The sequence below is a fragment of the Pseudomonas sp. TWI923 genome (assembly GCF_039673365.1).
Classification (GTDB): Bacteria; Pseudomonadota; Gammaproteobacteria; order Pseudomonadales; family Pseudomonadaceae; genus Aquipseudomonas; species Aquipseudomonas sichuanensis.
Window position 1 is genome coordinate 55675 of sequence record NZ_JBDJLM010000009.1, and the last position, 57069, is coordinate 112743.

The 57069-nt window shown below is 61.8% G+C and carries 53 protein-coding genes and 1 pseudogene (2 of these 54 cut by a window edge); 19 read left to right on the forward strand and 35 right to left on the reverse strand.

The genetic code is table 11. The features are described 5' to 3' along the window. On the reverse strand, positions 1–993 hold the 5' portion of the coding sequence (gene hcnB, locus ABE459_RS06455; protein ID WP_125466120.1) for a cyanide-forming glycine dehydrogenase subunit HcnB. It extends 402 nt beyond the left edge of the window; the window shows 993 of its 1395 coding nt (coding positions 1–993); it begins with the start codon at positions 991–993; its stop codon lies beyond the left edge, outside the window. Further along, positions 990–1304, reverse strand: a complete 315-nt coding sequence (hcnA, locus tag ABE459_RS06460; protein WP_125466121.1) for a cyanide-forming glycine dehydrogenase subunit HcnA — start codon at positions 1302–1304, stop codon at positions 990–992. The genes hcnB and hcnA overlap by 4 nt, the downstream gene beginning before the upstream one ends. A gap of 427 nt (positions 1305–1731) precedes the next feature. Between hcnA and ABE459_RS06465 the strand changes: the two genes are divergently transcribed. Next, complete coding sequence (locus ABE459_RS06465; protein WP_323830802.1) at positions 1732–2700, forward strand: LysR family transcriptional regulator; 969 nt, start codon at positions 1732–1734, stop codon at positions 2698–2700. A gap of 20 nt (positions 2701–2720) precedes the next feature. Here the strand turns inward: ABE459_RS06465 and ABE459_RS06470 are convergent, their stop codons facing one another. Then, positions 2721–3182 (reverse strand): Rid family hydrolase, encoded by a 462-nt coding sequence (locus tag ABE459_RS06470; RefSeq protein ID WP_125466122.1) that lies wholly within the window; start codon positions 3180–3182, stop codon positions 2721–2723. Positions 3183–3440: 258 nt separating this feature from the next. On the opposite strand from ABE459_RS06470, the gene ABE459_RS06475 reads away from it, so the two are divergent. The 5 genes and pseudogenes from ABE459_RS06475 (at position 3441) to ABE459_RS06495 (ending at position 8063) form a co-directional block, all read left to right on the forward strand. Continuing rightward, positions 3441–4127: a hydrolase gene (locus ABE459_RS06475; RefSeq protein ID WP_085717858.1), complete on the forward strand. Its 687-nt coding sequence runs from the start codon at positions 3441–3443 to the stop codon at positions 4125–4127. 173 nt (positions 4128–4300) lie between these two features. Continuing rightward, complete coding sequence (locus ABE459_RS06480) at positions 4301–4720, forward strand: organic hydroperoxide resistance protein (protein WP_125466123.1); 420 nt, start codon at positions 4301–4303, stop codon at positions 4718–4720. A gap of 32 nt (positions 4721–4752) precedes the next feature. Then, a complete protein-coding gene (locus ABE459_RS06485) occupies positions 4753–5766 on the forward strand; it encodes an alpha/beta hydrolase (protein ID WP_125466124.1) in 1014 nt (337 codons plus the stop codon). Between the two features lie 7 nt (positions 5767–5773). After that, positions 5774–5914 (forward strand): annotated as a pseudogene (locus ABE459_RS06490) (hydrolase); the annotation flags it as partial. Positions 5915–6221: 307 nt separating this feature from the next. Next, entirely contained in the window at positions 6222–8063 is a 1842-nt protein-coding gene (locus tag ABE459_RS06495) for an amidohydrolase (RefSeq protein WP_346648001.1), read from the forward strand. 199 nt (positions 8064–8262) lie between these two features. Here the strand turns inward: ABE459_RS06495 and glmS are convergent, their stop codons facing one another. From glmS to rpmH, 21 genes are all read right to left on the reverse strand, one after another. Then, complete coding sequence (gene glmS / locus ABE459_RS06500; protein ID WP_125466126.1) at positions 8263–10098, reverse strand: glutamine--fructose-6-phosphate transaminase (isomerizing); 1836 nt, start codon at positions 10096–10098, stop codon at positions 8263–8265. A gap of 12 nt (positions 10099–10110) precedes the next feature. After that, a complete protein-coding gene (locus ABE459_RS06505; protein WP_125466127.1) occupies positions 10111–10878 on the reverse strand; it encodes a DeoR family transcriptional regulator in 768 nt (255 codons plus the stop codon). 286 nt (positions 10879–11164) lie between these two features. Further along, a complete protein-coding gene (gene glmU / locus ABE459_RS06510) occupies positions 11165–12532 on the reverse strand; it encodes a bifunctional UDP-N-acetylglucosamine diphosphorylase/glucosamine-1-phosphate N-acetyltransferase GlmU (protein ID WP_125466128.1) in 1368 nt (455 codons plus the stop codon). Positions 12533–12654: 122 nt separating this feature from the next. Beyond that, a complete protein-coding gene (locus ABE459_RS06515; protein WP_054893003.1) occupies positions 12655–13074 on the reverse strand; it encodes a F0F1 ATP synthase subunit epsilon in 420 nt (139 codons plus the stop codon). Between the two features lie 43 nt (positions 13075–13117). Continuing rightward, the gene (gene atpD / locus ABE459_RS06520) at positions 13118–14494 is read right to left on the reverse strand and encodes a F0F1 ATP synthase subunit beta (protein WP_016394322.1); all 1377 of its coding nucleotides are present in this window, start codon (positions 14492–14494) and stop codon (positions 13118–13120) included. 27 nt (positions 14495–14521) lie between these two features. Further along, positions 14522–15382, reverse strand: a complete 861-nt coding sequence (atpG, locus tag ABE459_RS06525; RefSeq protein WP_003253195.1) for a F0F1 ATP synthase subunit gamma — start codon at positions 15380–15382, stop codon at positions 14522–14524. A 48-nt stretch (positions 15383–15430) separates the two neighbouring features. Beyond that, positions 15431–16975 (reverse strand): F0F1 ATP synthase subunit alpha, encoded by a 1545-nt coding sequence (gene atpA, locus ABE459_RS06530; protein ID WP_110994047.1) that lies wholly within the window; start codon positions 16973–16975, stop codon positions 15431–15433. Positions 16976–16996: 21 nt separating this feature from the next. Next, positions 16997–17533 carry a F0F1 ATP synthase subunit delta gene (locus tag ABE459_RS06535; protein ID WP_110994048.1) on the reverse strand — a complete coding sequence of 179 codons (537 nt, stop codon included), beginning with the start codon at positions 17531–17533 and terminating at the stop codon, positions 16997–16999. 12 nt (positions 17534–17545) lie between these two features. Continuing rightward, complete coding sequence (locus ABE459_RS06540) at positions 17546–18016, reverse strand: F0F1 ATP synthase subunit B (RefSeq protein ID WP_125466129.1); 471 nt, start codon at positions 18014–18016, stop codon at positions 17546–17548. Positions 18017–18073: 57 nt separating this feature from the next. After that, a complete protein-coding gene (gene atpE, locus ABE459_RS06545; protein ID WP_003097235.1) occupies positions 18074–18331 on the reverse strand; it encodes a F0F1 ATP synthase subunit C in 258 nt (85 codons plus the stop codon). Between the two features lie 144 nt (positions 18332–18475). Continuing rightward, complete coding sequence (gene atpB / locus ABE459_RS06550; protein ID WP_125466130.1) at positions 18476–19345, reverse strand: F0F1 ATP synthase subunit A; 870 nt, start codon at positions 19343–19345, stop codon at positions 18476–18478. Positions 19346–19361: 16 nt separating this feature from the next. After that, positions 19362–19769 (reverse strand): F0F1 ATP synthase subunit I, encoded by a 408-nt coding sequence (locus tag ABE459_RS06555; RefSeq protein ID WP_110994051.1) that lies wholly within the window; start codon positions 19767–19769, stop codon positions 19362–19364. A gap of 149 nt (positions 19770–19918) precedes the next feature. Beyond that, complete coding sequence (locus ABE459_RS06560) at positions 19919–20791, reverse strand: ParB/RepB/Spo0J family partition protein (protein WP_125466131.1); 873 nt, start codon at positions 20789–20791, stop codon at positions 19919–19921. A gap of 9 nt (positions 20792–20800) precedes the next feature. Then, positions 20801–21592, reverse strand: coding sequence for a ParA family protein (locus ABE459_RS06565; protein WP_110994053.1), 792 nt, complete (start codon positions 21590–21592; stop codon positions 20801–20803). 18 nt (positions 21593–21610) lie between these two features. Then, positions 21611–22261 (reverse strand): 16S rRNA (guanine(527)-N(7))-methyltransferase RsmG, encoded by a 651-nt coding sequence (rsmG, locus tag ABE459_RS06570; RefSeq protein ID WP_125861211.1) that lies wholly within the window; start codon positions 22259–22261, stop codon positions 21611–21613. Continuing rightward, positions 22258–24150, reverse strand: coding sequence for a tRNA uridine-5-carboxymethylaminomethyl(34) synthesis enzyme MnmG (mnmG, locus tag ABE459_RS06575; protein ID WP_125466133.1), 1893 nt, complete (start codon positions 24148–24150; stop codon positions 22258–22260). Before mnmG ends, rsmG begins: the two co-directional genes overlap by 4 nt. A gap of 518 nt (positions 24151–24668) precedes the next feature. Then, entirely contained in the window at positions 24669–26039 is a 1371-nt protein-coding gene (mnmE, locus tag ABE459_RS06580; RefSeq protein ID WP_125466134.1) for a tRNA uridine-5-carboxymethylaminomethyl(34) synthesis GTPase MnmE, read from the reverse strand. A 90-nt stretch (positions 26040–26129) separates the two neighbouring features. Continuing rightward, positions 26130–27812 (reverse strand): membrane protein insertase YidC, encoded by a 1683-nt coding sequence (yidC, locus tag ABE459_RS06585; protein WP_323831206.1) that lies wholly within the window; start codon positions 27810–27812, stop codon positions 26130–26132. A 2-nt stretch (positions 27813–27814) separates the two neighbouring features. Next, positions 27815–28060, reverse strand: coding sequence for a membrane protein insertion efficiency factor YidD (yidD, locus tag ABE459_RS06590; protein WP_101322785.1), 246 nt, complete (start codon positions 28058–28060; stop codon positions 27815–27817). Continuing rightward, entirely contained in the window at positions 28053–28457 is a 405-nt protein-coding gene (gene rnpA / locus ABE459_RS06595) for a ribonuclease P protein component (RefSeq protein ID WP_125466272.1), read from the reverse strand. The genes yidD and rnpA overlap by 8 nt, the downstream gene beginning before the upstream one ends. Positions 28458–28470: 13 nt before the next feature. Continuing rightward, the gene (gene rpmH, locus ABE459_RS06600) at positions 28471–28605 is read right to left on the reverse strand and encodes a 50S ribosomal protein L34 (RefSeq protein ID WP_003253163.1); all 135 of its coding nucleotides are present in this window, start codon (positions 28603–28605) and stop codon (positions 28471–28473) included. 585 nt (positions 28606–29190) lie between these two features. Here rpmH and dnaA point away from each other — a divergent pair. Genes dnaA through gyrB form a run of 4 tightly spaced genes read left to right on the forward strand, consistent with a single transcriptional unit; the run spans position 29191 to position 35411 of the window. Next, positions 29191–30723 (forward strand): chromosomal replication initiator protein DnaA, encoded by a 1533-nt coding sequence (dnaA, locus tag ABE459_RS06605; protein WP_323831207.1) that lies wholly within the window; start codon positions 29191–29193, stop codon positions 30721–30723. A 40-nt stretch (positions 30724–30763) separates the two neighbouring features. Next, positions 30764–31867: a DNA polymerase III subunit beta gene (dnaN, locus tag ABE459_RS06610; protein WP_110994060.1), complete on the forward strand. Its 1104-nt coding sequence runs from the start codon at positions 30764–30766 to the stop codon at positions 31865–31867. A gap of 15 nt (positions 31868–31882) precedes the next feature. After that, positions 31883–32986 carry a DNA replication/repair protein RecF gene (gene recF / locus ABE459_RS06615; protein WP_125462020.1) on the forward strand — a complete coding sequence of 368 codons (1104 nt, stop codon included), beginning with the start codon at positions 31883–31885 and terminating at the stop codon, positions 32984–32986. Positions 32987–32990: 4 nt separating this feature from the next. Beyond that, positions 32991–35411, forward strand: a complete 2421-nt coding sequence (gene gyrB, locus ABE459_RS06620) for a DNA topoisomerase (ATP-hydrolyzing) subunit B (RefSeq protein ID WP_125462021.1) — start codon at positions 32991–32993, stop codon at positions 35409–35411. Positions 35412–35527: 116 nt separating this feature from the next. Here gyrB and ABE459_RS06625 read toward each other — a convergent pair whose 3' ends face one another. After that, complete coding sequence (locus ABE459_RS06625) at positions 35528–36826, reverse strand: sigma 54-interacting transcriptional regulator (protein ID WP_323831208.1); 1299 nt, start codon at positions 36824–36826, stop codon at positions 35528–35530. Between the two features lie 246 nt (positions 36827–37072). Here ABE459_RS06625 and ABE459_RS06630 point away from each other — a divergent pair, with 246 nt between their 5' ends. The 3 genes from ABE459_RS06630 to ABE459_RS06640 are packed head-to-tail and all read left to right on the forward strand — an operon-like array spanning position 37073 to position 40093. Next, on the forward strand, positions 37073–37957 hold the full coding sequence (locus ABE459_RS06630; RefSeq protein WP_125462023.1) for an MBL fold metallo-hydrolase: 885 nt from the start codon (positions 37073–37075) through the stop codon (positions 37955–37957). Positions 37958–37997: 40 nt separating this feature from the next. Then, the gene (locus ABE459_RS06635) at positions 37998–39278 is read left to right on the forward strand and encodes an FAD/NAD(P)-binding oxidoreductase (RefSeq protein ID WP_125462024.1); all 1281 of its coding nucleotides are present in this window, start codon (positions 37998–38000) and stop codon (positions 39276–39278) included. After that, positions 39275–40093 carry a sulfite exporter TauE/SafE family protein gene (locus ABE459_RS06640; protein WP_125856984.1) on the forward strand — a complete coding sequence of 273 codons (819 nt, stop codon included), beginning with the start codon at positions 39275–39277 and terminating at the stop codon, positions 40091–40093. Before ABE459_RS06635 ends, ABE459_RS06640 begins: the two co-directional genes overlap by 4 nt. Here the strand turns inward: ABE459_RS06640 and ABE459_RS06645 are convergent. After that, complete coding sequence (locus ABE459_RS06645) at positions 40082–40969, reverse strand: LysR family transcriptional regulator (protein WP_110994068.1); 888 nt, start codon at positions 40967–40969, stop codon at positions 40082–40084. The genes ABE459_RS06640 and ABE459_RS06645 overlap by 12 nt on opposite strands. A 239-nt stretch (positions 40970–41208) precedes the next feature. Here ABE459_RS06645 and ABE459_RS06650 point away from each other — a divergent pair, with 239 nt between their 5' ends. Beyond that, complete coding sequence (locus ABE459_RS06650; protein ID WP_323831209.1) at positions 41209–42858, forward strand: GMC family oxidoreductase N-terminal domain-containing protein; 1650 nt, start codon at positions 41209–41211, stop codon at positions 42856–42858. A 97-nt stretch (positions 42859–42955) separates the two neighbouring features. Next, positions 42956–44575 carry an MFS transporter gene (locus ABE459_RS06655; RefSeq protein WP_323831210.1) on the forward strand — a complete coding sequence of 540 codons (1620 nt, stop codon included), beginning with the start codon at positions 42956–42958 and terminating at the stop codon, positions 44573–44575. Between the two features lie 265 nt (positions 44576–44840). On the opposite strand, the gene ABE459_RS06660 is transcribed toward ABE459_RS06655, so the two are convergent. The 4 genes from ABE459_RS06660 to glyQ form a co-directional block, all read right to left on the reverse strand. Further along, on the reverse strand, positions 44841–45611 hold the full coding sequence (locus ABE459_RS06660) for a lysophospholipid acyltransferase family protein (protein WP_125462029.1): 771 nt from the start codon (positions 45609–45611) through the stop codon (positions 44841–44843). A gap of 62 nt (positions 45612–45673) precedes the next feature. Continuing rightward, positions 45674–46201 (reverse strand): D-glycero-beta-D-manno-heptose 1,7-bisphosphate 7-phosphatase, encoded by a 528-nt coding sequence (gmhB, locus tag ABE459_RS06665; RefSeq protein WP_125462030.1) that lies wholly within the window; start codon positions 46199–46201, stop codon positions 45674–45676. A gap of 3 nt (positions 46202–46204) precedes the next feature. After that, positions 46205–48256 carry a glycine--tRNA ligase subunit beta gene (glyS, locus tag ABE459_RS06670; RefSeq protein WP_125856988.1) on the reverse strand — a complete coding sequence of 684 codons (2052 nt, stop codon included), beginning with the start codon at positions 48254–48256 and terminating at the stop codon, positions 46205–46207. Next, positions 48253–49200 carry a glycine--tRNA ligase subunit alpha gene (gene glyQ / locus ABE459_RS06675; protein WP_027592054.1) on the reverse strand — a complete coding sequence of 316 codons (948 nt, stop codon included), beginning with the start codon at positions 49198–49200 and terminating at the stop codon, positions 48253–48255. Before glyQ ends, glyS begins: the two co-directional genes overlap by 4 nt. 83 nt (positions 49201–49283) lie before the next feature. Here glyQ and ABE459_RS06680 point away from each other — a divergent pair, with 83 nt between their 5' ends. Beyond that, complete coding sequence (locus tag ABE459_RS06680; protein WP_323831211.1) at positions 49284–49835, forward strand: DNA-3-methyladenine glycosylase I; 552 nt, start codon at positions 49284–49286, stop codon at positions 49833–49835. Between the two features lie 41 nt (positions 49836–49876). Beyond that, positions 49877–50764: a lysophospholipid acyltransferase gene (locus ABE459_RS06685; protein WP_110994075.1), complete on the forward strand. Its 888-nt coding sequence runs from the start codon at positions 49877–49879 to the stop codon at positions 50762–50764. 126 nt (positions 50765–50890) lie between these two features. On the opposite strand, the gene ABE459_RS06690 is transcribed toward ABE459_RS06685, so the two are convergent. The 5 genes from ABE459_RS06690 to def form a co-directional block, all read right to left on the reverse strand. Next, on the reverse strand, positions 50891–51205 hold the full coding sequence (locus tag ABE459_RS06690) for a tetratricopeptide repeat protein (RefSeq protein ID WP_125856989.1): 315 nt from the start codon (positions 51203–51205) through the stop codon (positions 50891–50893). A gap of 126 nt (positions 51206–51331) precedes the next feature. Next, positions 51332–52705: a Trk system potassium transporter TrkA gene (gene trkA / locus ABE459_RS06695; RefSeq protein ID WP_110994077.1), complete on the reverse strand. Its 1374-nt coding sequence runs from the start codon at positions 52703–52705 to the stop codon at positions 51332–51334. 24 nt (positions 52706–52729) lie between these two features. Then, positions 52730–54037, reverse strand: coding sequence for a 16S rRNA (cytosine(967)-C(5))-methyltransferase RsmB (gene rsmB / locus ABE459_RS06700; RefSeq protein WP_110994078.1), 1308 nt, complete (start codon positions 54035–54037; stop codon positions 52730–52732). Next, a complete protein-coding gene (gene fmt / locus ABE459_RS06705) occupies positions 54034–54966 on the reverse strand; it encodes a methionyl-tRNA formyltransferase (protein ID WP_125856991.1) in 933 nt (310 codons plus the stop codon). Before fmt ends, rsmB begins: the two co-directional genes overlap by 4 nt. Positions 54967–55028: 62 nt before the next feature. After that, a complete protein-coding gene (gene def, locus ABE459_RS06710; protein ID WP_110994080.1) occupies positions 55029–55535 on the reverse strand; it encodes a peptide deformylase in 507 nt (168 codons plus the stop codon). Positions 55536–55744: 209 nt separating this feature from the next. Between def and dprA the strand changes: the two genes are divergently transcribed. Both dprA and ABE459_RS06720 read left to right on the forward strand, forming a co-directional pair. After that, positions 55745–56842 (forward strand): DNA-processing protein DprA, encoded by a 1098-nt coding sequence (dprA, locus tag ABE459_RS06715; RefSeq protein WP_110994081.1) that lies wholly within the window; start codon positions 55745–55747, stop codon positions 56840–56842. A gap of 39 nt (positions 56843–56881) precedes the next feature. Next, a protein-coding gene (locus ABE459_RS06720) for an L-threonylcarbamoyladenylate synthase (protein WP_153786827.1) crosses the window boundary here: on the forward strand, positions 56882–57069 show its beginning. Its footprint extends 370 nt past the window's final position; only the first 188 of its 558 coding nucleotides appear in the window; the start codon lies at positions 56882–56884; the stop codon falls past the right edge of the window.

Below are 57069 nucleotides of genomic sequence, written 5' to 3' on the forward strand. Positions count from 1 at the left end.
CAGGAGCATCGACAGCGCAGCAATACGCCCGGTCAGCATCGCCGCCTCGCCGCCACGGATACCGGCCATGTCACCTGCCAGATGGGTGTTCGGGCGGCTGCTCTGCTGCCACACGTTGCACACCGCGCGCAGGTAGCCGTCTTCGCTGAAACCGTGTTCCAGGCCCAGTTGCTGGCTGAGTTGGGTGCGTGGGATGAAGCCGTAGCCCACCGCCAGCGTCTGCACCGTCTCGCGCTGGACGCGGGTCATGTCCGGCTTCCAGTCCTGGGTGTAGGGCGCGACGCTGACCTCGCGCAGCTCATCCTCGCCCGTGGCCCCTACCACGCCCCAACCGTAGTGCATGGGGATGCCGTTGAGCTTCATGTAGGCGAGCATGCTCAGGCCATCGAGGAACAGCTGCGGCTTGTTCATCAGCGCCAGGCTTTCCTTGGCGATGCGGTTGAACGCGCAGGCTTCATATACCCCGCTGACCTTGGCCCCGGCGGCATGCAGCTGGCACGCAACCAAGGGCAGCAACGGCCCGGTGCCGGCGATCAAGGTGCTGCCCAGCGGCTTGACCACGCCGCTCTTGATCTGCAGCTGCAGCCCGCCCAGCAGGATCACTCCCGGCAGGGTCCAGCCGGGGAACGGCACATTGCGCTCATGGCAGCCGGCGGCCAGCAGCAGGTGGGAATAGTCGATCTCGTGCAGTTGCTCGTCACCATCGAGCACCATCAGGCGCTGGTCATCGCCGCCCACCACGCGGTGGTTGAGGCGTAGGTCGATATGGCTGGCGCTGGCGGCAAAGTCTTCGTGCAGGGTGTTGAGGGCCTTGGCGTAGCGAGGGCCTAGGTAACCGAGGTCGATGCCGGCACGCAACGGGCCGCGGTAAACCACCCCGCCAGGACGCGAGGCTTCATCGAACAGCAGGCTGTCGACGCCGTGGTCGGCCAGCTCGATGGCCGCTCCCATGCCAGCTGAGCCAGCACCGACGATCACTGGGCGAAGGCTCATGAGCGGGCCTCCCCGTGCATGCGGTTCACTTCGGTCTCGATCTGCATGCCCGGCTTGACCACCGTCTGGCACGCCCGGCGCTTGGGCCGCCCGTCAATCTGCACCAGGCAGCAGTGGCACACACCCATGCCGCAAAAGGCGCCGCTGAGCTGGTCGTGGTCATTGCGCGCCAGCTGGCGCAGGCCAATGGCATTGAGCACGCTGAGGACGGTCTCCCCCGCGCTGGCCACTGCCGGCAGGCCATTGACCAGCAGGGTCATTTCCGCGCCTTCCAATGGCTGGATATCGTGCTTTCGTTGCAACGTCTGCATTTCCTGTCGTCCTTGGTGACTGGTGGGTCGGGGGACGTTAGGGCAAACGCTGAGGGAAAACATTGATCCATGCCAGACGCATGATGTAGGAAAGTTCCGGGGCGACGGACGTGCGACGAACTTCACGTAAGTCGTGGGATTCGAGAACGTCGTTCAGGAATGCCTGCGACCTGGAGCAACCATATCCAGTGTCGCCATCAGCCACTGCATCAATGCCAACGTCATCCGCAAATGGATAGTCCAGTGCTTCCCTGCTGGCCAATGCGAGGGTTTTGCCGAAGGCCAGTCAGGGGGGCTACTTTTTCAACAGAATCGACCCATAGCAGCCAGTCGGCATAATCGTTTTCAACCAATCGCCGGAACAATATGGCTACTCCACCCAACCCCTTCTCGTATCATCTGCGCCTCAGAATCTGGAACGAACTGTGTGAAATCACCAACTGAAAAAGCTCCGGCTGCCCCTGATGGGACGAAGTGGGACGTAGGCGAGGCTGTCAATCAGCTCTCGTGGGACGACTTGCGCATCATCAAGACGCTCAGTGATTGCGGCAATCGTTCGGCTACGGCCAAGAAGCTTGGCATCAATGTATCCACCGTTTCGCGCCGAGTTGCTCAAGTTGAGCGAACGCTCGGCATCGCGCTGTTCGATCACCGCAAATCAGGGTATCTGCTCACCGCCGAGGGTGCTGAATTGCGAGCACTCGCCGAGCGAGTGGAGCTGGATATCGTCAGCGTCACGCGGCGTGTTTCACGTTCAGGCCAAGGCCCCCTCGGGAAACTTCGCATTACCACCAGCGACTCGCTGCTGCTGTACTTCCTCACCCCCATCATCGCGGACTTCAAGGCCCTGAACGAGGGGATCACCATCGAGGTGCTGGTGGGCAATGAAACCCTCAGCCTCGCCCGGGATGAATCGGATATCGCCATTCGAGCGACGAGAAAACCTGCAGAAAGCCTGGTGGGCCGTAAACTGGCGAACATTGCCTGGGCACCCTACTGCAGCGCCAAGCAGATGACTGCCTTGCCCCTTTTCGAAGAGGGCCAGGCCTGGGTGTCATACTCCGCAGCGCTCTGCGGTTTGAAGGCGGCAAGCTATGTCGAAAGCAGAGTCGCTGCTGAGCGCATAGCGTACCGCACCGATTCTGTTGCAGCCGCAAGCGCTGCAATCGCGGCGGGTCTGGGCTTTGGATTCCTTCCCTGCATGTTGGGCGACATCACCCCAGGGTTGGTACGCGCCGGCCCGGTGGTGCCGGAGCTTCAGGATGAGTTGTGGCTGCTGACTCACCAGGACATTCGAAAATCGTGGCGGGTCAAAGCCTTCATGACCTTCTGCGCCGCTGCCGTGGCCAGTCAAAAGCCCTTGGTCGAGGGGCAATTGATACTCCCGGTTCCCTAGATCAAAACCGGGAGTGCCGCTCAGATGTCTCGGGCGCCAATCACGGCCTTGCACACGATCTCGATCAGCTGCGGACGCTGGGCAAGTCTCGACACTCCAATGATATTGCTCGCGCACTGAGGCCGCTCAGTGCCAAAGGCCGCCTTGCGCACTTTGCCGACCACCGCGAACGCAGCGTCCATGTCCAGCACATAAAGCGTTTCCTCGACAACGTCCTGCAGAGTCGCGCCATACAAGGCGAGCAGCTTCGAAATGTTGTCGTAAGAGATCCGCATCTGCTCTCCCATCGAAGAGAAATCACAGGGCTTACCGTCGGCGTTCAGAGGCGCCGGGGCTACCAGATGACCTTCCTCATCATGGTTGAATTGACCTGATACATAGATCTCGTTTCCTACCCGCCGTGCCTGCGGATAGCCGTAAGCCTCCTCCCAGGAAACGCCCCAGTAGGCGGTCTGCTTGTTGAACGGTTGTGAAGCTGCCATTGCATTCTCCTGCACATGACGGACCGGCTTGATCCGAATGGGTGGGCGAATGCTAGCAGCGCGATCGCGTATTCCATGGCGCAAAAATGAGCTATCAGGAGCGCAAAAGTGCGCCACCGACAGTCGCGTTGTTTCGTTATCGTTTGCTCGTCCTCAAGCAATGACGCTGAGGGGGCACTCGTGGCTACGGTAATGCCTGCAACGTGCGGGCCCCGAGACTGGTGCGAATGAACATCATCAAGCTGAAAGGAAACAAAAATGAACAATCCTAAAACTGAAGTCCTGACCCCGCTTAACAGCCAACTGATCTTCATCGATCAGCAGCCACAGATGGCCTTCGGCGTTCAGAGCATTGACCGGCAAACACTGAAAAACAACACCGTTGCCTTGGCCAAGGCCGCGAAGATTTTTAATGTCCCCACCACCTTCACCACGGTCGAGACAGAAAGCTTCTCAGGTCACACCTACCCCGAGCTGCTCGCTGTATTCCCGGACGCTCCGCTGCTGGAGCGCACCTCCATGAATTCCTGGGATGATCAGAAGGTGCGCGACGCACTCAAGAGAAATGGTCGCAACAAGATCATCGTCTCCGGTTTGTGGACCGAGGTATGCAACGCCACCTTCGCCCTGTCGGCAATGAACGATGCCGGCTATGAAATCTATATGGTTGCAGACGCCTCCGGCGGCACCACCAAAGAAGCCCACGATTACGCCATGCAGCGCATGATCCAAGCCGGCGTGGTACCGGTGACCTGGCAGCAGGTGCTGCTGGAATGGCAACGGGACTGGAAGAACCGCGACACCTACGACGCCGTAATGGAACTGGTAAAGGAACATTCCGGTGCATATGGCATGGGCGTCGACTACGCCTACACCATGGTGCACAAGGCGCCTGAGCGCGTTCAGCATGGCCCCACCTTGGCGCCTGTCGCTGCATCTGTCTGAGCCATCGCCAGCCCCTGCCCCAGGGGCTGTTCACAGACTTGTGAAGGGTGCGCAGTCGACTGAACCGAGTCAACGAGCCTGGCCTGGAACCTCTGTGGATTTCCAATGCCCAGCGCTGCTCGAGTCAGGCGCTCGCATCCTGTTGCCGAAGACATTCAAAAGTAAGGAAAGCCATGAAAGTTCTCTACACCGCAGTCGCAACCGCAACCGGTGGTCGTGATGGCCGAGCCATCTCCAGCGACAAGAACCTCGACGTGAAACTGACCACTCCGAAGGAATTGGGCGGTGCCGGTGGTGATGCCACCAACCCTGAGCAACTGTTCGCCGCTGGTTACTCGGCCTGCTTCATCGGTGCACTGAAGTTCGTCGCCAGCCAGAGCAAACGCAGCATTCCAACCGACGCCTCAATCACTGCGCGGGTCGGCATTGGCCAGATCCCAGGCGGCTTTGGCCTGGATATCGATCTGAACATCAACCTGCCAGGTCTGGAACAAGCCGATGCACAAGCGTTGGTGGAGGCGGCCCACCAAGTGTGCCCGTACTCCAACGCAACCCGTGGCAACGTCGATGTCCGTCTGCACGTCACCGTCTAACTTCCTGCCTCACCAGAAACAGGAGATATGAAATGAACGTTTTGACCAAAGCACTCGTTGGCTCGCTCCTTACCTTGTCGATCGGTAACGCATTCGCTGACTCTGGCGTCGAACACAACACCCAGGCATTCCTCGACGTACTGAACTCAGGCAGTGGTAAACCCATCGAGCAGCTTTCGCCGAAAGACGCCCGCGCGGTACTGACCGGCGCTCAGGCCGGAGTAAAACTGACACTGCCCGAGGCGGATGTCAGCGAGAAGACCATCACTGTCGACGGCCAGGACATCAGCTTGACCATCGTGCGTCCGGCGGGTGTGAAGGGGACCTTGCCTGTGTTCATGTACTTCCACGGCGGTGGCTGGGTGCTCGGCGACTTCCCGACCCATGAGCGCCTGGTCCGCGATCTGGTCGCCGGTTCCGGGGCGGTGGCGGTGTTCGTCAATTACACCCCGTCCCCTGAAGCGCACTACCCGACAGCAATCAACCAAGCCTACGGGGCAACCAAATGGGTGGCCGAGCACGGCAAGGAAATCAATGTCGACGGTAAGCGTCTGGCTGTAGCAGGCAACAGCGTCGGCGGCAACATGGCAGCCGTGGTCAGCCTGATGGCCAAGGATAAAGGTACCCCGGCCATCAAGTACCAGGTGCTGCTGTGGCCAGTGACCGACGCCAACTTCGAGACAGCGTCGTACAACCAGTACGCCGAGAGGCACTTCCTCACCAAGAACATGATGAAGTGGTTCTGGGACAACTACACCACCGACCCCAAGCAACGTGCCGAGATCTACGCCTCGCCGTTGCGCGCTACCACTGAGCAGTTGAAAGGCCTGCCGCCAGCGCTGGTCCAGACCGCGAGTGCCGATGTGCTGCGTGACGAAGGGGAAGCCTACGCGCGCAAACTGGACCAAGCCGGCGTGCCGGTTACTGCGCTGCGCTACAACGGCATGATCCATGACTACGGCTTGCTGAACGTGGTCAGCCAGGTTCCAGCGGTACGCTCTGCAATGCTGCAGGCTTGCGAAGAGCTGAAGGTTCATTTGAAGTGACCCCCACTCAAGACCGGAGATGTATGCCATGGAAGAAGAGTTCGGCGTGTTCGTGGTCACCGATGTCTCCGGCACTTTCAACGCCATGACCTGTGACGCCGCCCATGACCGCATGAGCCAGGCCGGCGCACAACTGATGACCAGCTACAACGCCTTCAACGCCAACAAGTAAGCCGACCGCCCCGGGCACCGCCAGTCGGTACCCGCTATGGGCAGCATCTCCACCTCAATCTCCGCCCGTTCACTGTTGCACGGTGGATGCGGGCAAGCTCTACGGTTACGCCTGTCGCCGCCGCACTCACACTGAGTTGAATATGTCCCAGGATCAAAACGACAAGACTCGTCGCCAGTTCCTCGCCACCAGCACCGTACTCTGTGCCGCCGGCGCGATCTGGTCTGCATTGCCCTTCACCGGCGCAGCCGGTTCCGCCCAAGCATCCATTCAAGGAGGTTCCATGACCGCCGATCTCATCCTGTTCAACGGCAAACTGCACACCGTCGACCGTGAAAACCCCACTGCCACCGCCGTCGCCATCAAGGACGGCAAGTTCATCGCGGTGGGCAACGATGCCCAGGCCATGGCCCACAAAGGCGCCGCCACGCAGATCATCGACCTCAAACAGCGCACGGTGATCCCAGGGCTCAATGACTCGCACCTGCACCTGATCCGCGGCGGCCTCAACTACAACCTGGAACTGCGCTGGGAAGGCGTGCCATCGGTGGCCGACGCCCTGCGCATGCTCAAGGACCAGGCGGCCCGCACGCCGACCCCGCAGTGGGTACGGGTGGTCGGCGGCTGGAACGAATTCCAGTTCGCCGAAAAGCGCATGCCCACCCTGGAAGAAATCAACCAGGCCGCCCCCGACACCCCGGTGTTCCTGCTGCACCTGTACGACCGTGCCCTGCTCAACCGCGCCGCGCTCAAGGCGGTGGGCTACAGCAAGGACACCCCCAACCCGCCGGGTGGCGAGATCCAGCGCGACAAGTTCGGTAACCCGACCGGCATGCTCATCGCCCGTCCCAACGCGATGATCCTCTACGCCACCCTGGCCAAGGGGCCGAAGCTGCCGCTGGAGTACCAGGTCAACTCGACCCGCCAGTTCATGCGTGAACTCAACCGCCTGGGCCTGACCAGCGCCATCGATGCCGGCGGCGGCTACCAGAACTTCCCCGACGACTACTCGGTGATCCAGGAGCTGGCCGACAACAACCAGCTGACCGTGCGCATCGCCTACAACCTGTTCACCCAGAAGCCCAAGGAAGAGCTGGACGACTTCAAGAAGTGGACCGCCAGCGTCAAGCTGCACAGCGGCACCGACTTCCTGCGCCACAACGGTGCCGGCGAGATGCTGGTGTTCTCCGCCGCCGACTTCGAGGACTTCCTCGAACCGCGCCCGGACCTGCCGCAGACCATGGAGCAGGAACTGGAGCCTGTGGTGCGCCACCTGGTGGAACAACGCTGGCCGTTCCGCCTGCACGCCACCTACAACGAATCGATCACGCGCATGCTCGACGTGTTCGAGAAGGTCAACCGCGACATCCCGTTCAATGGCCTGCCGTGGTTCTTCGATCACGCCGAGACCATCACCCCAGAGAACATCGAACGTGTGCGGGCGCTGGGCGGCGGCATCGCCATCCAGGATCGCATGGCCTTCCAGGGCGAATACTTCGTCGACCGCTATGGCGCCAAGGCGGCCGAGCAGACCCCACCGATCCAGCGCATGCTCGACATGGGCGTGCCAGTGGGTGCCGGTACCGACGCCACCCGCGTGTCCAGCTACAACCCGTGGACTTCGCTGTACTGGCTGGTCAGCGCCAAGACCGTGGGCGGCATGGCGCTGTACCCCGAAGGCCTGAGCCGCGACACCGCGCTGCAGCTGTTCACCCAGGGCAGCGCCTGGTTCTCCAGCGAGCAGGGCAAGAAGGGCCAGATCAAGGTGGGCCAGTTGGCAGACCTGGCGGCGTTGTCGCTGGACTTCTTCAGCGTCGATGAAGAGGCCATCAAGGGCATCGAGTCGGTGCTGACGGTGGTCGATGGCAAGGTGGTGTACGGCGCTGCCGAGTTCGACAAGCTGGGCCCGCCACAGGTACCGGTGCTGCCCGAGTGGTCACCTGTGGCCAAGGTGCCGGGGCACTGGCGTGTGGGTACGCCATCGCTGGCGGCCGTCGTGCACCAGTGTTCAGGGCCATGCGGGGTGCATGCGCACAGCCATGAACAGGCGCGCCACTCCAAGGTGCCGATCAGCGACTTCCAGGGGTTCTGGGGTGCCCTGGGCTGTTCGTGCTTTGCGTTCTGAGGTGGCTCGATAGGCTTGCACACCCACTGTAGGAGCGGCCTTGTGCCGCGAAAGGGCCGCAGCGCGGCCCCAGCTATCTTGAGACATATCCAAGATCCTGGGGGCGCTTCGCACCCCTTTCGCGGCACAAGGCCGCTCCTACAACGAGACCGTTTTTCCCACAGAGAGGGCGCCATTGGCATGAGCGCAGAGCTGTCTGTTACTCCACCGTCACCGACTTGGCCAGGTTGCGCGGCTGGTCGACGTCGGTGCCCTTGAGCACGGCAACGTAGTACGACAGCAGTTGCAGCGGGATGGTGTAGAGGATCGGTGCCAGGGCGTCAGCGATATGCGGCACCTTGATCACGTGGGTGCCCTCGCCGTTGCTCATGCCGGCGTTCTCGTCCGCGAACACCACCAGCTCGCCGCCACGGGCGCGCACTTCCTGCAGGTTGGACTTGAGCTTTTCCAGCAGCTCGTTGTTCGGCGCCACGGTGACCACCGGCATGTCGTTGTCGACCAGCGCCAAGGGGCCGTGCTTGAGCTCACCGGCCGGGTAGGCTTCGGCGTGGATATAGGAAATTTCCTTGAGCTTGAGCGCACCTTCCATGGCCACCGGGTACTGCGCGCCACGGCCAAGGAACAGGGTGTGGTGCTTGTCGGCGAACAGCTCGGCGATCTTCTCCACCACGCCGTCCATCGCCAGGGCTTCGCTCAGGCGGGCCGGCAGGCGGCGCAGTTCTTCAACCAGTTCGGCTTCGACGCCGGCCTGCAGCGTGCCGCGCACCTGGCCCAGGGCCAGGGTCAGCAACATCAGCGACACCAACTGGGTGGTGAAGGCCTTGGTGGAGGCGACGCCGATTTCCGGGCCGGCCAGGGTCAGCAGGGTCAGGTCGGATTCGCGCACCAGCGAGCTGATGCCCTTGTTGCAGATCGCCAGGCTGCCGAGGAAGCCCAGTTCCTTGGCATTGCGCAAGGCGGCCAGGGTATCGGCGGTTTCGCCGGACTGCGAGATGGAGACGAACAGGGTGTCCTGCTGCACCACCACCTTGCGGTAGCGGAACTCGCTGGCCACTTCCACCTGGCAGGGAATGCCGGCCAGCTCTTCGAGCCAGTAACGGGCGACCATGCCGGCGTGGTAGCTGGTACCACAGGCGACGATCTGCACGTTGCGCACCTTGGCGAACAACTCGGCGGCCTGCGGGCCGAACGCCTGGACCATCACGTGGTCCTTGGCCAGACGGCCTTCGAGGGTGCGCTGCACCACGGTCGGTTGCTCGTGGATCTCCTTGAGCATGAAGTGGCGATAGTTGCCCTTCTCTGCGGCTTCGGCGCCTTCGTGGTACTGCACCGTCTCGCGCTGAACCGGCTGGCCGGCCTGGTCCCAGATCTGTACCTGGTCACGGCGGATCTCGGCGATGTCACCCTCTTCCAGGTACATGAAGCGGTCGGTGACCTGGCGCAGGGCCAACTGGTCGGACGCCAGGAAGTTTTCGCCATGACCCAGGCCGATCACCAGCGGGCTGCCGCTGCGGGCAGCGACCAGGCGGTCCGGCTGGCTGGCGCTGATCACGGCCAGGCCATAGGCGCCATGCAGGCGCTTGACCGCGGCCTTGAGAGCGTCGGTCAGGTCTGGAATGGTCTTGAGCAGGTGGTGGATCAGGTGAACGATCACCTCGGTGTCGGTTTGCGAGGTGAACACGTAACCCAGCTGCTTGAGCTCTTCGCGCAGGGCTTCGTGGTTTTCGATGATGCCGTTGTGCACCACGGCCACGTCATGGCCAGAGAAGTGCGGGTGGGCGTTGGCCTCGGTCGGTGCACCGTGGGTGGCCCAACGGGTGTGGGCGATACCCAGCTGCCCGGCCAGCGGTTCGGCGCTGACGGCGGCTTGCAGCTCGCTGACCTTGCCGATACGGCGGCGACGCTCGAGGCCGCCCTGCTGGCTGTAGACGGCCAGGCCGGCACTGTCATAGCCACGGTACTCAAGGCGCTTGAGGCCCTCGATGAGGATTGCTGTGATATTGCGCTCGGCAACGGCACCAACGATTCCACACATAAGTTGTTGCTCCTAGCTGATAGCGGCGCAGATCAGATTGATGCCGCGGGCTTGAATGCGGTCGCGTGCCTCGGCGGGCAGGCGATCATCGGTAATAAGGGTGTTGACGCTGCTCCAGGGCAGCTCCAGGTTGGGGATCTTGCGGCCAACCTTGTCCGACTCGACCATCACGATCACCTCGCGGGCCACCTCGGCCATGACCCGGCTCAGGCCCAGCAATTCGTTGAAGGTGGTGGTGCCACGTTCCAGGTCAATGCCGTCGGCACCGATGAACAGCTGGTCGAAATCGTATGAGCGTAGAACCTGCTCGGCCACCTGGCCCTGGAACGACTCCGAATGCGGGTCCCAGGTGCCGCCAGTCATCAGCAGCACCGGCTCGTGTTCCTGCTCGCTGATGGCGCGGGCCACGTTGAGCGAGTTGGTCATCACCACCAGGCCAGGCTGGCGCCCGAGCTGGGGGATCATTGCCGCGGTGGTGCTGCCGCTGTCGATGATGATGCGCGCGTGCTCACGGATGCGTTCGACTGCGGCCCGGGCGATGGCCTGCTTGTACTGCGACACCGGCTGTACCGTCTCCGCCAGCAGCTCCTGGGGCATGGTCACGGCACCACCGTAACGGCGCAACAGCAGGCCGTTGGCTTCCAGGGCAGCGAGGTCCTTGCGGATGGTCACTTCCGAGGTTTCGAAACGTTTGGCCAGGGCATCGACGCTCACCTCGCCCTGCTCGGAGAGCAAAGCCAGGATGTTGTGGCGACGCTGGGGGGTGTTTCGTTTCGACATGTCGGTTTAAGTTTCGATTCGAAAGATAAGTGGTGCAATCAAAACCTAAGATGGACGATTCGTCAAGTTTATCTCTGCTTTTGCACGGTCTCTGTAGGAGCGGCCTTGTGCCGCGATGGGACGCGTAGCGGCCCCAGGGATTTCGAGGCAAGTCAGAAATTGCCGGGGCTGCTGTGCAGCCCATCGCGACACAAGGCCGCTCCTACAGGGGCCCGCAATACGGCACCCAATAAAAAGCCGGCTTATTCACATAGGCCGGCTTTCGATCGAAACCGCTGTGGATAACTCAGCTCTTCTTGATCTTCTCCGGCCGTTTCCAGCCTTCGATGTTGCGCTGGCGCGCACGTGCCACACCCAACTGCCCGGCCTCAACCGTCTGGGTGATGGTCGAGCCCGCCGCAGTAGTGGCCCCAGCCTGGATTTCCACAGGCGCGACCAGTGAGTTGTTGGAGCCGATGAACACGTCCTCGCCCATCACAGTGCGGAACTTGTTGGCACCGTCGTAGTTGCAGGTGATGGTGCCCGCACCGATGTTGGTACGCGCGCCGATCTCGGCATCGCCCAGGTAAGTCAGATGGCCAGCCTTGGCACCTTCGCCGAGGTGGGCGTTCTTCAGCTCGACGAAGTTACCCACATGGGCCTTGGCCTCCAGCACGCTGCCCGGGCGCAGGCGAGCGAACGGGCCGGCATCGCTGCCTTCGCCCATTACGGCACCGTCAAGATGGCTGTTGGCCTTGATCACCACGCCCTTGCGCAGGGTACTGTCCTTGATCACGCAGTTGGGGCCGATCTGCACGTTGTCCTCAATGACCACCTTGCCCTCGAGGATGACGTTGATATCGATCAGCACATCACGCCCGACGCTGACCTCACCACGCACATCGAAACGCGCCGGGTCGCGCAGGGTGACGCCCTGGGCCATCAGACGGTGGCCAGCGCGCAGTTGATAGTGACGCTCAAGCTCCGCCAGCTGGCGGCGGTCGTTGGCACCCTGCACTTCCATCGGGTCGTGGGGCTGCTCGGTGGCGACCACCAGGCCATCGGCCACAGCCATGGCGATGACGTCGGTAAGGTAGTACTCGCCCTGGGCGTTGTTGTTGGACAGACGGCCCATCCAGTCGGCCAGGCGAGCCGCTGGCATGGCGAGGATACCGGTGTTGCCCTCTTTGATCGCCTTCTGCGCTTCGCTGGCATCCTTATGCTCGACGATTGCGGTGACCGCGCCTTGCTCGTTACGCACAATGCGGCCATAGCCGGTCGGGTCGGCGAGGTTGACCGTCAGCAGGCCCAGCTGGCTGGCGCTGACCTTGGCCAGCAGGCGCTGCAGGGTTTCCACCTCGATCAGCGGCACATCGCCATACAGCACCAGTACGGTATCGGCGGTGACTGCCGGCAGGGCCTGGGCGACAGCGTGGCCAGTGCCCAGCTGCTGGTCCTGCATGACGAAGTTCAGGTCGTCCGCGGCCAAACGTTCACGCACAAGCTCGGCACCGTGGCCAATGACCACGTGGATGCCCGTAGGCTGCAGTTGGCGAGCGCTGTGGATAACATGGCCAAGCATGGAGTTGCCGGCTACCGGGTGCAGCACCTTCGGCAGTGCCGAGCGCATGCGGGTGCCTTGGCCTGCGGCGAGAATGACGATATCGAGGGACATTGACTGGCTACCAATCCTGGGCGGTCAGGGAAATGACCGGGACTAAATTCTTGAAAAAGAAAAAGGGTAGCCGAGGCTACCCTTTAACTCAATCGCAGCGGAAGTGATCGGCAAAAGCCAGATTACTTGCCTTTGCGCAATTGCTGGACAGTACGCAGCTGAGCTGCGGCCTCGGCCAGACGTGCGGCAGCAGCGCCGTAGTCGAAGTCCGAGCCTTTAGTGTTCAGCGCGTTCTCAGCAGCCTTGAGGGCTTCCTGAGCCTGAGCTTCGTCCAGGTCGGCAGCGCGCTGCACGGTGTCGGCAAGAACCTTGACCATGTTCGGCTGCACTTCGAGGAAGCCACCGGAGATGTAGAACACCTCTTGAGTGCCACCCTGCTTGGTCAGCGTGATCGGACCAGGCTTGAGATTGGTGATCAGCGGCGCGTGGCCCGGAGCGATACCAAGATCACCCAGGTTACCGTGCGCAACTACCATCTCGACCAGGCCGGAGAAGATCTCTCCTTCCGCGCTGACGATGTCGCAATGGACTGTCATAGCCATCTGCTTGCCTCAACCTGATAGCGCCCCTTGCGGGGCGCATGAATTACAGTTTCTTGGCTTTCTCGATCGCTTCGTCGATGCTGCCGACCATGTAGAACGCTTGTTCTGGCAGGTGGTCGTAGTCACCTTTGAGGATGCCGCTGAAGCCAGCGATGGTGTCCTTGAGCGAAACGTACTTGCCTGGCGAGCCGGTGAAGACTTCGGCCACGAAGAACGGCTGCGACAGGAAGCGCTGGATCTTACGAGCGCGGGCTACCAGTTGCTTGTCGGCTTCGGACAGTTCGTCCATACCCAGGATGGCGATGATGTCTTTCAGCTCTTTGTAGCGCTGCAGAACATACTGAACGCCACGAGCGGTGTCGTAGTGCTCGTTGCCGATCACGTTCGGGTCCAGCTGACGCGAAGTCGAGTCCAGTGGGTCGACCGCTGGGTAGATACCCAGGGAGGCGATGTCACGGGACAGAACGACGGTGGCGTCCAAGTGGGCGAAGGTGGTCGCTGGCGACGGGTCGGTCAAGTCGTCCGCAGGTACGTATACGGCCTGAACGGAGGTGATCGAACCTTCCTTGGTGGAGGTGATGCGCTCTTGCAGAACGCCCATCTCTTCAGCCAGGGTCGGCTGGTAACCTACTGCCGAAGGCATACGGCCCAGCAGTGCGGATACTTCGGTACCGGCCAGGGTGTAACGATAGATGTTGTCGACGAACAGCAGAACGTCGTTACCTTCGTCACGGAACTTCTCAGCCATGGTCAGGCCGGTCAGCGCTACGCGCAGACGGTTTCCTGGTGGCTCGTTCATCTGACCGTAGACCAAGGCTACTTTGTCGAGAACGTTGGAGTCCTTCATCTCGTGGTAGAAGTCGTTACCCTCACGAGTACGCTCACCCACACCAGCGAACACGGAGTAACCGCTGTGTTCCATGGCGATGTTACGGATCAGTTCCATCATGTTTACGGTCTTGCCGACACCGGCACCACCGAACAGACCAACCTTACCACCCTTGGCGAACGGGCAAACCAGGTCGATGACCTTGATGCCGGTTTCCAGCAGGTCGTTGCCGCCTGCCTGGTCAGCGAACGAAGGTGCTGGCTGGTGGATACCGCGACGCTCTTCTTCGCCGATCGGGCCGGCTTCGTCGATTGGGTTGCCCAGAACGTCCATGATACGGCCCAGAGTGGCCTTACCAACTGGAACGGAAATGGCAGCGCCGGTATCGACGACATCCAGACCGCGCTTCAGGCCTTCGGTCGAGCCCATCGCAATGGTACGAACCACGCCGTCGCCCAGCTGCTGCTGAACTTCCAGGGTGGTTTCCGCGCCTTGTACTTTCAGCGCGTTGTAAACACTCGGCACGACGTCACGTGGGAATTCCACGTCGATGACGGCGCCGATGATTTGAACGATACGTCCGCTACTCATAGCTGGATCCTCTGAATTTTTGAACCGTTAAACCGCGGCAGCGCCGCCGACGATTTCCGAGATCTCCTGGGTGATCGCAGCCTGACGCGCCTTGTTGTAGATCAACTGCAGCTCTTTGATCAAATCACCGGCGTTGTCTGTGGCGTTCTTCATGGCGATCATCCGGGCCGCTTGTTCAGCAGCGTTGTTCTCGACCACCGCCTGGTATACCTGCGACTCCACGTAACGCACCATCAAGCCGTCCAGCAGCTCTTTTGCGTCGGGTTCGTACAGGTAATCCCAGTGATGCTTGAGATCCTGATCCGGGGTTGCCACCAACGGTACCAATTGCTCGACCGTCGGTTTTTGGGTCATGGTGTTGATGAACTTGTTCGAAACCACCGAAAGGCGATCGATACGACCGTCCAGGTAGGCGTCCAGCATCACTTTGACGGAGCCGATCAGATCGTTGATCGATGGCTCTTCGCCCAGGTGGCTGATCGCTGCTACGACGTTGCCGCCAAAGATGCGGAAGAAAGTCGCACCCTTGCTGCCGATCACGCACAGGTCGATTTCCACGCCCTGTTCGCGGTTTGCGCTCATGTCCTTGACCAGGGCCTTGAACAGGTTGGTGTTCAAGCCACCGCACAGACCACGGTCACTGCTCACCACGATATAACCGGCGCGCTTTACAGGGCGCTCGATCATGAACGGGTGGCGGTATTCCGGGTTGGCGTTGGCCAGATGACCGATCACCTGGCGGATACGCTCCGCGTAAGGACGGCTAGCAGCCATGCGCATTTGTGCCTTGCGCATCTTGCTTACCGCCACTTTCTCCATGGCGCTGGTAATTTTTTGCGTGCTTTTGATGCTCGCAATCTTACTGCGAATCTCTTTTGCGCCTGCCATGTATCACCTATCAGGTTAGCAAGCGGGGGCCGGAGCCCCCGCTGCGGCTTACCAGGTCTGGGTGGCCTTGAACTTCTCGATACCGGCTTTCATGCCAGCGTCGATTTCGTCGTTGAAGTCACCCTTCACGTTGATCTTGGCCATCAGTTCGGCGTGATCACGGTTGAAGAAGGCGATCAGCGCTTGCTCGAAGCTGCCGACCTTGGAGACTTCTACGTCAGTCAGGAAACCACGCTCAGCGGCGTACAGCGACAGGGCCATGTCGGCGATCGACATTGGCGCGTACTGCTTCTGCTTCATCAGCTCGGTTACGCGCTGACCATGCTCCAGCTGCTTGCGGGTCGCTTCGTCCAGATCGGAAGCGAACTGGGCGAATGCAGCCAGTTCACGGTACTGAGCCAGAGCGGTACGGATACCACCGGACAGCTTCTTGATGATCTTGGTCTGAGCGGCACCACCTACGCGGGATACCGAAACACCGGCGTTCACTGCAGGGCGAATGCCCGAGTTGAACATGGCCGATTCCAGGAAGATCTGACCGTCGGTGATCGAGATCACGTTGGTCGGAACGAACGCGGAAACGTCGCCAGCCTGGGTTTCGATGATCGGCAGAGCGGTCAGGGAACCGGTTTTGCCGGTGACTGCACCGTTGGTGAACTTCTCTACGTACTCTTCCGAAACGCGCGATGCACGCTCCAGCAGACGGGAGTGGAGATAGAACACGTCGCCTGGGTACGCTTCACGTCCTGGTGGACGGCGCAGCAGCAGGGAGATCTGACGGTAGGCAACGGCCTGCTTGGACAGGTCATCGTAAACGATCAGGGCATCTTCACCGCGGTCACGGAAGAACTCGCCCATGGTGCAGCCGGCGTATGGCGCCAGGAACTGCAGTGCGGCGGATTCCGAAGCACTGGCAACGACCACGATGGTGTTGGCCAGGGCGCCGGCTTCTTCCAGCTTGCGAACGATGTTGGCAACGGTGGAACGCTTTTGGCCGACTGCAACATAAACGCAGAAAATACCGGAGTCTTTCTGGTTGATGATGGCGTCGATGGCCATGGCGGTCTTGCCGATCTGGCGGTCACCGATGATCAGCTCGCGCTGGCCACGGCCGACAGGGATCATGGCGTCGACGGACTTGTAGCCAGTCTGTACAGGCTGGTCTACCGACTTACGCCAGATCACGCCTGGTGCCACTTTCTCGACTGCGTCGGTCTGGGTGTTGCCCAGAGGACCTTTACCGTCGATCGGGTTGCCCAGTGCGTCAACGACGCGACCCAGCAGTTCCTTACCAACCGGAACTTCCAGGATGCGGCCGGTGCACTTGGCGCTCATGCCTTCGGCGAGGGTGTCATAGGCACCCAGGATCACTGCACCTACGGAGTCTTGCTCCAGGTTCAGGGCCATACCGAAGACGCTGCCCGGGAACTCGATCATTTCGCCGTACATTACGTCGGCCAGACCGTGGATCCGCACGATACCGTCGGAAACCGAAACGACGGTACCTTCGTTACGGGCTTGGGAGCCGACATCGAGTTTCTCGATGCGACCCTTGATGATTTCACTAATTTCGGAAGGATTGAGTTGCTGCATTGCTCTGCTGCCCCTTCAAACTCAAGATTTCAATGCTTCGGCCAGTTTCGCGATTTTGCCGCGAACCGAGCCATCGATTACCAGGTCGCCGGCGCGGATAACGACGCCGCCGATCAGGCTGGCATCCTCCGTCGCGTGCAGGCGCACTTCCCGGCTGAGCCGTGCACTGAGAACCTTGGCGAGTTTGTCTTGCTGTTCTTGGTTCAACGCAAAAGCACTGGTGACTTCCACGTCCACGGATTTCTCTTGCTCGGCCTTGTACAGGTCGAACAGAGCGGCAATCTCCGGCAGAAGCAGGAGACGGTCGTTTTCCGCGGCAACATGAATGAAATTCTGTGCCTGAGTGTCGAACTTGTCACCGCATACTTCGATGAATGCGGCGGCCTTGTTTGCGCTAGTCAGTTGCGGGGCCTTGAGCAGGCGCTGCATGGTGTCGTCTTGCGACACCGCAGCAGCCAGGCCGAGCATGGCTGACCAATTGGCCAGTTGCTGATGGGCCTGGGCGTGCTCGAAGGCAGCCTTAGCGTAAGGTCGGGCCAACGTGGTCAGTTCTGCCATGATCGCCCTCGCTTAAATTTCAGCGGCCAGTTTGTTAACCAGCTCCGCATGCGCGTTTTGATCGATTGTGGCGCCAAGGATCTTTTCAGCACCGCCAACAGCCAGGGCACCCACTTGGGCACGCAGGGCGTCTTTGACGCTGTTCAGTTCCTGTTCGATCTCGGCTAGAGCCTGGGCCTTCACACGGTCAGCTTCGACGCGAGCCTGTTCACGGGCCTCGTCTACAAGCTGAGCAGCGCGCTTCTTGCTTTGCTCAATGATTTCGGCTGCCTGTGCCTTCGCTTCACGCAGTTGCTGACCCGCTTTCTCTTGGGCCAGCTCCAGGTCGCGAGCTGCGCGGTTGGCAGCGTCCAAGCCGTCGGCGATCTTCTTTTGACGCTCTTGCAGGGCAGTGATGACCGGAGGCCATACGTACTTCATGCAGAAAGCTACGAAAATGAAGAAAGCAACGGTTTGGCCAATCAGGGTTGCATTAATGTTCACGCCAACACCTCGCTCGGTCTTTGTCCATCACAGCAATCAACTCGTAAAAACGAGTGATTAGCCGGCGATCTGACCAACGAAGGGATTCGCGAAGGTGAAGAACAGAGCGATACCAACACCGATCATGGTTACGGCGTCGAGCAGACCGGCAACGATGAACATTTTAACCTGCAGCATTGGAACCATTTCTGGCTGGCGAGCAGCGCCTTCCAGGAATTTGCCGCCCAGCAGGCCGAAACCAATGGCGGTACCCAGAGCACCCAGGCCGATCAGCAGAGCAACAGCGATAGCGGTCAGACCAACTACAGTTTCCATCTTTCCTCCCGACTTTTACGTCGTATTGGTTAGGTTTTTAGTTTGAAGCGGTAAAACAAATCGTTTGGTACAGCATGCCCTTGCGGACTTTTTAAGCCCTCCCCCCAAACAGGCGGGGAAGGCTATCAGACACGCCAGGCGGTCTTAATGGTTATCTTCGTGCGCCATCGACAGGTAGACGATGGTCAGCATCATGAAGATGAAGGCTTGCAGGGTGATGATCAGGATGTGGAACACCGCCCACGCCCATTGCAGCACCACACCCAGGCCGGACAGCCACAGCAGGCCGGAACCGAACATCACCGCGATCAGGATGAACACCAGTTCGCCGGCATACATGTTGCCGAACAGACGCAGTGCCAGCGAGATCGGCTTGGCGATCAGGGTGACGAATTCGAGCAGGAAGTTCACCGGGATCAGCAGGATCTTGACGAAGATGTTCTTGCTGCCGAACGGGTGCAGGGTCAGCTCGCCGATGAAGCCGCCGAGGCCCTTGACCTTGATGCTGTAGAAGATGATCAGGGCGAACACGCTGAAGGCCATGGCCAGGGTCGCATTCGGGTCAGTGGTCGGCACGGCGCGGAAGAAGATGTGCTCGTTGCCCGACAGCTTCTGTGCGGCAAATGGCAACCAGTCGACCGGTACCAGGTCGATGGCGTTCATCAGGAACACCCAGACGAAGATGGTCAGCGCCAGCGGGGCGATCACCGCGCTGCGGCCGTGGAAGGAGTCCTTCACGCTGCCGTGGACGAAGTCCACCAGCACTTCGACGAAGTTCTGCAGGGCGCCAGGCTGGCCGGAAGTCGCCTTCTTGGCGGCCATGCGGAAGATGATCAGGAAGATCAGACCCATCGCAACGGACCAGCCCAGGGTGTCCAGGTGGAACGCCCAGAAGCCCATTGCCTTGGCTTCTGCAGCCGAATGGGCCAAGCCCCAGCTGCCGTCTGGTAGTTGACCGTAGGTCAGGTTCTGCAAGTGGTGCTGGATATAACCCGAAGCGGTTTCTTCTGCCATGGTTGCCTCAAACGCCCTAAGGTCTCGAAAGTCTTTTATTCATCAGCAGGGGCGCGAACCAGCTGACCATAAGGGTCAGCACGAAGACGCCGAATACTGCCAACGGCGCCAATGGCTTCACTCCTGCGAAGGTCAGTGCGAACAGCACTGCCGTCAAAATCATCTTGCCTGCCTCGCCAGCGTAAAACGACTTGACGATGGCCTGCGCCGCTCGGGCTCCGCTGAAGCGAAAAGCCTTCCAGGCGAAATACATATTGGGCAGCCAGGCAATCAGTCCCCCGCAGAGGCCTGAATATCCACTAACTCCCCCTTTCCACTGCCACAACACCAATGTTGCCAGCAGCAGTACAACAAATTGAGCCAGCAGTACCGGAAAAACCGCCCAGCGATGGAAAGGCAGGCGGTTTGGCGTGCGGATTTCCATCACAACTGCTCCTCGGAAGTCGACTACCTGGTCAGCAATGACTTGGCATAATTTGTGCCGACAAAATGCGCGCAGAGTATAGGGGCGGATTAACCCCTATTCAACTATTGGGTAGTGATTTCCGACTGCACGCTACAACGGGAATTGTTTCAGCGGATGTGAGCAAGCACACCTTGCAACTCGTCAAGCGAGTTGTAACGGATGACCAACTGGCCCTTGCCCTTGTTGCCATGGCGGATTTGCACCGCCGAGCCCAGGCGCTCTGCCAGACGCTGTTCGAGGCGGGCGATATCCGGATCAGGTTTGCTCGGTTCGACCGGATCAGGTTTGCCGTTGAGCCACTGGCGCACCAGTGCCTCAGTTTGGCGCACGGTAAGGCCACGTGCGACAACATGACGCGCCCCTTCTTCCTGTCGAGCTTCGTCCAGGCCGAGCAAGGCACGGGCATGGCCCATCTCCAGGTCGCCGTGGGCGAGCATGGTCTTGATCGCCTCGGGCAGCGAGATCAGGCGCAGCAAGTTGGCCACGGTCACCCGCGACTTGCCGACGGCATCGGCCACCTGCTGCTGGGTGAGTTCGAACTCGTGCTGCAGGCGCTGCAGGGCAATCGCCTCCTCCAGCGGGTTGAGGTCTTCACGCTGGATGTTCTCGATCAGCGCCATGGCGATGGCGGCTTCGTCGGGCACCTCGCGGACCATGGCCGGGATGCTGTCCAGGCCGGCCTGCTGGGTGGCGCGCCAGCGGCGCTCACCGGCGATGATCTCGTAACGGTTGTCGCCGATCGGGCGGACCACGATCGGTTGCATGACGCCGTGGTTGCGGATCGAGTGCGCAAGTTCTTCCAGCGCCTCGGGGTCCATGTCACGGCGAGGCTGGTACTTGCCGCGCTGGATCAGCTCGACCGGCAGATGTTGCAGTTCTTTCTGGTCGATCTTGACAGCCTGCTCTTCGAGCGCGCTGACGGAAGGACCACTGAGCAGTGCATCCAACCCACGTCCGAGACCTCGTTTCTTGATGGCCATGCGGATTCCTTAAGTTGTTTGTGCAGTGCGTGATGGACGGCGCTGACGGCGAACCAGTTCCCCGGCAAGCGCAAGATAGGCGAGCGCGCCACGGGATTGCTTGTCGTAAGCCAGCGCCGGCATGCCGAAGCTCGGCGCCTCGGCCAGGCGGATGTTGCGGGGGATCACCGTGTCGTACAGCTGGTCGCCGAAGTGTTCCTTGAGCTGCGCCGAAACATCGTTGTTCAGGCTCAGGCGCGGGTCGTACATGGTCCGCAACAGGCCTTCGATCTTCAGCGCCGGGTTCAACCGTGCGGCGATGCGCTTGATGTTATCCACAAGGTCGCTGAGACCTTCCAGTGCGTAGTACTCGCACTGCATGGGGATGATCACGCCATCGGAGGCAACCAGGGCATTGAGGGTCAGCATCGACAGCGACGGCGGGCAGTCGATGAGGATGTAGTCGTAGCTCTCGCGGATCGGCGCCAGGGCGTTGCGCAGGCGGCTTTCCTTCATCTGCATCTCGAGCAGTACCACCTCGGCGGCGGTCAGGTCGCGGTTGGCCGGCAGCAGTTGGTAACCACCGTGCTCGGAGTAGTGCATGGCCTGGGTCAGGTCGCACTCCCCGATCAGCAGGTCGTACACCGAATGTTCGAGCTCGTGTTTATCCACACCGCTGCCCATGGTGGCGTTGCCCTGCGGATCGAGGTCGATCAGCAGCACGCGGCGCTTGGTCGCGGCCAGCGATGCGGCGAGATTGATACAGGTGGTGGTCTTGCCCACACCACCTTTCTGGTTCGCGATTGCGAATACCTTAGCCATTGTTGCGTGTGTTCCCAGTCATGCCTTGCGGCGCAGTATCAGCAGATGGCGCTGGCCCTGGCAACCTGGAACGGTCAGGGCCTGCTCGCTTTCCACTGTGAAGTCTGCGGGCAATGCTACCAGTTCATCGGCAGGATGCAGCCCTTTCATTGCAAGCCATTGCGTGCGGGCGTCACCCAGGTGGCGGGTCCAGTTGGTGAAATTTTCCATGCTGCTGAAAGCGCGCGAGATGATCCCGCAGAACGGCTGCTCGGGCTGAACCTCTTCGACCCGGCTGTGGATAACCGTGAGGTTGTCCAGCTTCAGCTCCATTTTCACCTGGGTCAGGAAGCGGGTCTTCTTGCCGTTGCTGTCGAGCACCGTCACTTGCTTGTGCGGATGCAGGATAGCCAACGGGATGCCGGGCATGCCGCCACCGCTGCCGACATCCAGCCAACGCTGGGTGTCATTGTGGATAAACGGCATGACGCTGAGGCTGTCGAGCAGGTGGCGCGACACCATCTCGTCCGGGTTACGCACAGCGGTGAGGTTGTAGGCCTTGTTCCATTTGATCAACAGGGCCAGGTAGCCCAGCAGCAGTTCGTGCTGCTGCGCGCTCAGCTCGACGCCGAGCTGACGCGCACCTGTGGACAACTCTTCGGCGTGTTGCGGGGTGACCAGGGAACTCAAGCGCTTTGCTCCAATTCGCGGCCTGCGCCGCGTTTTTTCAAGTGAATCAGCAACAGGGAAATCGCCGCAGGCGTGACACCCGGGATACGTGAAGCCTGGCCAAGCGTTTCTGGACGGGTTTCGCCAAGCTTGCCCTGGATCTCCTTGGACAAGCCGGAAATCGAGGAGTAGTCGATATCCACAGGCAGGCGGGTGTCCTCGCTGGCACGCAGCCGGGCGATCTCGTCCTGCTGACGGTCGATGTAGCCGGCGTACTTGGTCTTGATCTCGACCTGCTCGGCAACCTGTGGATCGATCACTTCGCCGCCGGTTGCTTCGATCAGGCCAGCGTAGTCGACTTCCGGGCGAGCCAGCAGGTTGAGCAGGCTGTACTCATGGTTCAGTGGGGTCGCGAACTTATCCACAATGGCCTGGCCTTGTGGCGTGCCCGGGCGCACCCAGGTGCTTTTCAGGCGCTGCTCTTCGCGCTCGATGCCTTCGCGCTTGGCGCTGAAGGCGGCCCAGCGTTCGTCGTCGATCAAACCCAGCTCGCGGCCTTTCTCGGTCAGGCGCAGGTCGGCGTTGTCTTCGCGCAGGATCAGCCGGTATTCGGCGCGCGAGGTGAACATGCGGTAAGGCTCTTGGGTACCCAGGGTGATCAGGTCATCGACCAGCACACCGATGTAGGCCTCGTCACGGCGCGGGCACCAGCTTTCGCGGCCCTGCGCGCGCAACGCGGCGTTGGTCCCGGCCAGCAGGCCCTGGGCGCCGGCCTCTTCGTAACCGGTGGTGCCGTTGATCTGGCCCGCGAAGAACAGCCCGCCGATGACCTTGGTCTCGAGGCTGTACTTGAGGTCGCGCGGGTCGAAGTAGTCGTACTCGATGGCGTAGCCCGGGCGAACGATGTGGGCGTTTTCCATGCCGCGGATCGAGCGGACAAGCTCCAGCTGCACGTCGAACGGCAGCGAAGTCGAGATGCCGTTGGGGTACAGCTCATGGGTGGTCAGGCCTTCCGGCTCGATGAACACCTGGTGGCTTTCCTTGTCCGCGAAGCGATGGATCTTGTCTTCGATCGACGGGCAATAGCGCGGGCCGATGCCTTCGATCACACCCGAGTACATCGGCGAACGGTCGAGGTTCGAGGCAATGATTTCGTGGGTGCGCGCATTGGTGTGGGTAATCCAGCAGCTCACCTGGCGCGGGTGCATCTGGGCATTGCCCATGAACGACATCACCGGGATCGGCGTGTCGCCGGGCTGCTCGGTCATTACCGAGAAATCCACCGAGCGGCCATCGATGCGCGGCGGTGTGCCGGTTTTCAGCCGGCCGACGCGCAGCGGCAGTTCGCGCATGCGATGGGCCAGGGCAATCGAAGGCGGGTCGCCGGCGCGACCGCCGGAATGGTTCTGCAGGCCGATGTGGATAAGTCCACCGAGGAAAGTGCCGGTGGTCAGTACCACGCTCTCGGCGAAGAAACGCAGGCCCATCTGCGTGACCACACCCTTCACCTGGTCCTGCTCAACGATCAGGTCATCGCAGGACTGCTGGAATATCCACAGGTTCGGCTGGTTTTCCAGGATTTCGCGCACCACCGCCTTGTAGATGGCACGGTCGGCCTGTGCCCGGGTGGCGCGTACGGCCGGGCCCTTGCGGTTGTTCAGGATGCGGAACTGGATGCCGCTCTTGTCGGTGGCCAGCGCCATGGCGCCACCGAGCGCATCGATTTCTTTGACCAGATGGCTTTTACCGATGCCACCGATGGCCGGGTTGCAGCTCATGTGACCGAGGGTTTCCACGTTATGGGTCAACAGCAGGGTTTTCACACCCATGCGTGCAGACGCAAGCGCAGCCTCGGTACCGGCATGGCCGCCGCCGATGACGATCACTTCAAAACGGGAAGGGAAATCCACCACGCACCTCGTGCCTGTTTTTACGAATAGAGAAGGTAAGCGGACAAGTATAGGGACTTACCCCCCTTCAAAGAAACCGTCTGAGCAAATTTTGACCAGGCTGTGGATGAGTGGCAGGCAATAGAAATCAAAGAAGAAAAATTTATAAAAGCTTTGTTTTTATGTTTATGTTTAGGGCCCCACCCGTCTGTTGATAACTACCTGTAGGCCTTTAACCACGCGATGTACAGCGATTCATAACCCTGGGCCTAAGTAGCCCTGTGGGGTCTGGACAAGGTTGTTTAACCTGTGGATGAAAGTGTTGGTTACCCACAGGCCGCGTTCTCCTCAACAAAAAAGCGCGGTTATCAACGGAGCTGAAGGCGAGTTTTCCACAGAGCACAGGCGAGCGTTCGCCTGCCTGTTGATGAAAAATTCAGGCGACGAACGGTCGTATAGCGAGGGATCTTGAGGGGGGTTACCGCAGGGTTCCCCGCAACAAGCGCCAGGCAGCGCTTGCAGGGGAAGCCGGGAAGGGATTACTTGCCGATGCAGAAGCTGGAGAAGATTCGCCCCAGCAGATCGTCCGAGCTGAATGCTCCGGTGATCTCACCCAGGGCTTGCTGAGCCTGACGAAGGTCTTCTGCAAGCAACTCGCCAGCGCCAGCAAGGGTCAGCTGAGCACGGCCGTGTTCAAGATGGCTACTCGCCTGGCGCAGCGCTTCCAGGTGGCGACGCCGTGCGCTGAAGCTGCTTTCCGCGGTCTGTTCATAGCCCATGCAGGCCTTGAGATGATCACGCAGCAAGTCCAGGCCCATGTCGCTGTCATTGGCACTCAGGGTGATGGTTGCATGCCCGTCGTCACTCAGCTCCAGGCCAACCTGCTCGCCACTGAGGTCGGCCTTGTTGCGGATCAGCGTGACCTTGGATGGATCCGGGCGCTGATCGAGGAATTCTGGCCACAGGGCAAAAGGATCGCTGGCTTCAGGCGCCGTCGAGTCGACCACCAACAGCACCCGATCGGCCTCATTGATGGCCTTCAATGCCCTCTCTACACCGATTTTTTCCACATGGTCATCGGTATCACGCAGGCCTGCGGTGTCGACCACGTGCAGCGGCATGCCGTCGATGTGGATATGTTCACGCAGGATGTCCCGGGTGGTGCCGGCGATATCGGTGACGATCGCCGCTTCACGGCCGGCCAGCTGGTTGAGCAGGCTGGACTTGCCGGCGTTCGGCCGGCCAGCGATGACCACGGTCATGCCATCGCGCAACAAGGCGCCCTGCCCGGCTTCGCGCTGCACTGTGGACAACTCGGTGCGTACATCATCGAGCATGCGCAATACATGGCCATCGGCGAGGAAGTCGATTTCTTCTTCCGGGAAGTCGATGGCGGCTTCGACATAGATGCGCAAGGCAATCAGCGCCTCGGTCAGCCCATGCACACGCTTGGAGAATGCTCCCTGCAGTGAGCGCAAGGCATTGCGCGCTGCCTGGGTAGAGCTCGCCTCGATCAGGTCGGCAATGGCCTCGGCCTGGGCCAGGTCGAGCTTGTCATTGAGGAACGCACGCTCGCTGAACTCGCCAGGCCGCGCCAGGCGGCAGCCCAGTTGCAGGCAGCGCTGCAGCAGCATGTCCATCACCACGGGACCGCCATGGCCCTGCAGTTCCAGCACATCCTCGCCGGTGAACGAGTTCGGCCCGGGGAAGAACAACGCGATGCCCTCGTCCAGCACCAGGCCATCGGCATCGCGGAACGGGCCGTAGTGGGCATGGCGCGGGGTCAGGCTGCGACCGGTGATAGCCTGCCCGGCCTGGCTGGCCAGTGGGCCGGACAACCGGACGATACCTACACCGCCGCGGCCCTGGGCGGTGGCGATGGCGGCGATGGTTTCACGCACAATATTCATGCTCGAAGCCTCTACAACGAATTCGAAAGACAGATAGCAAAAACGCCCCACGAGGGGGCGTTTTTATTCACAGGCTAGCGTAGCGGCCTGTCAAGCGGCTGCGTTTTTGGTCGCGGCCTCGATACGGCGAGTGATGTACCACTGCTGGCTGATCGACAGGCAGTTGTTCACAACCCAGTACAGCACCAGACCAGCTGGGAACCACAGGAAGAAGAAGGTGAAGATGATCGGCATCATTTTCATCACCTTGGCCTGCATCGGATCCGGCGGCGTCGGGTTCAGGCGCTGCTGGATGAACATGGTCGCGCCCATGATGATCGGCAGGATGAAGAACGGATCCTTGATCGACAGGTCGGTGATCCACAGCAGCCATGGGGCCTGGCGCATCTCGACGCTTTCCAGCAGTACCCAGTACAGGGCCAGGAACACCGGCATCTGCACCAGGATCGGCAGGCAGCCGCCCAGCGGGTTGATCTTCTCTTTCTTGTACAGCTCCATCATCGCCTGGGACATCTTCTGGCGATCGTCACCGAAGCGTTCCTTCAGTGCGGCAAGCTTCGGCGCCACGGCACGCATGCGCGCCATCGAGCGATAGCTGGCAGCCGACAGCGGGAAGAACAGGCCCTTGATGAGCATGGTCAGGACGATGATCGACCAGCCCCAGTTACCCAGCAGGCTGTGGATATGTTGCAGCAGCCAGAAGATCGGCTGGGCAATGAACCACAGGAAGCCGTAGTCGACGGTCAGTTCCAGGCCTGGGGACAACTCTTTGAGCTTGGACTGGATCTTCGGGCCGGCGTACAGCATGGCGCTGGTTTCGGCCTTGCCGCCAGCAGGAACGCTGAGTGCCGGGCCGGTGTAACCGATGATGTAGTTGCCCTGGCTGTCCTTGCGGGTCTGGACGGCGTTGTTGTCGCTCTTGGCCGGGATCCAGGCGGTCACGAAGTAGTGCTGCAGCCAGGCTACCCAGCCGCCGGTCACATTTTCTTTCAAACTGCCCTTGTCGATGTCTTTCATCGACACTTTCTTGTACGGCTCGGCAGCTGTCCACAGGGCGGCGCCCAGGTACGTAGCGGTGCCGGTGGCAGTACTCGACGACGGGTCGCCGCTGGCATCGCGCTTGAGCTGGGCAAACAGGTTGCCGTTCCACGCCTGGCCGCTCTGGTTGTCGATCAGGTAGCTGACGGTCAGGTCGTACTCACCGCGCTTGAGGCTGAAGCGCTTGATGTAGTTGACGCCGTTCTCGCTGAACTTCAGGTCGACTACCAGTTGATCCTGGCCGTCGGCCAGCTGGAAGCTCTTCTGCTCCGCGGCATACAGCGGGCGACCGGTGGAGCGGGCATCCGGGCCGTTGGCGCCGGTCAAGCCGCTTTGCGCCAGGTAGACACGCTCGCCACCGTTGTCGAACAGCTGGAACGGGATGTCCGGATGGTCCTGGCGGCGTGGGTATTTCGGCAGGGTCAGCTGGACAATGTCACCACCGACCGGGTCGATAGCCAGGTCCAGGACGTCGGTCTTGACCCGGATCAGGTCCTTGCTCAGTGCAACCGGAGCAAGTTCCGCAGGGCTGGATTCAGCATTGGCGCTCGGCACATCGGCGCTGGCGCCGGCGGTTCCGGCCGGGACGGTATCCGGCAGGGCCGGGGCAGCAGTGCTGGCAGCAGTATTCTGAGTCGGCAGGGCAGCCTGGCCGTAGTCCTGGTTCCATTTCAGGACCATGACGTAGGACACGATTGCCAGGGCGACGATCAGGATCGTGCGTTTAATATCCATGATTACTCGGCTATCGAAGAAGTTCGGGAGGAAGGAGCTGGTGGAACGGGATCGAAACCGCCGTCGTTCCACGGATTACAACGCCCCAGGCGACGAACGGCCAGCCACCCACCACGCAAGAGGCCATGATTTTCGATGGCTTCGTATGCGTAACAGGAACAGCTGGGATAGAAACGACAGTGACTGGCCATCAGTGGGCTGATGGCGTAACGGTAGAACTGGATCGGAACGAGGGCCAGTTTACGCATTGTGACTGTCTACCCCTGCGGGATTGGCGTTGACCGCTGGAGAGGGCCGACTGCGAGCCAGTCGCTTCCAGAGCTTGCCAAAGTGTTGGTGCAATTCTGGGTTTTCCACTTCGCCCAACCCCTTGCGCGCGACGATCACGATATCCAAACCCGCCAACATCTGCTGGTTCAGGCGGAACGAATCGCGCATCAGGCGTTTCAGGCGATTGCGTTGAACGGCGAGCTTGACGCTCTTTTTGCCGATCACCAGGCCGAGGCGTGGGTGATCGAGGCCGTTCTCGCGGGCAAGGATAAGCAGGTTTTTCCCTGGAACCTTGCCGGTTGGGGAGTCGAAGACCGCTTTGAAGTGCCGGGGTGTAAGCAGTCGCTTTTCCCGACTGAAGTCCTGACTCACCACCTGTGCCGAAAAATCAAATGGCCAGACGCTTACGGCCTTTGGCACGACGACGCGACAGAACGGCGCGGCCGTTCTTGGTGGCCATACGGGCACGGAAACCGTGGGTGCGTGCGCGCTTGATGGTGCTTGGTTGGAAAGTACGTTTCATGGCGTGTTACCTGGGTTGGTCGACAACGGGCCGGAAGGGCCCCCTTTTTAAGAGATCGGCGATTCTAGAGAAAGCAAGCCCATAGGTCAATTTCCAACCAGTCATTCCTTAATGAAGGGTGCCCAGTGGTCAGCGCTCAGACCTGGTTGAAAGACGGGCTGCATACCAACGCCCAAAATGTAAAAAAAAAGAAAGGCATATAAAAAGCTTTTCTGAAGAACTTATAGATCTTAAGTGGATAACCTTCTGTGGATAACACCTCACAGCCCACTATTTGCAAGCTGTACAGAGATTTGAAACCTTGTCGGTAACAGGTGTCTTGTCTGTGCCGGGCCTGCGTAAAACCTGTGCAGCAAAAGACCATTTATCCACAGGTGAATTATCCACAGGCTAGGACCCAGGGTTGTGCATAGCCCTCATATGGCGTTATCCACAGGGCTTATTCACACCGCAAGGTGATGTTTTGGTCGGATTTTGGCTTATTCACTGGGTCTGCATAGGGCCTCATATGTGGATAACTGACCGCCCGCCCGGTACAATGGCGGTTTGTTTTGCCTCATCCGGCTTTCAACTCAGGGGATATCCGTGTCAGTGGAACTTTGGCAGCAGTGCGTGGAGCTTCTGCGCGATGAACTGCCTGCCCAGCAATTCAACACCTGGATCCGTCCGCTACAGGTCGAAGCCGAAGGCGACGAGTTGCGCGTCTACGCGCCCAACCGCTTCGTGCTCGATTGGGTCAATGAAAAGTACCTGGGTCGTCTGCTCGAGCTGTTGGGCGAACACGGCAACGGCATTGCGCCGGCGCTTTCCTTATTAATAGGTAGCCGTCGTAGTTCTGCTGCGCGGGCTGCCCCGAATGCGCCGGTGAGCGCTGCCGTCGCCGCGACCTTGGCACAGCAGGCTCAGGTTCAGCCTGCCGCACCGATCGTGATGCCGAGCGAGCCGGTCATGGCGCCGGTGGCCGAGCCGCTTACCAGCGATATCGAAGAGTCCGCTTCGCGCAACAGCTTCGACAGCATGGCTGAGCCCAGCGCGGCGCCCGCAGCAACGGGCCGCACCGAACAACGTACGGTGCAGGTCGAAGGCGCGCTCAAGCACACCAGCTACCTGAACCGCACCTTCACCTTCGAGACCTTCGTGGAAGGTAAGTCGAACCAGTTGGCCCGTGCGGCTGCCTGGCAGGTCGCGGACAACCCCAAGCATGGCTACAACCCACTGTTCCTGTATGGCGGTGTCGGCCTGGGTAAAACGCACTTGATGCATGCTGTGGGTAACCACCTGCTGAAGAAGAACCCGAATGCCAAGGTCGTCTACCTGCATTCCGAGCGCTTCGTCGCCGACATGGTCAAAGCCCTGCAGCTGAACGCGATCAACGAATTCAAACGTTTTTACCGCTCGGTCGATGCGCTGCTGATCGACGACATCCAGTTCTTCGCCCGCAAGGAGCGTTCGCAGGAAGAGTTTTTCCACACCTTCAACGCCCTGCTCGAGGGCGGTCAGCAGGTGATTCTCACCAGTGACCGCTACCCGAAGGAGATCGAAGGCCTGGAAGAGCGCCTGAAGTCGCGCTTCGGTTGGGGCCTGACGGTGGCTGTCGAGCCGCCGGAGCTGGAAACCCGAGTGGCGATCCTGATGAAGAAGGCCGACCAGGCCAAGGTCGAGCTGCCGCACGATGCCGCGTTCTTCATCGCCCAGCGCATCCGTTCCAACGTACGTGAACTCGAAGGTGCCTTGAAGCGGGTGATCGCTCACTCGCACTTCATGGGCCGCGATATCACCATCGAGCTGATTCGTGAATCGCTCAAGGATCTGCTGGCGCTGCAGGACAAACTGGTGAGTGTGGATAACATCCAGCGCACCGTGGCCGAGTACTACAAGATCAAGATCTCCGATCTGCTGTCCAAGCGCCGTTCGCGCTCTGTAGCGCGCCCGCGCCAGGTGGCCATGGCCCTGTCGAAGGAGCTGACCAACCACAGCTTGCCGGAGATCGGCGACATGTTTGGCGGCCGCGACCATACCACCGTGCTGCACGCCTGCCGCAAGATCAACGAATTGAAGGAATCCGACGCGGACATCCGCGAGGACTACAAGAACCTGCTGCGCACACTGACGACCTGATGACCGTCTGCGTAGCTAATTGAAGGCAAGGGACTAGACCATGCATTTCACCATTCAACGCGAAGCCCTGTTGAAACCCCTGCAACTGGTCGCAGGCGTCGTCGAGCGCCGCCAGACCTTGCCGGTCCTGTCCAACGTCCTGCTGGTCGTACAAGGCCAGCAGCTGTCGTTGACCGGTACCGACCTGGAAGTCGAACTGGTTGGCCGCGTTCAGCTGGAAGAGCCTGCCGAGCCGGGCGAGATCACTGTCCCGGCGCGCAAGCTGATGGACATCTGCAAGAGCCTGCCCAGCGATGTGCTGATCGACATCAAGGTCGACGAGCAGAAGCTGCTGGTCAAGGCCGGCCGCAGCCGCTTCACCCTGTCCACCCTGCCCGCCAATGACTTCCCGACCGTGGAAGAAGGCCCGGGCTCGCTCACCTGCAACCTGGAACAGAGCAAGCTGCGCCGCCTCATCGAGCGCACCAGCTTCGCCATGGCCCAGCAAGATGTGCGCTACTACCTCAACGGCATGCTGCTGGAAGTGTCGACCGACACCCTGCGCGCGGTAGCCACCGATGGCCACCGCCTGGCCCTGTGCGCCATGCAGGCGCCGATCGGCCAGGCCGAGCGTCACCAGGTCATCGTGCCTCGCAAAGGTATCCTTGAGCTGGCGCGCCTGCTCACCGACCCGGAAGGCATGGTCAGCATCGTCCTTGGCCAGCACCATATTCGCGCGACCACCGGTGAGTTCACCTTCACCTCCAAGCTGGTCGACGGCAAGTTCCCGGACTACGAGCGCGTGTTGCCAAAAGGCGGCGACAAGCTGGTGGTTGGCGATCGTCAGGCTCTGCGTGAGGCGTTCAGCCGTACCGCGATCCTGTCGAACGAAAAGTACCGTGGTATTCGCCTGCAACTCGCGGCTGGCCAACTGAAGATCCAGGCCAACAACCCTGAGCAGGAAGAAGCGGAAGAAGAGATCAGCGTCGACTACAACGGCAGCTCGTTGGAGATCGGTTTCAACGTCAGCTACCTGCTGGACGTGCTGGGTGTCATGACCACTGAACAGGTGCGCCTGATTTTGTCGGACTCCAACAGCAGCGCCCTGGTACAGGAAGCCGGCAATGATGACTCGTCCTACGTTGTCATGCCGATGCGTCTGTAACTCGTAGCAGGCGAAATGTCCCTTCTACGCCTTTCGGTCACCGCGGTGCGCAACCTGCACCCGGTGACCCTCTCACCCTCCCCCCGCATCAACATCCTGTACGGCGACAATGGCAGCGGCAAAACCAGCGTGCTCGAAGCCGTGCATTTGCTTGGGCTGGCGCGCTCGTTCCGTAGCACGCGGCTGAACCCGGTCATTCAGTACGAACAGCCCACCTGTACGGTCTTTGGCCAGGTAGAACTGGCTGAAGGTGGCACAAGTAACCTGGGTGTTTCTCGCGAACGCCAAGGTGATTTCACCATCCGTATTGACGGGCAGAACGCACGCAGTGCTGCGCAGCTCGCCGAAATGCTGCCCTTGCAATTGATCAACCCTGACAGTTTCAGGTTGCTCGAAGGTGCTCCCAAGGTACGCCGGCAGTTCCTCGACTGGGGCGTGTTCCACGTGGAACCACGCTTCATGGCCACCTGGCAACGTCTGCAGAAGGCCCTGCGGCAGCGGAACTCATGGCTGCGGCATGGTACACTTGACGCCGTTTCGCAAGCCGCCTGGGATCGGGAGTTGTGTCTCGCCAGTGCGGAGATAGATGAATACCGTCGCAACTATATCAAGGCCTTGAAGCCCGTCTTCGAGCGAACCCTGAGCGAACTGGTCGAGCTGGAAGGGTTGACCCTGAGCTACTACCGAGGCTGGGACAAGGACCGGGAACTCAACGAAGTCCTCGCTACCTCTCTCCTTCGTGATCAGCAGATGGGCCATACCCAGGCTGGGCCACAGCGTGCTGATCTGCGCCTTCGATTGGGGGCAAACAACGCTGCCGACATCCTTTCGCGCGGGCAGCAGAAGCTGGTTGTCTGCGCCCTGCGAATTGCTCAGGGCCATCTGGTTAGCCAGGTTCGTCGCGGTCAGTGTATTTATCTGGTGGATGACTTGCCGTCCGAACTGGACGAGCAGCACCGCCGCGCCCTGTGCCGCTTGCTTGAAGAATTGAACTGCCAGGTGTTCATCACCTGTGTAGACCACGAATTTCTGAGGGAAGGCTGGCAAACGGAAACGCCAGTCGCTTTGTTCCACGTGGAACAGGGCCGTATCACCCAGACCCACGACCATCGGGAGTGAAGGCATGAGCGAAAATCAAACGTACGACTCCTCCAGCATTAAAGTGCTGAAAGGGCTGGATGCCGTACGCAAGCGTCCCGGCATGTACATTGGCGACACCGATGACGGCAGCGGCCTGCACCACATGGTATTCGAGGTGGTCGACAACTCCATCGACGAGGCCCTGGCCGGGCACTGCGATGACATCACCGTCATCATTCACACCGACGAATCCATCAGTGTCCGCGACAACGGCCGCGGTATCCCGGTCGATGTGCACAAAGAAGAAGGCGTGTCGGCAGCCGAAGTCATCATGACTGTGCTGCACGCCGGCGGTAAGTTCGATGACAACTCCTACAAGGTTTCCGGCGGTCTGCACGGTGTAGGTGTTTCCGTGGTGAACGCGCTGTCCGAGAAGCTGGTGCTCACCGTTCGCCGCAGCGGCAAGATCTGGGAGCAGACCTACGTTCATGGTGTGCCACAGGCACCGATGGCCGTGGTTGGTGAAAGCGAAACCACCGGTACCCACATCCACTTCAAGCCTTCGGCTGAAACCTTCAAGAACATCCACTTCAGCTGGGACATCCTCGCCAAGCGTATCCGCGAACTGTCCTTCCTGAACTCCGGCGTTGGCATCCTGCTCAAGGATGAACGCAGCGGCAAGGAAGAGTTCTTCAAATACGAAGGCGGCCTGCGCGCATTCGTCGAGTACCTGAACACCAACAAGACCCCGGTCAACTCCCAGGTCTTCCACTTCAACGTCCAGCGTGACGATGGTGTCGGTGTCGAAGTCGCCCTGCAGTGGAACGACAGCTTCAACGAAAACCTGCTGTGCTTCACCAACAACATCCCGCAGCGCGATGGCGGTACCCACCTGGTCGGCTTCCGTTCCTCGCTCACCCGTAGCCTCAACAGCTACATCGAGCAGGAAGGCCTGGCCAAAAAGAACAAGGTCGCCACCACCGGTGACGATGCCCGCGAAGGCCTGACCGCGATTATTTCGGTCAAGGTGCCGGACCCCAAGTTCAGCTCGCAGACCAAGGACAAGCTGGTTTCCTCGGAGGTGAAAACCGCCGTGGAACAGGAGATGAACAAGTACTTCGCTGACTTCCTGTTGGAAAACCCCAACGAAGCCAAGGCCGTTGTCGGCAAGATGATCGACGCTGCCCGTGCCCGTGAAGCCGCGCGCAAGGCCCGTGAGATGACCCGCCGCAAAGGCGCGCTGGACATCGCCGGCCTGCCGGGCAAACTGGCCGACTGCCAGGAGAAGGACCCTGCCCTCTCCGAACTGTACCTGGTGGAGGGTGACTCCGCAGGTGGTTCGGCCAAGCAAGGCCGCAACCGTCGCACCCAGGCGATCCTGCCGCTCAAGGGCAAGATCCTCAACGTCGAGAAAGCCCGCTTCGACAAGATGATCTCGTCGCAAGAAGTCGGTACCTTGATCACCGCCCTGGGCTGTGGCATCGGCCGCGAAGAGTACAACATCGACAAGTTGCGCTATCACAACATCATCATCATGACCGATGCTGACGTCGACGGTTCGCACATCCGTACCCTGCTGCTGACCTTCTTCTTCCGTCAGCTGCCAGAGCTGGTGGAGCGTGGCTACATCTATATCGCCCAGCCGCCGCTTTACAAGGTGAAGAAAGGTAAGCAGGAGCAGTACATCAAGGACGACGAGGCCATGGAAGAGTACATGACCCAGTCGGCCCTGGAAGATGCCAGCCTGCATCTGGACGAGTCGGCACCTGCCGTTTCGGGCGTACAGCTCGAATCGCTGGTGAACGATTTCCGCGCCGTGATGAAGACACTGAAGCGCCTGTCGCGCCTGTACCCGGAAGAGCTGACCGAGCACTTCATCTACCTGCCAAAAGTCACCCTCGAGCAACTGGCTGACAAGGCACAGATGGACGAGTGGCTGAAAGCTTTCCAGCTGCGCCTGGACAACAGCCAGCGCTCCGGCTTGGCGTACAAGGCTGCCTTGCACGAAGACAAGGAACGCAATATCTGGCTGCCCGTGGTGGAAACCACCTCTCACGGCCTGGCCAGCTACGTGACCTTCAACCGTGATTTCTTCGGCAGCAATGACTACCGCAGCGTCGTCACCCTCGGTGAAAACCTCAGCACCTTGTTGGGTGAGGGTGCCTACGTCAAGCGTGGCGAGCGTCGCAAGTCGGTCACCGAGTTCAAGGAAGCGCTCGACTGGCTGATGAACGAAAGCACCAAGCGCCACACTATCCAGCGATACAAAGGGCTGGGTGAGATGAACCCTGACCAGCTGTGGGAAACCACCATGGACCCAACCGTGCGCCGCATGCTCAAGGTGACCATTGAAGATGCGATCGCCGCTGACCAGCTGTTCAACACCTTGATGGGTGATGCGGTCGAACCGCGTCGTGAGTTCATTGAGAGCAACGCGCTGTCGGTGTCCAACCTGGACTTCTGATCCAGCTGGCTGCGCGATATCCGAAAAGGCCAACCCATTTGGGTTGGCCTTTTTCGTTCCCCGTGGAACAGGATCCTACGGCTCTGATTCCTGGAGAGTGTTCCACGTGGAACGCTTCAAAGTCCCAAGGCTTTGAGACGCCGATAAAGCGTACGTTCGCTAATGCCCAGATGCGCTGCGAGTTCGCTTCTAGACCCCCTGAAAGTTTCCAGCGCATGGGCCAACTGCGGCATTTCATGTTTCCCGCGACCACGCAAAGCCTTGTGATCGACCACCGGATGGAGGCCCTCGGGAAGATGCTCGGGGCGTATCAGACCGTCATCGGCGAACAGGCGAGCCCGCTCCAGGATATTTCGCAGCTCGCGAATATTGCCGGGGAAGCTATGCAGGCTGAGTCGTTCAAGCGCCTGAGCAGTGACCTTTGGGGACTGCTTGCCCGCCATCCTTTGCAACAGGCTTTCACAGAGCAAAGGCAAGTCTTCAGCCCGCTCGCGCAAGGCCGGTAACCGTATCGGGAAACCGCTGATGCGGTAATACAGGTCTTCTCGGAAGGTGCCATTAGCAGCCATGTCCTTGAGTGGCTTGTGGGTTGCCGAGACCAAACGAAAATCCGAATGCACCGTGCGCGTGCTGCCGACCGGGCGGAAACTGCCGGACTCGATCAAGCGCAGCAGTTTCACCTGCATGGCCAGCGGCACTTCGCCGATTTCGTCAAGGAACAGGGTGCCGCCATGGGCCGCTTCAGCCAGGCCGATCTTGCGTTGAGTAGCGCCGGTGAAAGCGCCCTTCTCATAGCCAAACAATTCGCTCTCGAACAAAGACTCGGTCAAACCCGTACAGTCCACCACTACCAACGGCCCGTTGGCTCGGGGGCTTCCCAGGTGCAACGCGCGGGCGAACAGCTCCTTGCCCGTACCAGACTCACCTTGCAGCAATACCGGGATTTGCGCCGGCGCCGCCCGTTGCAAGCTGGCGACCGCTGCCTTGAAGGCCGTTGCGCGACCCACCAGGCCCTGTTCCTGCGGTTGTGCCGACGCCAGGGTGACGCTGGTGAGGCGCTCGACGAAGGCCACCACCCTGCCCTGATCGTCGAGGATCGGCCTCAGTTCCACATCCACATGTTCCGGTCCGCGAGGCGTGTGGTGGATGTGCAGCACGCGCTCGGGGACTTTGCTGTCCAGCGATTTGCGCAGCGGGCAGTGCTCACCGGCCTGGTCGCAGGGCACTGCGTAGTGGTGCGAGACCCGGTGGCATTTCTCGCCCACAGGCGCATGATCGTTGCTGCCGAACTGACGTCGGTAAGCAGCATTGGCGGCAAGGATGTTGTAGTCGGTGTCCAGGATGATGCTTGGCAGCACATCGTGTTCGAGGTAGGACACCAGCGCGAGAATCGCGGGATGGGAAGCGGCAAGCATGACAGCACCAGATAAAAGACCCGCCGAGCGTAGCAAGGACTGCCAATCACTGCCATTGGCTGACAGTCGACTGCCAGCAACTGTCACCTTTGGCGGTTGGATACGGCGCTGTCGCGCAGCCTGCGCCGGCGCAAGGCCGCAGTTACGGGGCAGCGCGCCCATCAGAAAGGCATGGCATGCAACTTGATAAAGCACCGTTCACTGCCTAAGCCTTCAAGGAGGCACGGTGGATAACTGGAGAGCGCAATGATCATCGGCAACAACCTTCATGTTGAAGCATTCTTCGACAAGACCACCTCGACCATCAGTTACCTGGTGATGGACGGCGAGACTCGCCAGTGTGCGTTGATCGACAGCGTGCTCGACTACGACCCCAAGTCCGGACGTACCTGCACGGCTTCTGCGGACCAGCTGATTGCCCGGGTGAATGAGTTGGGCGCCAAGGTTCAGTGGATCCTGGAAACCCACGTGCATGCCGACCACTTGTCTGCGGCGGCCTACCTCAAGGAGAAACTTGGCGGCCACACCGGCATCGGTGCGCAGATCACCCAGGTGCAGAAAGTGTTCGGCACCCTGTTCAACGCCGAGCCCGGGTTCGCCCGCGACGGCAGCCAGTTCGATGTGCTGTTCGTCGATGAGGAAGGTTTTCGCATCGGCAACCTGCATGCCCGCGCCCTGCACACCCCCGGGCATACGCCGGCCTGCATGAGCTACATGGTGCAGGACGCCGGCGAGACCGCCGTGTTCGTTGGCGACACCCTGTTCACGCCCGACTACGGCACTGCCCGTTGCGACTTCCCCGGCGCCAGCGCGACAACCTTGTACCAGTCGATCCGTCGGCTGCTGGCCTTCCCTGACCAGACGCAGTTGTTCATGTGCCACGACTACCTGCCGGGCGGCCGTGAGCTGCGCTACGTCACCACGGTGGCCGAGCAACGTGCCGACAACATTCATATTCATGAAGGCGTCAGCCAGGACAGCTTCGTGGCGATGCGCGAAGCCCGTGACAAGACCCTCGACATGCCTGTGCTGATCCTGCCATCGGTACAGATCAACATGCGCAGCGGCCAGTATCCCGAGCCCGAGGATAACGGCGTGAGCTACCTGAAGATCCCGCTGAACAAGCTGTAAAGCGCATCACCTACATAACGAGATTCCAAGGAACACCGCCATGCCTGCCTTGCTGTCCCCTGCCGATTCATCCCCTGCCGACCACCACAAAGTGGTGATCGTCGGTGCCGGTGCCGCCGGTATCGCCACCGCCTCGAGCTTGATCGCCCGCGACCCGTCACTGGATATCGCCTTGATCGACCCCGCCGATGTGCACTACTACCAGCCTGGCTGGACCATGGTCGGCGCCGGTGTGTTCAAGGCACCGAGCACCGCCCACACCATGGCCGCCACCCTGCCCCGTGGCGTGCGCTGGATCAAGGCGCGGGTCGAAGGTTTCGACCCGCATGGGCAACTGGTCATGCTCGAAGGTGGTCGAGCCGTAAGTTACGAACAGCTGGTGGTGTGCCCGGGCCTCAAGCTCGACTGGAGCGCCATCGAAGGCTTGAGCGAGACACTCGGGCGCAACGGTGTCACGTCCAACTACCGCTACGACCTGGCGCCCTACACCTGGGAGCTGGTGCAGACGCTCAAGCAAGGCCGTGCCCTGTTCACCCAGCCGCCGATGCCGATCAAATGCGCGGGTGCGCCGCAAAAGGCCCTGTACCTGTCGTGCGATCACTGGTTGCGCAATGGCCGGCTCGGCAATGTCAGGGCCAGCTTCTTCAACGCGGGCGCCGTGCTGTTCGGTGTGCCGGACTACGTGCCGGCCTTGATGAGCTACATCGACAAGTACGGCGTCGACCTCAACTATCAGCATCGCCTGACGGCGGTAGATGGCCCGAACAAACGCGCCACGTTCGTGCGCACACTGCCGGATGGCAGCAGCGAAACCCGCGTCGAGGCCTTCGACATGCTGCACGTGGTGCCGCCGCAAGTGGCGCCGGACTTCATCCGCCAGAGCCCGCTGGCCGATGCCGCTGGCTGGGTGGATGTCGACCCGCACACCCTGCGCCACCGCCAGTTCGGCAATATCCACGCCTTGGGCGACGTGGCCAACACCAGCAACGCCAAGACCGCCGCCGCTGCCCGCAAGCAGGCACCGGTGGTGGCCAACAACGTACTGGTGGCCCTTGGGCGCCTGCCGACCTTGGCGCAATACGACGGCTATGGTTCCTGCCCGCTGACAGTGGAGCGCGGCAAGATCGTCCTTGCCGAGTTCACCTATGGCGGCAAGGTGGCGCCGAGCTTCCCGCGCTGGTTGCTCGACGGGCGCAAGCCGACCCGCCTGGCCTGGCTGTTGAAAGCGCAGATCCTGCCGCCGCTGTACTGGAAGGCCATGCTCAAGGGCCGTGAATGGATGGCGCGGCCACAGCCGCTGGTGGTCGAGGCGCAGCAGTGATCGAACAGCAGCTGCTGGGCGCCGGGCTCGGCGCAATCATTGGCGCGGTGCTGGCATTGACCGGCGCCGGTGGCGGCATCCTTGCGGTGCCGCTGCTGGTCTTCGGCTTGGGCCTGAGCATGGTCGAGGCGGCACCGATCGGCCTGCTCGCCGTTGGCCTGGCGGCGGCGGTGGGCGCCCTGCTCGGCTTGCGCGAAGGGCTGGTACGTTATCGCGCCGCCCTGTTCATCGCCCTGATCGGCATCGTCGCCTCGCCCTTTGGCCTGATGCTCGCGCATCAATTGCCCAATACACCCTTGGCCCTGGTGTTCGCCGGGGTACTGGTTTACGCCTGCCTGCGCATCTGGCGCAAGGCGGCCCGGCAACTGCGCGGCGAAGCCAATGACGCCCATCGTTTCATCGAGCCCTGCGTGCTCAACCCCTTGCAGGGCCGCTTGCGCTGGACCCTGCCCTGCGCCAGGGCCCTGGCCTTTACTGGGCTGATGTCGGGGTTGCTGTCCGGCCTGCTGGGCGTGGGCGGTGGTTTCGTGATCATCCCGGCATTGAACCGCTACACCAACCTGCGCATGACCAGCATCGTCGCCACCTCGCTGGCCGTGATCGCCCTGGTGTCCACCGGTAGCGTGGTGAGCGCCAGCGTGGCCGGAGTGATGCACTGGCAGGTGGGGGTGCCCTTCGCCATCGGTGCGGTCATCGGCCTGCTGCTGGCGCGGCCGCTCGCCGCCCGCATCGCCGGCCCACGCCTGCAGCAGCTTTTCGCTGTGGCGGGCTGGGCGGCCGCGTTGCTGCTGGCCGGCAAGGCGCTACTCGGCTAGCAGCTCATCCTGCTCGGCGGCGCACAGCGCCAGCAGGTAATCCCACACCACCCGCAGGCGCACCGACTTGTGCAGTTCGCGGCGGGTGCAGATCCAGTAGCTGCGCTGGATGGTTTCGCTGGGCAGCACCCGCACCAGCTTCGGGTCGTGGCGGGCCATGTAGTTGGGCAGCACGGCAATGCCCAGCCCGGCTTGGGCGGCGTGCTGCTGGGCGATCACGCTGGTGCTGCGAAATGCCACATTGGGTGTGCGGCAGAAACTGTTGAGGAACAGCAGTTCCTGGCTGAACAACAAGTCGTCGACGTAACCGATCCAGCTGTGCCGGGCCAGGTCTTCACGGTTGCGCAAGGGCGGCGCGCGGTCCAGGTAGGCTTGGCTGGCGTACAGCGCCAGGCGGTAGTCGGTGAGCTTGCGGGTGATCAGCAGGTCGGCGTTGGGGCGCTCCAGATGGATGCTGATTTCGGCCTCGCGGTTGAGGATGCTGACGAAGCGCGGCACCGCTACCAGCTCCACTTCCAGCCCCGGGTAGCGTTCGAACAACGCGTTCATGCGCGGGGTGAAGAACATGATGCCGATGCCTTCGGTGACCCCCAGGCGAATCTTGCCCAAGGGGGTGATGGCCTGGGTGATTTCCTCCTGCGCCAGCAGGGCGACGTTCTCCATGGCCTCGGCGTGCTTGAGCAGTGCCTGGCCGGAGGGGGTGAGGTCGTAGCCTTGGGCGTGCTGGACGAACAGCGCCGTGCCCAGGCTTTTCTCGATACTCTCGATATGCCGGGCAACGGTGCTGTGGGTGGTGTTGAGGCGCTTGGCGGCGGTCAGCAGCCGGCCACTGCGCTGCAACTCAAGGAAAAACCGCAGATCGTTCCAGTCGAACATGCTGATCCCTTTGGCTGTTCGTACTGGCCTCTTCGCGGGTAAACCCGCTCCCACAGGTGTTGCGCAGTTGCTGACAGCTGCGCTGGATCTGTGGGAGCGGGTTTACCCGCGAAGAGGCCGGCTCAGACAAACCGTTGTGCTAAAACGCACAACGGCTGCGCAAAATCTCGTGTTTCCTCGGCGAAATTAATCAATAAGATGGACCGGGACAAGAATAATAATCAGGCGCGAGGTTGCACATGCCATCAGCCGATTCTGTCTACGACTACGTGGTCGTGGGTGCCGGGCCCGCCGGTTGCCTGCTGGCCAACCGTCTGTCCGCCGACCCTGCCTGCCGCGTCCTGCTGCTGGAAGCCGGTGGTCGCGACAACTATCCCTGGATTCACATCCCCGTCGGTTATCTCTACTGCATCGGCAACCCCCGCACAGACTGGTGCTTCAAGACCGAGGCGCAACCCGGCCTGAACGGCCGCGCCCTGGGTTATCCACGGGGCAAGGTGCTCGGCGGCTGTTCCTCGATCAACGGCATGATTTACATGCGCGGCCAGGCTGCCGACTACGACCGTTGGGCCGAGCAAGGCAACGACGGCTGGGCATGGAAGGACGTGCTGCCGTTGTTCAAGCAAAGCGAAAACCACTTCGCCGGCGCCAGCGACAGCCATGGCGGTGACGGCGAATGGCGGGTCGAACAGCAGCGCTACAGCTGGCCGATCCTTGATGCCTTCCGTGATGCCGCCGAGCAGAGTGGCATCGCCAAGGTCGACGACTTCAACACCGGCGACAACGCCGGCTGTGGATACTTTCAGGTCAACCAGCGCCGCGGTGTGCGCTGGAACTCGGCCAAGGCTTTCCTCAAACCCATCCTCAAACGGCCCAATTTGACCGTATTGACCGGCGTCGAGGTCGATCAGGTGCTGCTCAACAACACCCGGGCCCGGGCGGTGAAAGCGCGTTGGCAAGGCGCGTGGCATGAGTTCGGCGCACGCCGGGAAATCATTCTTTGCGCAGGCTCCGTGGGTTCACCCGGCATCCTGCAGCGCTCAGGTATCGGCCCGCGCAAGCTGCTCGAAGGGCTGGGCATCGGCGTGCGGCACGACATGCCCGGCGTCGGCGGTAACCTGCAGGACCACCTGCAACTGCGGCTGATCTATCAGATCGACAACACCCGTACCCTCAACCAAATGGCCAACAGCCTGTGGGGCAAGCTGGGCATGGGCCTGCGTTACGCCTATGACCGCAGCGGCCCGCTGGCCATGGCGCCGAGCCAGCTGGGGGCATTCGTGCGTTCTGGCCCGGAGCAGGCCAGCGCCAACCTGCAGTATCACGTGCAGCCACTATCACTGGAGCGCTTCGGTGAGCCGCTGCATCGCTTCCCGGCCTTCACCGCCTCGGTGTGCAACCTGCGCCCGGTCAGCCGTGGGCGTATTGATATCCGCTCGGCGGACATGCACGCCGCACCCGTGATCGACCCCAACTACCTCAGTGCGCCCGAAGACCTGCAGGTGGCGGCAGATGCCATCCGCATGACCCGGCGCATCGTCCAGGCCCCTGCCCTGGCCGCCTTCGCCCCCCGCGAATACCTGCCTGGCCCCGCCCTGCAGAGTGAAGAAGACCTGCACCAGGCCGCCGGCCAGATCGGTACCACCATCTTTCACCCGGTGGGCACCTGCCGCATGGGCAATGGCGCGCTGGACGTTGTGGATAACCAGCTGCGCGTGTACGGCATTCCCGGCCTGCGCGTGGCCGACGCTTCGATCATGCCGCAGATCGTCTCCGGCAATACCTGTTCACCTACGTTGATGATCGCCGAGAAGGCGGCGCAACTGATCCTCAAGGGGGCCCGTACCCAGACCAACCTCAGCGACTCCAGCGCGATACCGACGCCCTGACCCGGGTGTTTGCAACAGCGACGGCGCGTGGTCGGAGGCCGTCGGCAGTGGAACAACAAGAATAATCACTGTGGCCCTCGGGCCGAGGACAGCAACGATGTCGGACTACATCCAGGAACAGGGGGCGGCGGCGAGCAGCTCCAGCGGTCGTGAAGAACGCAAGATCATTTTCGCGTCATCCCTCGGGACGGTGTTCGAGTGGTATGACTTTTTTCTCTATGGCGCGCTGGCCGCGGTCATCAGCAAGCAGTTCTTTGCTGGGGTCAACGACACCACCGCCTTCATCTTCGCCCTGATGGCCTTCGCCGCCGGCTTCCTGGTGCGCCCGTTCGGCGCCCTGGTGTTTGGTCGGCTGGGTGACATGATCGGGCGCAAGTACACCTTCCTGGTGACCATCGTGCTGATGGGCCTGTCGACCTTCGCGGTCGGCCTGCTGCCCACCTACGCCAGTATTGGTATTGCCGCACCGATCATCCTGGTGATACTGCGCATGCTCCAGGGCCTGGCCCTGGGCGGGGAATACGGCGGCGCCGCCACCTATGTGGCCGAGCACGCGCCGCACGGCAAGCGTGGTTTCCACACCGGCTTCATCCAGTCCACCGCCACCCTCGGCCTGCTGCTGTCGCTGACCGTGGTGCTGGCCAGCCGCTATATCAGCGGCGACCAGTTCGAGACCTGGGGCTGGCGCCTGCCGTTCCTGCTGTCGATCTTCCTGCTGGCGATCTCCACCTGGATCCGCATGAGCATGCATGAATCGCCAGCCTTCGTGAAAATGAAGGCCCAGGGCAAGGTGAGCAAGTCGCCGATTCGTGAGTCGTTCACCTCGTGGCCCAACCTCAAGGTGGTGCTGACCGCGCTGTTCAGCATCAACGCCGGGCAAGCGGTGACCTTCTATACCGCACAGTTCTACGTGCTGTTCTTCATGACCCAGATGCTCAAGATGGACCCGGCGCAAGCCAACACCCTGTTGATCATCAGCGTGATCATCGGCGCGCCGTTCTTCGTGTTCTTCGGCTGGCTGTCGGACCGCGTCGGGCGCAAGCCGATCCTGATGCTCGGCCTGCTGCTGGCCACCCTGTGCTACTTCCCGATGTTCAAGGCCCTGAGCCATTACGCCAACCCGCAGATCGACGCCGCCAGCCGCCAGGCCCCGATCGTGGTGAATGCCAACCCACAGGGCTGCACCTTCCAGTTCGACCCGGTGGGCAAGGCGCGCTTCGACAGCCCGTGCGACAAGGTCAAGACCTTCCTGGTCAAGCAGGGCCTGCCCTACAGCTCGGTTGACACCGCGGGCAGTGATGTTTCGGTGAGCATCGGCGACAAGACCATCAACGGCTTCGACGAAGCAGCCATGCGCAGCGCCATCGAGGCGGCCGGCTACCCGGCCAAGGCCGATCCCGCCCAGGTGAACCAGGTGATGGTAGTGGTGCTGATTGTCGCCATGATCCTGATTGCCACCATGACCTATGGGCCGCTGGCGGCGGTGATGGTCGAGTTGTTCCCTACCCGCATCCGCTACACCTCGATGTCCCTGCCCTATCACATCGGCAATGGCTGGTTCGGTGGCTTCCTGCCGACGGTATCGTTCGCGCTGGTGGTGTACACCGGGGATATCTTCTACGGGCTGTGGTACCCGGTTTTGATCACCGGGGTGAGCCTGGTGGTGGGGATTTTCTGCCTGAAAGAAACCAAGGATGTGGATATCGATAAGGTCTGAGTTTTTCACTGGGGCCTTCGCGGGTAAACCCGCTCCCACAAGTTCACGCGATACCGCTGTGGGAGCGGGTTTACCCGCGAAGAAGCCAGCAGCGATTTCAGCCCATAAAAAAACCGGCGTAAAAGCCGGTTTTTTTATAGCGCGAAAAAACTTATGCACGATTCTCGCAAAAACGTCATACAGAGAAATAAATAGCTAATTCAATCACTTAGCATCTATTTCAGACGACTCATGCAAAACTTGCTAACAAGTTATCCACAGATCGTCAGGCCGGCTGCTGCTCCGGATTTTCAGCCACTGGCGGCAGCGACCCCATGGCCCGTTGGGCCGCTTCGTTCCAGGCCTGGGCACGGTCGTTGAGCTCGGCAATGGCGCGTGGCCCGGTGCCGACCGCATACATCGGTTCGCCAATCACCACCTCGATGGTGCCCGAGCGCTTGCCCCAGCCTTCACGGGGCCAGAACTTGCCGGCGTTGTGGGCAACCGGCAGCACCGGTAGGCCCGCGTTCACCGCCAGGGCGGTACCGCCGCGGGAGAACTTGCCGATCTGGCCGTGAGGCACGCGGGTGCCTTCGGGGAAGATCAGCACCCAGGTGCCCTGCTTGAGCAGCTCGTCGCCTTGGCTGGCGACCTGGCGCAGGGCCTCTTTCGGGTTCTTGCGGTCGATGGCGATCGGCCGCAGCATGGCCATGGCCCAGCCGAAGAACGGCACGTACAGCAACTCACGCTTGAGCACCTGGCTCAGCGGCGAGAAATAGGCCGACAGGAAGAACGTCTCCCAGGTGCTCTGGTGGTTCGACAGGATCACGCAGGGCACCTTCGGTACGTTCTCGGCACCGGTGATCTTGTAATCGATGCCCAGGATCGTACGCACCAGGAACAGCGCGCAGCGGCACCAGTACACGTTGATGAACCGATAGCGCTTGGCGAACGGCAAGAACGGTGCAACGAAGAAGCTCAGCGAGCACCACAGCAGCGAACTGGTGCCCAACAGCAGGTAAAAAAGAAAGATTCTGATCGCCTGCAGGATCGACATAGTGGCATGTACCGTTGCGGGGCAGGCCCGCCTTAGGACAACGCGCCGCTGGGGCGCGCCGTTTAAATGAGTTGTCTGGCGATGGCGGCCAGATCGTCAAAAATCAGTGTGTTCTGCGGGATGCCTTTTTCAAGCGTCCGCTCACCCTTGCCGGTTTTCACCAGCACCGGTTGTGCATCGACGGCCAGCGCCGCCTCCAGGTCACCTTTGCTGTCACCGACGAACCAAACATCGGTCAGTGGCACCTGGTAGTGCTCGGCAATCGCCCGCAGCATGCCGGGCTTGGGCTTGCGGCATTCGCAGCCCTCGTCCGGCCCATGCGGGCAGTGCACGATATAGCCCACCTCGCCGCCCTGCTCGGCCACCAGTGCGCGCAGGCGCGCATGCATGGCCTCGAGAGTTGCCAGCGAGTAATAGCCGCGGGCAATGCCGGACTGGTTGGTGGCCACGGCCACCGTCCAGCCGGCCTTGCTCAACTGCGCGATGGCCTCGATCGAGCCGGGAATGGGGATCCACTCGTCCAGCGACTTGATGTAGGCGTCGGAGTCGTGATTGATCACCCCGTCACGATCGAGAATCAGCAGTTTCAAGGCTTACCCCAGCAGCGAAATGTCGGCAACGCCCAGGAACAGGCCGCGCAGGCGGCTGAGCAGGGCATAACGGTTGGCACGCACCTTGGCATCTTCGGCGTTGACCAGCACCGCCTCGAAGAAGGCGTCGACCGGGTCGCGCAGGGCGGCCAGGCGGGCCAGCGCTTCGTTGTACTGACGCGCGGCCGCCATCGGTTGCACGGCCTGGTCGGCCTGCTGGATGGCCGAGTACAGCGAGAACTCGTTGGCGTTGTCGAAGTACTTCGGCTCGACCTGGTCGGCGATGGCGCCTTCGGCCTTGCTCAGCAGGTTCGACACGCGCTTGTTCGCCGCCGCCAGGGCACCGGCTTCCGGCAGCTTGCGGAACGCCTGCACGGCCTGCACGCGCTGGTCGAAGTCCAGGGCGGAGCCCGGCTTCAGGGCACGCACCGACAGGTAGGTGGCAACGTCGATGCCTTCGTCTTCATAGCGCGCACGCAGGCGGTCGAAGATGAACTCCAGCACCTGCTCGGACAGGCCGGCGGCCTTGACCTTGGCACCGAACTGCTTGACCGCGAACTCGACCGCGCTGGTCAGGTCCAGGTCCAGTTGTTTCTCGATCAGGATGCGCAGCACGCCGAGGGCGGCACGGCGCAGGGCGTACGGGTCCTTGCTGCCGGTGGGCAGCATGCCGATGCCGAAGATGCCGACCAGAGTGTCGAGCTTGTCGGCGATGGCCACGGCAGCACCGGTGAGGGTCTGCGGCAGCTCGGCGCCAGCACCGCGCGGCATGTACTGCTCGTTCAGGGCCAGGGCGACGTCTTCTGGCTCGCCATCGTTGAGGGCGTAGTAGTAGCCGGCGATGCCCTGCATCTCAGGGAATTCGCCAACCATTTCCGAGGCCAGGTCGCACTTGGACAGCAGGCCGGCGCGGCCGGCGTTGGCGGCGCTGCCGCCGAGGTACGGGGCAATGAAAGCGGCCAGCTTGGAGACGCGCTCGGCTTTGTCGAACACGGTGCCCAGCTGAGCCTGGAACACCACGTTCTTCAGGCGTTCGTTGAAGCTTTCCAGAGGCTGCTTCTTGTCCTGCTTGAAGAAGAACTCGGCGTCGGTCAGGCGCGGGCGCACGACCTTTTCGTTACCTTGCACGATCTGCTTCGGATCGCGGCTCTCGACGTTGGCCACGGTGATGAAGCGCGGCAGCAGCTTGCCTTCGTTGTCCAGCAGGCAGAAGTACTTCTGGTTGTCCTGCATGGTGGTGATCAGGGCTTCCTGCGGCACTTCGAGGAAACGCTCCTCGAACGAGCACACCAGCGGCACCGGCCACTCGACCAGCGCGGTCACTTCGTCCAGCAGCGCCGGCGGCACGATCGCGGTGCCTTCCTGCTGCATGGCCAGTTCGGCGGTGCGCTTGCTGATCAGCTCGCGACGCTCGGCGAAGTCGGCCAGCACGTAGGCTTTGCGCAGGTCTTCGACGTAGTTGGCCGGGGTGGTGATGACCACGGTCTCAGGGTGGTGGAAGCGGTGGCCACGGGATTCACGGCCGGCTTTTTGCGCGAGGATGGTGCAGTCAACGACCTGATCGCCCAGCAGCATCACCAGCCACTGGGTCGGGCGCACGAATTCTTCACGGCTGGCGCCCCAGCGCATGCGCTTGGGAATCGGCAGGTCGTTGAGCGAGTCTTCGACGATGGTCGGCAGCAGGCTGGCGGTCGCCTTGCCCGGGATGTGCTGGGAGAAGCGCAGCTTCGCGCCGCTCTGGTCGATGTCCGACAGCTCCACACCGCACTTCTTGGCAAAGCCCAGGGCGGCCTGGGTCGGCTCGCCGTCCTTGAAAGCAGCCTGCATGGGTGGGCCATCGATGTTGATGCTGCGGTCTGGCTGCTGCACGTCGAGCTGGCGGATCAGCACGGCCAGGCGGCGCGGCGCGGCGTAGACCTGCTTGGCGGTGTAGTTCAGGCCGGCGGCCTGCAGGCCTTTCTCGATACCGGCGAGGAAGGCGTCGCCCAGCGACGACAGGGCCTTGGGTGGCAGCTCTTCGGTGCCCAGTTCAACCAGGAAATCTTGAGCACTCATTGTGCAGCCTCCAGCTTAGCCAACACTTCGTCACGCAGTTCAGGGGTGGCCATCGGGAAGCCCAGGCGTGCGCGGGCTTGCAGATAGCTTTGCGCCACGTCACGGGCGAGCGTGCGTACACGCAGGATGTAGCGCTGGCGCTCGGTTACCGAGATGGCGCGGCGGGCGTCCAGCAGGTTGAAGGTGTGCGAGGCCTTCAGGACCATTTCATAGGTCGGCAGCGGCAGCTCCAGCTTGATCAGGCGGTTCGCTTCGCTTTCATAGAAGTCGAACAGTTCGAACAGCTTCTCGACGTTGGCGTGCTCGAAGTTGTAGGTCGACTGCTCCACTTCGTTCTGGTGGAACACGTCGCCATAGGTGACCTTGCCGAACGGGCCGTCGGCCCACACCAGGTCGTAGACCGAGTCCACGCCCTGGATGTACATGGCCAGGCGCTCCAGGCCGTAGGTGATTTCACCGGTGACCGGGTAGCACTCGATGCCGCCGACCTGCTGGAAGTAGGTGAACTGGGTCACCTCCATGCCGTTCAGCCAGATTTCCCAGCCCAGGCCCCAGGCGCCGAGGGTTGGCGATTCCCAGTTGTCTTCGACGAAGCGAATGTCGTGAACCAGTGGGTCCAGGCCGATGGCTTTCAGCGAGCCCAGATACAGCTCCTGGAAGTTCGCCGGGTTCGGCTTGAGCACCACCTGGAACTGGTAGTAGTGCTGCAGGCGGTTGGGGTTTTCGCCATACCGCCCGTCGGCAGGGCGACGGCTAGGCTGCACATAGGCGGCGTTCCAGGTTTCCGGGCCGACGGCGCGCAGGAACGTGGCGGTATGGAAAGTGCCGGCGCCTACTTCCATATCGTAGGGCTGAAGCACCACACAACCTTGAGCTGCCCAGTAGTTCTGCAGGGCGAGGATCAGGTCTTGGAAGGTACGCACGGCTGGCGTAGGCTGGCTCACGAAATTCACCTGTATCTGGGGATGCGGATGTAAAGAGCGGGAGTATAACCCGTTTCGCCTCGCCCTCTACTCATTGGAGCCTTATGCCACGCTGCTTTTGGTGTTCCGACGACCCGTTGTACCAGGCCTACCACGATCAGGAGTGGGGAACGCCGCAACGTGACCCGGCGTTGCTGTTCGAGATGCTTTTGCTCGAAGGGTTCCAGGCGGGCTTGTCGTGGATCACGGTCTTGAAGAAGCGCGAGCGATATCGCGAGGTGTTGCACGGCTTCGACCCGCTGAAACTCTCGCAGCTCAGCGACGAGCGCATCGAGGAGCTGATGCTCGACCCCGGCATCATCCGCAACCGCCTCAAGCTCAAGGCCGTGCGGCGCAATGCGCTGGCCTGGCTGGCTGTGGATAACCCTGCCGAGTGGCTGTGGTCGTTCGTGGGCGGTGAGCCGAAGATCAACCATTTCGCCGGCCGCAGCGACGTACCGGCGGTCACCGAGGAAGCCAAGGCCATGAGCAAAGCCTTGCAGAAAGCCGGCTTCACCTTTGTCGGCCCGACCATCTGCTACGCCTTCATGCAGGCTACCGGCATGGTCATGGACCACACCACCGACTGCGATCGCTACGCCGCGCTGGTGCGCTGACGGGGTACAATGCGCGCCTTGCTGAAATAAGGAATTCGCCTGTGGAAAAGTTCAAGGGCGCCCTGATGGTCGGGGTGCTGCGACTGTTCGCCAAGTTGCCCTGGGGCGCGGTGCAGCGCGTTGGCGCCGGCATCGGCTGGCTGATGTGGAAGATCCCCAACGGCTCGCGCAATGTGGTGCGCATCAACCTGGCCAAGTGCTTCCCCGAGATGAACCCGGCCGAGCGTGAGCAACTGGTGGGCCGTGCGCTGAAAGACATCGGCAAGTCGTTCGTCGAAAGTGCCTGCGCCTGGATCTGGCCGCCGCAACGCTCGCTGGAGCTGGTTAAGGAAGTGCACGGCCTGGAAGTGCTGGAGCAGGCCCTGGCCTCGGGCAAGGGCGTGGTCGGCATCACCAGCCACCTGGGCAACTGGGAAGTGCTCAACCACTTCTATTGCAACCAGTGCAAACCGATCATTTTCTACCGCCCGCCGAAGTTGAAAGCCGTGGATGACCTGCTGCGTGAGCAGCGCGTGCAGATGGGCAACCGCGTGGCGCCTTCGACCAAGGAAGGCATTCTCAGCGTCATCAAGGAAGTGCGCCGTGGTGGCCAAGTGGGTATTCCGGCCGACCCGGAGCCGGCCGAGTCCGCCGGGGTGTTCGTGCCGTTCCTGGGGACCCAGGCGCTGACCAGCAAGTTCGTGCCGAACATGTTGGCCGGTGGCAAGGCAGTGGGGGTGTTCCTGCATGCCCTGCGCCTGCCGGATGGTTCGGGCTTCAAGGTGTTCCTTGAGGCGGCGCCGGAAGAGATGTACAGCACCGACGTCAACGTGTCGGCAGCGGCGATGAGCAAAGTGGTCGAGCGCTATGTGCGCGAGTACCCGAGCCAGTACATGTGGAGCATGAAGCGCTTCAAGAAGCGCCCGGCCGGCGAGCCGCGCTGGTACTGAGTTATCCACTGCCCCTGCTTTAGCAGGGGCTCTGTGGGAGCGGGTTTACCCGCGAAGCAGGCGCTGCGGTGCATGGCACCGGCTTCGCCGGTGTTCGCGGGTGAACCCGCTCCCACAGAGACTGCGTCAAGTCGATGTTTTGCTGAGCTTCTTGAGAAACACCGTCATCTCCTTCTCGGCCTGCTTGTCCCCATGGGCCTGCGCCGCCTCGATCCCCTCCTCCCAGGCCCTGCGCGCCCCAGCCAAGTCCCCCTGCAGCTGATACGCCTTGCCCAGCAGTTTCCACGCCGCCGAATACTTCGGGTCCTGCTTCACGCAACTGGCCAGGTGCACCGCCGCCTCAGCGCCATTGCCTTCATCCAGCCAGGCCTTGCCCAGGCCGAAGCGCAGCAGCGGGTTATCCACACCCTTGGCCAGCATCTTCTCCAGCGATTCGCGCATTGGTTTTTCTCCCGGATCCATGATGTTGCGGGCGCCTGTGGGAGCGGGTTCACCCGCGAATGCGTTGGTGAATCAATAATCGCATTCGCGGGTAAACCCGCTCCCACAGGGGGTCGGTTATCTCTTTTAGAAGAAGCTCAAGCCCACGTGGAACAGCTTCTCCACGTCCCGAATATGCTTTTTATCCACAACGAACAGGATCACATGGTCGCCCGACTCGATCACCGTGTCGTCATGGGCGATCAGCACTTCTTCGTCGCGGATGATCGCGCCGATGGTGGTGCCCGGCGGCAGGGCAATGTCCTCGATGGCCTTGCCCACCACCTTGCTCGACTTCGCATCGCCATGGGCCACGGCCTCGATGGCCTCGGCCGCGCCACGGCGCAGCGAGTGCACGCTGACGATATCGCCGCGGCGCACGTGGGCCAGCAGTGTGCCGATGGTGGCCAGCTGCGGGCTGATTGCGATGTCGATGTCGCCACCCTGCACCAGGTCGACATAGGCCGGGTTGTTGATGATGGTCATCACCTTGCGCGCGCCTAGGCGCTTGGCCAGCAGCGACGCCATGATGTTGGCCTCGTCGTCGTTGGTCAGGGCCAGGAAGATGTCGGCGTCGGCGATGTTCTCTTCGAGCATCAGGTCCTTGTCCGAGGCGCTGCCCTGCAGCACCACGGTGCTTTCCAGGGTGTCGGAAAGGTGCCGGCAGCGCGCCGGGTTCATCTCGATGATCTTCACCTGGTAGCGGCTCTCGATGGCCTCGGCCAGGCGCTCGCCGATCTGCCCGCCACCGGCGATCACCACGCGCTTGTTGGTTTCGTCGATGCGCCGCAGTTCGCCCATCACCGCACGGATGTCCTTCTTCGCGGCAATGAAGAACACTTCGTCGTCGGCTTCGATCACCGTGTCGCCGCGGGGCGTGATCGGCCGGTCGCGGCGGAAGATCGCCGCCACGCGGGTGTCGACGTTGGGCATGTGGGCGCGGATCTGGCGCAGTTGCTGGCCCACCAACGGCCCGCCGTAATAGGCCCTGACCGCCACCAGCTGGGCCTTGCCCTCGGCGAAGTCGATCACCTGCAGCGAACCTGGGTGTTCGATCAGGCGCTTGATGTAGTTGGTCACCACCTGCTCGGGGCTGATTAGCACGTCCACCGGGATGTGGTCGTTGTCGAACAGCTCTTCGCGGGTGAGGTAGGCCGATTCGCGCACCCGGGCGATCTTGGTCGGGGTGTGGAACAGCGAGTAGGCCACCTGGCAGGCGACCATGTTGGTCTCGTCGCTGTTGGTCACCGCCACCAGCATGTCGGCGTCGTCGGCGCCGGCCTGGCGCAGCACCGTCGGCAGCGATGCGCGGCCCTGCACGGTACGGATGTCCAGGCGGTCGCCCAGGTCGCGCAGGCGCTCGCTGTCGGTGTCGACCACGGTGATGTCGTTGGCTTCGCTGGCCAGGTGTTCCGCCAGCGTACCGCCTACCTGCCCCGCGCCGAGGATGATGATCTTCATCCACTACTCCCTAGGTTCTTGTGCTTACCGCGAGGCGGCGATCTTGATCAGCTTGGCATAGTAGAAACCGTCGTGGCCGCCCTCCTGGGCCAACAGCTGGCGCCCGTGGGGCTGACGCAGGCCGGCCTCGGTCGCCAGGTCCAGCTCGCGGGCACCGGGGGTGCGGGCCAGGAAGGCGTCGATCACTTCGGTGTTCTCGGTGGGCAGGCTGGAGCAGGTGGCGTACAGCAGCATGCCGCCCACTTCCAGGGTCGGCCACAGGGCATCGAGCAGTTCGCCTTGCAGCGCGGCCAGGGCCGGGATGTCGTCGGCCTGGCGGGTCAGCTTGATGTCCGGGTGGCGGCGGATCACGCCGGTAGCCGAGCAGGGGGCGTCGAGCAGGATGCGCTGGAACTGTTTGCCGTCCCACCAGCTGGCGGTGTCGCGGGCGTCGCAGGCGATCAGCTCGGCATCGAGCTTGAGGCGGTCGAGGTTCTCGCGCACGCGGGTCAGGCGCTTGGCCTCGAGGTCGATGGCGACCATGTGCGCAAGCTTCGGCTCGGCTTCGAGCAGGTGGCAGGTCTTGCCGCCCGGGGCGCAGCAGGCGTCGAGCACGCGTTGGCCGGGGGCCAGCTCCAACAGGTCGGCGGACAACTGCGCGGCTTCGTCCTGCACGCTGACCCAACCCTCGGCGAAGCCCGGCAGGCCGCGCACGTCGCAGGCTTCGGCCAGCACGATGCCGTCACGGCTGTACTGGCAGGCACTGGCCTGGATACCGGCCTCGGCCAGCAGGGCGAGGTAAGCGTCGCGGCTGTGGTGGCGGCGGTTGATGCGCAGGATCATCGGCGGGTGGGCGTTGTTGGCGGCGCAGATGGCTTCCCATTGCTCCGGCCAGAAGGCCTTGAGCGACTTCTGCAGCCAGCGCGGGTGGGCGGTGCGCACCACCGGGTCGCGCTCCATGTCGGCGAGCAGTGCCTCGCCCTCGCGCTGGGCGCGGCGCAGCACGGCATTGAGCAGGGCCTTGGCCCACGGTTTTTTCAGCTTGTCGGCGCAGCCTACGGTTTCGCCGATGGCGGCGTGGGCCGGGATGCGGGTGTAGAACAGCTGGTACAGGCCGACCAGCAGCAGCGCCTGCACATCGGCGTCGGCGGCTTTGAACGGCTTCTGCAACAGTTGTGCGGCCAGCAGGTCCAGGCGCGGCTGCCAGCGGGCGGTGCCGAAGGCCAGGTCCTGGGTGAGGCCACGGTCGCGATCATCGACCTTGTCCAGTTGCGCCGGTAGCGAGCTGTTCAGCGAAGCCTTGCCGCTGAGCACGGCGGCCAAGGCACGGGCGGCAGCCAGACGTGGATTCATTGGCCGAGCACCTTGCCACTGGCGAATTTCTCGCGGCGGCTGTTGAACAGGTCGGCGAAGTTGAGGGCCTTGCCCCCCGGCAGTTGCAGGCGGGTCAGGCTCAGGGCCTGCTCACCGCAGGCAACCACCAGGCCGTCCTTGCTGGCCGACAGGATTGCGCCTGGGGCGCCCTGGGCTGTGGACAAGTTGGCGGCCAGGACCTTCACGCTTTCGCCGTCCAGGGTGCTGTGGCACACCGGCCAGGGGTTGAAGGCGCGGATCAGGCGCTCAAGCTCGACGGCCGGACGGCTCCAGTCGATGCGCGCTTCGTCTTTGTTCAGCTTGTGTGCGTAGGTGGCCAGGGCATCGTCTTGCACTTCACCTTGCAGGCTGCCATCGGCCAGGCCGGCGATGGCCTGGATCACCGCAGGCGGGCCCATTTCGGCGAGGCGGTCGTGCAAGGTGCCGCCGGTGTCGTCGGCGCTGATCGGCGTGACCACTTTGAGCAGCATCGGGCCGGTATCCAGGCCAGCCTCCATGCGCATCACGGTCACGCCGCTCTCGGCGTCACCCGCCTCCACGGCACGTTGGATCGGTGCCGCACCGCGCCAGCGCGGCAGCAGCGAGGCATGGCTGTTGATGCAACCCAGGCGCGGGATATCCAGCACCGCTTGCGGCAGGATCAGGCCGTAGGCGACCACCACCATCAGGTCCGGCTGCAGCGCGGCGAGCTCGGCTTGCGCATCGGCGTTGCGCAGGGTTTGCGGCTGGTACACCGGGATGTCATGGGCCACGGCCAGGGCCTTGACCGCGCTCGGCATGAGCTTCTGGCCACGGCCGGCGGGGCGGTCCGGCTGGGTGTAGACGGCCACGATCTCGTACGGGCTGTCGAGCAGGGCCTTGAGGTGTTCGGCGGCAAACTCAGGGGTGCCAGCAAAGACGATGCGCATGGAGTTCTCGCTTCTCGAAAAAGAAAAAGGCTTGCCGGAGCAAGCCTTCTGGAAGGTGGGGATCAGGCTTGCTGGCGGTGCTGCTTTTCCAGCTTCTTCTTGATCCGGTCGCGTTTGAGCTGCGACAGGTAGTCGACGAACAGCTTGCCGTTAAGGTGATCGAATTCGTGCTGCACGCACACCGCCAGCAGGCCTTCGGCTTCGAGCTCATAGGGCTTGCCGTCGCGGTCCTGGGCCTTGACCCGGACACGCAGCGGGCGGTCGACGTTTTCGTAGAAGCCCGGCACCGACAGGCAGCCTTCCTGGTACTGGCCCATGTCGTGGGTCAGTTCTTCGACGCTGGGGTTGATGAAGACGCGCGGCTCGCTGCGATCTTCGCTCAGGTCCATCACCACGACTTGCTGGTGGACGTTGACCTGAGTCGCCGCCAGGCCGATGCCTGGGGCCTCGTACATGGTTTCGAACATGTCGTCGATCAGCTGACGCAGGGCGTCGTCGAACACCGTTACCGGTTTGGCAATGGTACGCAGGCGCGGATCGGGGAATTCGAGAATGTTCAAAATGGCCATAGGGGTCAGGCAGTCACTGTGCGGTCGGTTGAAAACTGAGCACACATAATAAAGGGAAAAGGTGGCCAAGGCACCTGTGAAAGCTCGGCTAGGGTGTGAAAGGGCGGCTTATTGCCGATTTGATGGACAGCTTTTCAAAGCGTTATCAACACAGTTATCCACAGCTTGTGCCACGCCGATGGCCCCTTTTCGATCAAGGATGATCCCCTATGACTACACCCCGTTCGTCGCCTTGCCCGCCTGCCGAACTGGAGGCACGGCTGCGTCTGCATCGCCTCCCCGACACCGGCCTGCGCCGTTTCCATACCCTCATCGAAGCCTTCGGCAATGCCTCGTCGGCACTCAGTGCGCCGGCCAGTGCCTGGCGTGCGCTGGGGCTGCCTGCTGCCAGCATCGATGCCCGGCGCAGCCCCGAGGTGCGCGACGGTGCATTGGCTGCAATGGCCTGGTTAGAGCGTCCGGGCCAGCATTTGCTGATGTGGGACGGGCCTGGCTATCCCGCGTTGCTCGGTGAAATCGACGACCCGCCGCCCTTGCTGTTCGTCGCCGGCGACCCGGCTTTGCTGGAGCGCCCGCAGCTGGCGATAGTGGGCAGCAGGCGTGCTTCACCTCCGGCGCTGGATACTGCAGGCGCGTTCGCGCGTTGCCTTGCGCAAGCCGGTTTCACCATCACCAGCGGGCTGGCGCTGGGCGTTGACGGTGCCGCTCATCGGGCGGCATTGCAGGCCGGCGGGCACACTATCGGGGTGCTCGGCACGGGGTTGCAAAAACTTTATCCACAGCGCCACCGCGACCTCGCCCGAGCGATGCTCGACAGCGGTAGCGCGCTGGTTTCCGAGTACCCCCTGGACGCCGGGCCGTTGGCCGGCAACTTCCCCAGGCGTAACCGGATCATCAGCGGGCTGTCGCTGGGTGTGCTGGTGGTCGAGGCGAGCATTGCCAGTGGCTCGTTGATCACCGCCCGGCTTGCCGCCGAACAAGGGCGCGAGGTGTATGCCATCCCCGGTTCCATTCACCATCCCGGCGCCAAGGGCTGTCACCAACTGATCCGCGACGGTGCGTTGCTGGTCGAGAGCGTGGAACAGATCCTCGACAGCCTGCGCGGCTGGCAGAACCTGCCGCCCGCGCCTGTGGGCAAACCCGACCATCCCCTGCTCGCCTTGCTCCACGCTGCGCCCCACACTACCGAGGGCTTGGCCCACAGCAGCGGCCAGCCGTTGGCCCAGGTGCTGGCCAGCCTGACCGAGCTGGAGCTTGAGGGCCGGGTGAGTAATGAAGCCGGGCGTTGGTTTGCAAGGTCCGGCTAAGTAAACTGCGCGCAAGGCTTATATGTGGAGTGACAACAAATGGTGAGCAGTTGGCGTGTGCAACAAGCCGCGCGTGAGATCAAGGCGGGTGCGGTGATCGCCTATCCAACGGAAGCGGTCTGGGGCCTGGGCTGCGACCCGTGGAACGAAGACGCGGTGTATCGCCTGCTGGCGCTCAAGTCGCGGCCTGTGGATAAAGGCCTGATCCTGGTCGCTGACAGCATCCA

Excerpts from the sequence above, each read along its gene's own strand:
- hcnA (WP_125466121.1), bottom strand. The coding sequence starts at position 1,304 with ATGCAGACGTTGCAACGAAAGCACGATATCCAGCCATTGGAAGGCGCG.
- ABE459_RS06470 (WP_125466122.1), bottom strand. The coding sequence starts at position 3,182 with ATGGCAGCTTCACAACCGTTCAACAAGCAGACCGCCTACTGGGGCGTT.
- ABE459_RS06475 (WP_085717858.1), top strand. The coding sequence starts at position 3,441 with ATGAACAATCCTAAAACTGAAGTCCTGACCCCGCTTAACAGCCAACTG.
- ABE459_RS06480 (WP_125466123.1), top strand. The coding sequence starts at position 4,301 with ATGAAAGTTCTCTACACCGCAGTCGCAACCGCAACCGGTGGTCGTGAT.
- ABE459_RS06485 (WP_125466124.1), top strand. The coding sequence starts at position 4,753 with ATGAACGTTTTGACCAAAGCACTCGTTGGCTCGCTCCTTACCTTGTCG.
- ABE459_RS06495 (WP_346648001.1), top strand. The coding sequence starts at position 6,222 with ATGACCGCCGATCTCATCCTGTTCAACGGCAAACTGCACACCGTCGAC.
- glmS (WP_125466126.1), bottom strand. The coding sequence starts at position 10,098 with ATGTGTGGAATCGTTGGTGCCGTTGCCGAGCGCAATATCACAGCAATC.
- ABE459_RS06505 (WP_125466127.1), bottom strand. The coding sequence starts at position 10,878 with ATGTCGAAACGAAACACCCCCCAGCGTCGCCACAACATCCTGGCTTTG.
- glmU (WP_125466128.1), bottom strand. The coding sequence starts at position 12,532 with ATGTCCCTCGATATCGTCATTCTCGCCGCAGGCCAAGGCACCCGCATG.
- ABE459_RS06515 (WP_054893003.1), bottom strand. The coding sequence starts at position 13,074 with ATGGCTATGACAGTCCATTGCGACATCGTCAGCGCGGAAGGAGAGATC.
- atpD (WP_016394322.1), bottom strand. The coding sequence starts at position 14,494 with ATGAGTAGCGGACGTATCGTTCAAATCATCGGCGCCGTCATCGACGTG.
- atpG (WP_003253195.1), bottom strand. The coding sequence starts at position 15,382 with ATGGCAGGCGCAAAAGAGATTCGCAGTAAGATTGCGAGCATCAAAAGC.
- atpA (WP_110994047.1), bottom strand. The coding sequence starts at position 16,975 with ATGCAGCAACTCAATCCTTCCGAAATTAGTGAAATCATCAAGGGTCGC.
- ABE459_RS06535 (WP_110994048.1), bottom strand. The coding sequence starts at position 17,533 with ATGGCAGAACTGACCACGTTGGCCCGACCTTACGCTAAGGCTGCCTTC.
- atpE (WP_003097235.1), bottom strand. The coding sequence starts at position 18,331 with ATGGAAACTGTAGTTGGTCTGACCGCTATCGCTGTTGCTCTGCTGATC.
- atpB (WP_125466130.1), bottom strand. The coding sequence starts at position 19,345 with ATGGCAGAAGAAACCGCTTCGGGTTATATCCAGCACCACTTGCAGAAC.
- ABE459_RS06555 (WP_110994051.1), bottom strand. The coding sequence starts at position 19,769 with ATGGAAATCCGCACGCCAAACCGCCTGCCTTTCCATCGCTGGGCGGTT.
- ABE459_RS06560 (WP_125466131.1), bottom strand. The coding sequence starts at position 20,791 with ATGGCCATCAAGAAACGAGGTCTCGGACGTGGGTTGGATGCACTGCTC.
- ABE459_RS06565 (WP_110994053.1), bottom strand. The coding sequence starts at position 21,592 with ATGGCTAAGGTATTCGCAATCGCGAACCAGAAAGGTGGTGTGGGCAAG.
- mnmE (WP_125466134.1), bottom strand. The coding sequence starts at position 26,039 with ATGAATATTGTGCGTGAAACCATCGCCGCCATCGCCACCGCCCAGGGC.
- yidC (WP_323831206.1), bottom strand. The coding sequence starts at position 27,812 with ATGGATATTAAACGCACGATCCTGATCGTCGCCCTGGCAATCGTGTCC.
- yidD (WP_101322785.1), bottom strand. The coding sequence starts at position 28,060 with ATGCGTAAACTGGCCCTCGTTCCGATCCAGTTCTACCGTTACGCCATC.
- rpmH (WP_003253163.1), bottom strand. The coding sequence starts at position 28,605 with ATGAAACGTACTTTCCAACCAAGCACCATCAAGCGCGCACGCACCCAC.
- dnaN (WP_110994060.1), top strand. The coding sequence starts at position 30,764 with ATGCATTTCACCATTCAACGCGAAGCCCTGTTGAAACCCCTGCAACTG.
- recF (WP_125462020.1), top strand. The coding sequence starts at position 31,883 with ATGTCCCTTCTACGCCTTTCGGTCACCGCGGTGCGCAACCTGCACCCG.
- gyrB (WP_125462021.1), top strand. The coding sequence starts at position 32,991 with ATGAGCGAAAATCAAACGTACGACTCCTCCAGCATTAAAGTGCTGAAA.
- ABE459_RS06625 (WP_323831208.1), bottom strand. The coding sequence starts at position 36,826 with ATGCTTGCCGCTTCCCATCCCGCGATTCTCGCGCTGGTGTCCTACCTC.
- ABE459_RS06630 (WP_125462023.1), top strand. The coding sequence starts at position 37,073 with ATGATCATCGGCAACAACCTTCATGTTGAAGCATTCTTCGACAAGACC.
- ABE459_RS06635 (WP_125462024.1), top strand. The coding sequence starts at position 37,998 with ATGCCTGCCTTGCTGTCCCCTGCCGATTCATCCCCTGCCGACCACCAC.
- ABE459_RS06645 (WP_110994068.1), bottom strand. The coding sequence starts at position 40,969 with ATGTTCGACTGGAACGATCTGCGGTTTTTCCTTGAGTTGCAGCGCAGT.
- ABE459_RS06650 (WP_323831209.1), top strand. The coding sequence starts at position 41,209 with ATGCCATCAGCCGATTCTGTCTACGACTACGTGGTCGTGGGTGCCGGG.
- ABE459_RS06655 (WP_323831210.1), top strand. The coding sequence starts at position 42,956 with ATGTCGGACTACATCCAGGAACAGGGGGCGGCGGCGAGCAGCTCCAGC.
- ABE459_RS06660 (WP_125462029.1), bottom strand. The coding sequence starts at position 45,611 with ATGTCGATCCTGCAGGCGATCAGAATCTTTCTTTTTTACCTGCTGTTG.
- glyS (WP_125856988.1), bottom strand. The coding sequence starts at position 48,256 with ATGAGTGCTCAAGATTTCCTGGTTGAACTGGGCACCGAAGAGCTGCCA.
- ABE459_RS06680 (WP_323831211.1), top strand. The coding sequence starts at position 49,284 with ATGCCACGCTGCTTTTGGTGTTCCGACGACCCGTTGTACCAGGCCTAC.
- ABE459_RS06690 (WP_125856989.1), bottom strand. The coding sequence starts at position 51,205 with ATGCGCGAATCGCTGGAGAAGATGCTGGCCAAGGGTGTGGATAACCCG.
- trkA (WP_110994077.1), bottom strand. The coding sequence starts at position 52,705 with ATGAAGATCATCATCCTCGGCGCGGGGCAGGTAGGCGGTACGCTGGCG.
- rsmB (WP_110994078.1), bottom strand. The coding sequence starts at position 54,037 with ATGAATCCACGTCTGGCTGCCGCCCGTGCCTTGGCCGCCGTGCTCAGC.
- fmt (WP_125856991.1), bottom strand. The coding sequence starts at position 54,966 with ATGCGCATCGTCTTTGCTGGCACCCCTGAGTTTGCCGCCGAACACCTC.
- def (WP_110994080.1), bottom strand. The coding sequence starts at position 55,535 with ATGGCCATTTTGAACATTCTCGAATTCCCCGATCCGCGCCTGCGTACC.
- dprA (WP_110994081.1), top strand. The coding sequence starts at position 55,745 with ATGACTACACCCCGTTCGTCGCCTTGCCCGCCTGCCGAACTGGAGGCA.